A 57,671-nucleotide genomic window follows, 5' to 3' on the forward strand; every position below is an offset into this window, starting at 1 on the left:
GCCGAAGCCGAAGCCGAAGCCGAAGCCGAAGCCGAAGCCGAAGCCGAAGCCGAAGCCGAAGCCGAAGCCGAAGCCGAAGCCGAAGCCGAAGCCGAAGCCGAAGCCGAAGCCGAAGCCCTGAACAGGGCCGAGCCGACCGAAGAAAAGGTGATCGAACGCACAGTCGAAAAACGCGGTGGGTTTGTTCCGGCTTTGTTGGGGGGGGTTATTGCTGCGGGCCTCGGATTTGCTGCAGGCAACAGCGGGTTGTTGTTTCAAGGAGCAGATAGCTCGGACGCAATTTCCGCGCTCGAGTCGAAGCTGGCGGAACAATCCGATCAGATTGCCCAACTGACAAAAACTCTTGCTGAAGGCCCCGATGTCTCGGGCTTGTCAGATCAGATCAAGGCGTTGTCGGATAAGCTTGCTCCGGTCGAAAGCGATCTGACTGCCGTGAAGAGCAGTGTTGATGGCCTGACCGGTAAGGTCGACCCGCTTGAGGAACGCCTGACCGCGCTTGAGAAGCAGCCGCTTGAAGCAAATGTCTCGCCCGAGGCCACAGCCGCGTTCGAGGCAGAATTGAAGAAACTACAGGAATCTCTGGCCGCTCAGCGTAGCGAAGTGGAAAAGATGGTCTCAGACGCGCAGGCTTTAGAGGCTAAAGCTTCGGCCGAAGCGCGCGCGGCGACCAACGCCGCCATCCTGTCGCGTTTGCATGGTCAGTTGGATGCCGGTCAACCCTATGAAGATTTGGTCTCTGAACTGAAAGCCGGTGGTGTCGATGTACCCGATGCCTTGGCTGCATCTTCGAAGGACGGAGTTGAGACCCTTTCGGCGCTGCGCAGCTCATTTGCCCCCGCAGCCCGCGCCGCACTGGCGGATGCCCGTGATGCCGATAAAGGCACCGGCTTGGTTGCTTTCTTGCAGCGCCAGACAGGCGCGCGGTCGGTGACCCCGCAAGAGGGCGACGATCCGGACGCGGTCTTGTCACGCGCTCAAGCGGCGTTGGCGGATGGTGATGTCACTAAGGCGTTGACCGAACTGAAATCCTTGCCCGAAGCGGCGCAGACCGCATTGGCGGATTGGGAGCAGGCGGCGCAGACACGGGCCTCTGCCGTCGAGGCCGCAAATACGCTTGCTTCAAGCCTGAACTCGAACTGAAGGACCTGCCATGCTGTGGTCATTGTTAAAGATCCTTGTTTTTGTTGCGATTATCGGCCTGCTGGCCATGGGTGCTGGGTTCTTGATGGAATCATCCGGCGGCGTGCAGATCACCGTCGCAGGCACCGAATACACACTGGGCCCGCTGCAATCAGTGATCGCGCTGGGCGTGCTGGTGTTTGCGGTCTGGTTGTTCTTCAAGCTGCTTACGCTGCTGATCGCCACGCTGAAATTCCTAAACGGTGATGAAACCGCCCTTTCACGTTATTTCGATCGCAGTCGGGAAAAGCGAGGATATCAGGCGCTGGCGGACGGGTTGATGGCGCTGGCCTCGGGTGAGGGGCGCGTGGCGATGACCAAGGCCAATAAGGCCGAGAAGCTGCTGAACAATCCGGAACTGACCAATTTGCTGGTGGCGCAGGCAGCCGAGATGACCGGTGATACCAAGAAAGCGTCCGAGACTTACAAGAAGCTGGTCACCAACAACGCCACGCGATTTGTCGGTGTGCGCGGGATCATGAAGCAAAAGCTGGCCGAAGGCGATGATGAAACCGCGCGCAAGCTGGCCGAGAAGGCTCTGGCCCTCAAACCCCGGCATGAAGAAACGCAGGATGTGCTGTTGAACCTGCAGACCAAAGCGCAGGATTGGGCCGGTGCGCGGTCCACGTTGACCTCGAAGCTGAAGGCCGGGTATTTGCCGCGCGACGTGTTCAAACGGCGCGACGCAGTCCTGGCTTTGTCCGAGGCCAAAGTGCTGCTGGACGACACGGCGACGGTCGAACAGCAGGAACATGCGATTGAGGCAAACCGCCTTTCACCCGATCTTGTCCCAGCAGCCGCCATGGCCGCGCGCGCCTATATCGAAAAGGGCAAACCGCGTGCAGCCACCAAGATTCTGAAAAAGGCGTGGGAAGTACAGCCTCACCCCGATCTGGCCCATGCCTTTGCCGAGATTGTGCCAGACGAAACACCTGAACAGCGGATCAAGCGGTTCACCGCTTTGACCCGCATTCATTCAGAGAATATGGAAACACGCCTGATTTTGGCCGAGCTGAACATCGTAGCCGAAGACTTCCCCGAAGCGCGACGCGCGCTGGGTGATGTTGTCGAAAAGCAGGGGGATGCACGGGCCTACACGCTGATGGCTGCGATTGAACGGGGCGAGGGCGCCTCGGACGCGGTGGTTCAGGGTTGGCTGGCCAAGGCGCTGAACGCACCGCGCGGGCCGCAATGGGTCTGCACCAATTGCCACGACATTCAGCCTGAATGGGGACCGGTGTGCCAGAACTGCGGCAGCTTCGATACGCTCAGTTGGCAGACGCCTCAGACGCCCGAGATTGCTAGTGCGACGGGTGTGCACATGCTGCCTCTGATCGTTGGCGCGCTTGAGGATCAATCAGAGGCTGAAGAGGCAGAGGAACCTGAAGAAAGTGCTGAAGAGTCACTTGAAGAGCCGGTCGAAGAGGACATGATCGAGGGAAAGGCTGAGCCGGTCACGGAGGAAGTCGCGCGACAGACCTAACGCGCGGTCTCGGCGTTGAAAGCGTCGTTCCGCAGCTTAAACAACCCGGCCCACCGATTCTGATTAAGGGCGACCAAAGCCATTATGTGCTATCGGCTGTCGTCGGCGACACCGGCACACAAGACGACTAAACCGATCCCGGCGGGTTCTGCACGTCCAGATAACGTTCGGCCGGAATCCTCACGAGACCTTTGATCCCCAAGGCAGTACGATCCGCATCATCCAACTGCGCAATCGCCCGTTCAACCGCTGTAAAAATCGCTTGCTGATCGTTACCCTCCGCAGTGATCAATGGCAGGCTAGGCGTCGGGTCCGTCCACTCTAACACCCGCAGAGATGCGGCAAACTCTTCATACTCAGCCATCAATCGCCAAGAAACCGCATCAAGGGCGGCGATATCTGCGTGACCTTCCGCAACGGACTGCGCCGACTTCAGGTGACCTTCGGTTTGCACACGGTGTTTGAACCAAAAGCCATGCGGCTCAAGATGCCAATAAGGCGCGGCGTAGCCAGATTGCGAAAATGTCTGGTTGTAAGCGAACACCGCTTCCCGAAACGCCATCAGATTTGTGCGTGGATCATCGGCGCGCACGACCAGAGCACTGCGGTAATAGCCGGGCGGGCACCCGTCGAGACCATAGTCTGGCGTGCCAACCAACGCGACCTTATCGTGTAGCCATGTCCGGTACGGCATGCCGCAAGTCTGGCTCAGCACCAGTTCCGGGTGCTGCCAGACCGAGAATTCCTCGGCGTCCTGCGACAGATGCTCAGGGCTCTCGATCCCGGCGCGGTTCAGATTGTCACGGATGAGGTTCCAGTATCGCAGATGTGCCTCATCAAGCTGAGGGCGGGCATACATCATCAGGCTTGCGATCATTGCATCTGCCCGAACAGTTCATACAGCTCTATCGTGGTTTTCACGCCGACCTTTTGCTGTATGCGCCCGCGATGAATTTCTACTGTGCGGGGGCTGATACCCAAGGCAGTTGCGATCTCTTTGCTCGACGTGCGCGCGGGGTGGGTCAGAATATGTTGCAAGACCTGCTCCTCGCGGTCGGTCAAAAGTCTGCGCTTGTCCGCAAGCATCTGACGTCGCGATTTCTCGGCGCGCAGACGGTCGCCTATTTCAAACGCGGCCTGTATCCGTTCGATCAGCACCTGCAGGTCAAAGGGTTTTTCCAGAAAATCAATTGCACCCGCCTTGGTGGCCCGCACGGATTCCGGAATGCCGCCATGACCCGAGATGAAAATGACCGGTATGGTCGACTCGCGCCGGTTCAGATGTTCCTGCAATTCCAGCCCGTCCATCCCGGGCATGCCATAGTCCAGGATCAGGCAACCTTTTGCATCCTCATGCACCTGATTCAGAAATGTCTGCGCATCGGCAAAATGCTCGACCCTTAGTCCGCGTTTGCTGAGCGACCGAGATAAGGCGACGCGCACATCTTCATCGTCATCGACGATATAAACGACCAGCGGCTCAAAGGTCATGCGTGATCCTCCTTGGGCTGATCGCGGCGCTGCAGGGTGAAACAGAAGCGCGCCCCGGACGTCTCAGTAGGCTCGTACCAAATGGCTCCGTCATTGGCTTTGACGATGGTCCGACAAATGGACAGGCCCAGCCCCATCCCGTCGGTCTTCTGGGTGTCAAACGAGTTGAACAAGGTGACACCATCGCTAATCCCGGGCCCGTTATCCTCAACCCGCACCTCGACCAGTTCATCGCTAGTCTTTGTAGTGATGGTGATTTTACCCTTGCCATCCGGATCCAGGGCCAAGGCGTCGATCGCGTTGCGCAACAGGTTAACCAGAACCTGAGCGATCTGCGTCCGGTTTCCGATGACAAGAGGAAGGTCGGTTTCTTCATAAAGCAGCTTGATCTCGTGTAACTTCGCCTCGGCGTCCATCAGGCTGACGGTTTGCCGGATCAACCCGTTCAGTTCAAACGGAGTCTGACGTCCGCGATCCTTACGCACCACATCACGCAGGGCGCGGATGATGTCGCCCGCACGGCGCGACTGGCGGTCGATATCCGAAAGGATTTCTATAACCTCAGGATCGGGATCGCCGATTTCATCCAGCGTGATCTTCGCGGCGTCGACATTATAGGAAATCGCGCTTAGCGGTTGGTTCAGCTCATGCGCCAGCCCCGAGGCCATCTCGCCCATCAGGTTGACCCGTGCCACATGGGACAAATCGCGGCTGAGGCGGCTTACTTCATCCTCGGCCTGCTTTCGATCGCTGACGTTGTCGATAATGGCAACCGCATGATCAGGGGTCCCGCTTTCATCGCGGATGAGGATGGCATTGACCCGCAACCAGATGGGGGATCCGTCTTTTCGGATAAACTGGTTCTCGGCGATGAACTCGGAATCCTGCAGCAGGGTTTCGCGGAACTTGACCGCGATCTGCTGTTCGTCTTCCGGCAGGATGTCGGCCAGCGTCATCCTCTCCAATTCATCCGGCTGATATCCCATGATATCGCACAGCTGTTCGTTGGTCCGCAGAAACCGCCCCGTTTCGGGCGAGATCTGCGCCATCCCGCGCGAGGCCAGATCGAAGGTGCGGCCATAGGCGGTTTCGAACCGTTGCCGTTGTCGAACTTCCTGTGTCAGAGCCGCACCGGTATCTTCCAGCTCGCGATAGGGGCTGTGCAGGCCTTCTTCGGTGGTGATCTCTCCGCTGCGCAATTGCTGGCTCTGGCTGGCAAAGGTGCGCACAGGGGCATAGATCCGGTCGGCCATGGCCAAACCAATTGCGCCCGTCAGAATGGCAATGGCAAGCGCGATCCAGACGCCTTGCGTCCGGTTCTTCTTGATCTCGCCAATAAAGTTGTCCTCGGCCGCATAAAGCCCGATCAACCAACGCAGCCCCGGCTCGGACACCTCGATAAGCATCGCCACATAGTCCTGACCGTTCAGCTGGAAATCGGTATGAACCGGTCCTTCCGTGTCGCTCAGACCGGTTTGCACGACATCTCCGAACGCCTTTTGCGCGATGGGGTCTGCGATTTGGTCCACACGCGTCAGCTCGGGCGCTTCCATATGTGCTTCCTGCCGGATCAGCACCAGCGTTGGATGCGCCAGCACCGCGCCATTTTCGTTCAGAACCAGCGCGGCACCGCGTCGTTCCGACCAGATGTCCAGCAGGAACCCCGACAGGGCGTCGATCTGGATATCGACACCCAAAATGGCACGGATAGCTCCGGTATCGTCCAATATGGGGACACTATAAGTGATCCCCGGCTGGCGCGTGGTGAAGAAGATATAAGGCTCTGTCCAGATCGGTGCTTTGGCTTCGGTCACCATTCTGAACCAGGGCCGGGTGCGCGCTTCATAGGTGTCAGTCTGGGTAGTGGCCGTTTCCAGCAATGTGAACTGATCGTTGCGCCATTGGAAATCGGCGGGATGTTCCGCGGTGCCGGGCAGGAATGGCGGAACGAACTTGGTGCGATAACGTCCGGGCTCTTCCGCGCGCATGACATAGACAAACCTGCCCGTCGCATCGGCCAGATACATCCCTGCGAGTTGAGGCGCGACCTGTAGCTGCTGAAAAAAATGGCTTTCCAATACGCCAGGATCGCTGATATCCAGTACGTCATTTTCAGCAAGTCGCCGAGTTGCATCCAAGGCCTGCCGGGCGGGGTTCAGAAAACTTTTGACTTGGCCGATGACATTGACACTGACTTCGTTCAGCGATGTTCGGGATTGCCGCAACAGCGCGTTCTCCGAGCTGACAAAGGTCGACAGGATCACCGAAAGGATGGCGATGAACTGCAGCCCACCCAAACACAGCGCAAGCGTGGCGCGCAGCGATCTTCGCCTGCGGGCTGGCTCAGTGTGGTCCTGGCGTATTTCTTGTTGCCCTGCGTAGTTCAATTCTTGTCCAAACGACCTTCTGCACGGGTCGGTATCACAGTCACAGAATGTGATCAGTTACCCTCTTTCCCCTATATCTGAATCCAAGCCTATACGTAATCTACCGTATAGACACCTGCTGTTTGGTTTCGCTTTCCTCTTTATCATCGGGGGGCCTGATTCCAGTGCGATTTTTTCTGTTGTGTTCTGAAAGGTTTCAGGCACCCCACAGATCAAAAAAGACTGACAACAGGAGTGTCAAAGTGTTCAAGAAAACCTCAATCACCGCATTTGCCGCGGCGGCCCTGATGGCACCAGCGGCATATGCTGAAGAATTTATCACGATCGGAACTGGCGGCGTTACGGGTGTCTATTACCCGACGGGTGGCGCGATCTGCCGTCTGGTCAACAAGGGCCGGAAAGAGCACGGGGTCCGGTGTTCGGTGGAGTCGACTGGGGGGTCGGTTTACAACATCAACACCATTCGCGAAGGCGAGCTTGAGTTTGGGGTGGCACAGTCGGACTGGCAGTACCACGCGTTCAACGGCAGCTCGAAATTCGAAGAAGCCGGCCCGTTTGAGAACCTGCGTGCCGTGTTCTCGGTACACCCAGAGCCGTTCACGGTTGTGGCGCGTGCCGACGCGGGTATCTCGAATTTCGAAGACCTGAAGGGCAAACGCGTCAATATCGGCAATCCCGGTTCCGGTCAGCGTGGCACCATGGAAGTGCTGCTGGGCGAAATGGGTTGGACCACCGACGATTTCGAACTGGCGACCGAGCTGAAGGCGGCTGAACAGTCCGCTGCCCTGTGCGACAACCAGATCGATGCGATGGTTTACACCGTTGGTCACCCATCGGGTTCGATCCAGGAAGCAACCACCGCCTGTGACTCGGTTCTGGTGAACGTCAGCGGCGACGCGGTTGACAAGCTGGTTGGTGACAACTCCTTCTACCGTACCGCAACCATCCCAGGTGGCATGTATCGTGGTTCGGATGGTGACACCTCGACATTTGGTGTTGGTGCAACCTTCGTGACTTCGGCTGACGTGTCGGAAGACGCGGTTTATGCGGTTGTCAGCTCGGTCTTCGAGAACTTCGATGACTTCAAAAAGCTGCACCCGGCATTTGCCAACCTGAAACCGGAAGAAATGATTGCGGATGGCCTGTCGGCACCGCTGCATCCGGGCGCTGAGAAGTACTACAAAGAAAAAGGCTGGATTCAGTAACCAGACCTGACACGGGGCGCCTTTCGGGGCGCCCCGATTCATATCCGGGCTAAACCGGAGACAAGACGGCCGCAAAAACCAAGGCCGAAGGACAGGGAGATACCAACATGAGTTCCGACACACAGGGCAATCGCCCTCTTTCCGAAGAAGAGCTTCAGGAACTGGTTGCCTCATCAGATGCAGGCGCGCGTGATCCGGCGGGAAATGTCGGGCTGTTTCTGGCGATCGTTGCGGTTTTGTGGTCGGTGTTTCAGGTCGTTCTGGCCTCTCCCCTATCGAATTATCTGCTGCCGGGCAGTGTAGTGAACAACTCACGCCAGATTCATCTGGCCTTTGCGATGTTCCTGGCCTTTTCGGCCTATCCGGCACTGAAATCCAGCCCGCGGAACTACATCCCGATTCAGGATTGGATCATGGGGATCGTGGGCGCATTTCTGGCCCTCTATGGCTATTTCTTCTATCAAAAGATCGTCGATGCGGGCGGTCTCGCAGACGATACGGACAAGTGGTTTGCTCTTGTTGGCCTGCTGTTGTTGTTCGAGGCCGCGCGTCGCGCGCTTGGCCCGGCAATGGCGATCATCGCTACGATCTTTCTGGCCTACGTCTTCTTCGGTTCCTCCGAGTGGGTGCCCGAGGTGATCCGCTGGAAAGGTGCCAGCCTGCAAAAGGCGATGAGCCATATGTGGATCACGTCCGAAGGCGTCTTTGGCATCGCGCTGGGCGTTTCAACCAAGTTCGTCTTCCTCTTCGTGCTGTTCGGCGCGCTTTTGGATAAGGCGGGCGCGGGCAACTACTTTATCAAGATGGCCTTTGGCGCGCTGGGGCACCTGCGCGGTGGCCCGGCTAAAGCGGCTGTTGTTGGTTCTGCGGCGACGGGCCTGATCTCGGGCTCGTCCATTGCGAACGTTGTCACGACCGGCACCTTCACTATCCCACTGATGAAGCGTGTAGGCTTTTCCAGCGAACAGGCAGGCTCGGTCGAGGTCGCCTCATCCGTGAACGGCCAGATTATGCCGCCCGTGATGGGCGCTGCTGCATTCCTGATGGTGGAATATGTGGGCATCTCATATGTTGAGGTAATCACCCACGCCTTCTTGCCTGCCGCGATTTCCTACATCGCGTTGGTCTATATTGTGCACCTTGAAGCGGTGAAGCGGAACATGCCGACGCTGGGCGACCGCGTCGTTTCGATGGGGCGCACAATCGGTGGAATGGCGCTGTTCTTCGTGGGCTTTGCCGGGCTGTGCTATGGCATCCAGTACCCGATCAAAGCGATTGTCGCGCTCATGCCCGATGCGTCGGGTCTGGTCCTGTCGGCGCTAATCGTTTTGGCCTATCTGATCCTGCTTTGGCTGGCTTCCGGAGTAGAGGACTTGGTGCCTGACGATCCTAATGCCAAAGAGGTTGAACTGCCGGTAATTGCCGAAATCTACAAGGCCGGTCTGCATTACCTGCTACCGATCATCGTGCTGGTCTATTTCCTGATGATCGAACAGAAATCACCGGGCCTATCAGCCTTCTGGGCGACTTCGCTGTTGTTCGTGATCCTGCTGACGCAGAAACCGCTCAAGTCGATCTTCCGGGGTGAAAGTGACACAGCGAATGCCTTCAAGGCCGGTGTCGTCGACCTGTGGAACGGGCTGATCGACGGCGCGCGCAACATGATTGGTATCGCGCTGGCGACCGCCACCGCGGGTGTGATCGTGGGCACCGTAACGCTGACCGGTGTGGGTCAGGTGATGGCTGACCTGGTCGAGTTCCTGTCGGGTGGCAACCTGATCGCCATGCTGGCGCTGGTCGGTCTTCTCAGCCTGATCCTCGGAATGGGCCTGCCGACCACGGCGAACTACATCGTCGTCAGCTCGCTGATGGCGGGTGTGGTTGTCGAACTGGGTGCGCAGGACGGTCTGATCGTGCCGCTGATCGCGGTGCATCTGTTCGTGTTCTATTTCGGCATCATGGCCGATGTGACACCGCCGGTTGGTCTGGCGAGCTTTGCGGCCGCCGCCGTTTCTGGTGGGGATGCGATTAAGACCGGTTTCACCGCCTTCTTCTACAGCTTGCGCACCGTGGCACTGCCTTTCGTGTTCATCTTCAACACCGATCTGTTGCTGATCGATGTGGGCTGGGTACAGGGCATCTTGGTGGCCGTCTCTGCGACCATCGCGATCCTGATCTTCACCGCAGGTACCATGGGCTGGTTCCTGACCAAGAACCGCATCTATGAAAGCGTGGCGCTGATTCTGATCGCCTTTGCGCTGTTCCGTCCGGATTTCTTCATGAACCGCATCGCACCGCCCTTTGCGCAGATCGAACCGGCACAGCTTACACAGGCCGTGGGTGAGGCCGCACCCGGCAGCACTATGCGGATTGAGGTCGCGGGCCCGGACTTTGACACCGGCAATATGACCGAAACCACCGTAGTTCTGGACATTCCGGAAGGGGCCGATGGCACAGCACGCGTTGACGCTCTGGGCCTGATGACGCTGGAAGAGGATGGTCTGGTCAAGCTCGACGAGCCGATGTTCGGTACGCCGGTCGCGGATGAGCTGGACATGTTCGACTATTATGCTGATGATGCCGTTCGCATTACCAGCATTCAGGCTCCGCAAAGCCAGCCCGCGAAAGAGCTGATCTTTATCCCGGCGCTGATCCTGTTGGGTCTTGTCGCCTTCCTCCAGCGCGGCCGCGCCGCAAAACAGGGAGAACCCGCATGACCCAAGCTATTCTGTGCGCCGTGGATATCAGCAATGGCGATCTTGATGTTGCTGTCCTTGAACGCGCCGCAGCGCTGGCCGAAATGGATGGCGCGCGGCTGGATGTGGTGACGGTGACGCCCGATTATGGAGAGGGGTTCGTCAGCAGTTTTTTTGAGCCCCACCACCACGAAAAGGTGATTGAAGAGGCTCATGAAAAGCTGGTCGCCCTCTGCGCCGCCACGCTGGGGGAAGAGCGCAACGCCAAGGTCCGTCATGTGGTGGCAACTGGCAGCGCCTATCAGGAGATCCTCAAAACCGCGGAAGGCGCGGGCTCGGACTTGATCGTGATCGGCGCGCATAAGCCTGACTTGAAAGACTATTTGCTTGGTCCGAATGCGGCGCGCGTCGTGAGGCATTCGCACACGTCAGTATATGTTGTGCGGTAAATCGATCGGATTTAAGCTGAGAATCTGCCATTTGAAGCTTGTTACTCAGTAGCCAATCTCGCAGATCCTTACCGGGAGATTTCTATGATGAAGACATTCATGAAAACCGGCGCCGTTCTGGCGTTGGGTGTTGTCGCTTGCGCGGCCAATGCGCAGGACCCTGCGCCGGAATATGGCTATGGTTGGGAGGACAAAAACTCGGTGACTGGCACCGAGTTCATGGTCTCGGCCGCCAATCCCATTGCTGCCAAAGCCGGATATGATGTGCTGGCCGCAGGTGGCACAGCCGCAGATGCGATGATTGCCGTGCAGCTGATGCTCAATCTGGTTGAACCGCAATCATCGGGCATCGGCGGTGGTGCGTTCATGCTGTATTGGGATGCGTCGGCTAAAACTCTGACCACCTTTGATGCGCGTGAAAAAGCCCCTGCGAAAGCCACGCCTGAACGGTTTCTGTTACCGGACGGTGAAAAGATGCCGTGGCCCGAAGCTGTTGTAGGCGGACAATCTGTTGGCGTTCCGGGCATTCTGCGCCTGATGGAAGTGACCCATAACCTCTATGGCAAGAATGACTGGGCCTCGCTGTTCCAGTCTACCATCGATCAGGCCGAGCAGGGGTTTGAGGTTTCGCCCCGCATGGCAAACTCGATCCAAAGCACGATTGAACGTGAGCGCTCAGTCGGTGTGTTCCCGGCGGGCAAAGCGTATTTCTTCAACGAAGATGACACGCCGCTGCAGGCTGGAACCTTACGACGGAACCCCGAGTTTGCCGAAACCCTGCGCATTCTGGCCGATCAGGGCGCAGGCGCCTTCTATAGCGGCCCCATCGCCGAAGATATCGTGGCGGCAGTGGATGCCACATCCAAGGTGGAAAACAACATCACGCTTGAAGATCTGGCCGACTACCGCGTCAAAATCCGCCCCGCCGTCTGCGCCGATTATCGCGGCTACGATGTCTGCGGAATGGGTCCGCCAACCTCCGGCGGCCTGACCGTCGGGCAGATTCTGGGGATACTCAGCAACTTCGACCTCGAAGGCACTGGGTGGAACGCCGAGATGGCGCATCTCTATGCCGAGGCCGCCAAGCTGGCCTATGCCGACCGCGCGCTTTACATGGCCGACAGCGATTTTATCGATGTACCGGTCAAGGGTCTTCTGGACACGGACTATCTAAAGCTGCGCTCGGAGATGATCGACCCTGCTGCAGCCAGCGAGAAGCGTCAGGCAGGTGAGCCGCCACGTGATCACACCGCCCTGTTTGCGCCCTCGCAAAACCCGGATCGTCCCGGCACCAGCCATATCGTGATCCGAGATCAGTACGGCAACGCGCTGTCGATGACGACCACTATTGAGACCGCCTTTGGCAGCCGAGTTTTTGTGCGGGGTTTCTTGCTGAACAACGAACTCACCGATTTCGACCGCGCACCAAAGGATGGCGACCGTCTGGTGGCCAACCGCGTTGAGGGTGGCAAACGCCCGCGCAGTTCGATGTCACCAACTATCGTGATGAAGGATGGTGAGCCCTATCTGCTGATCGGTTCACCCGGCGGTAGCCGCATTATCAACTATGTGGCCAAAACGATCATTGCGATCCTGGATTGGGAAATGGACCCGCAGGATGCCATCGAAACCGGGCATTTTGTGCATCGCAACGGGTCTGCGATGGATCTGGAGCAGGGAACATCCGCTGCCGAATTCGCTGATGCTCTGACAGCCAAGGGGCATGAGGTCAAACAGGTCGATCTCAACAGTGGGCTTCACGCCATCCTGATCAAGGATGGCCAGCTGATCGGAGCGGCTGATCCGCGCCGCGAAGGCGTGGCACTAGGCCAATAAAGGCGAACTGCAAAAGGGCTGTTGGACAATTGTACCACGCAGCCCTTTTCTCTTGCTTTAACAGCGTACTCGTCCGATAGGGCGGTATGTTCAAAAGCCGCGCGATAACCTTTATCCTGATCACGCTGATGATTGATGCCATCGGTATTGGCATCGTGTTCCCGATCATGCCCGACCTGATGGATCGCGTCGGTGCGGGCAATACCGGACAGGGGGCTTTTTGGGGTGGGCTGCTGATGGCCGCCTATGCCGGGGCGCTGTTCCTGTGCGGACCCATTGTCGGCAGCATTTCAGATGCGGTCGGGCGCAGGCCGATCCTGATCGCGGCACTGACCATGTTGGCGCTGGATTATGTGATCATGGCGCTGGCCGAAACGTTTTGGCTGCTTCTTCTGGGACGGACGCTCGCGGGGCTTGCGGGGGCGACCTATATCACCGCAACGGCTTACATTGCTGACATATCATCACCGACCGAGAAGGCGGCGAATTTCGGTCTGATCGGGGCGGCCTTCGGGATTGGGTTTGTGCTTGGCCCGGCCATCGGCGGCATCGCTGCCGGGATCAGCATTACTGCGCCGTTCTGGATCGCTGCGGTCTTGTCCGCCGCCAACGCCCTGTTCGGAGTCTTCGTCCTGCCCGAGAGCCTGAAACCAGAAAAGCGCCGCCCCTTTGGCAAGCGCGACCTGAACCCGTTCAAATCGATCTTTGACGCCTTCCGCTTTCCGGGGCTGGCAGTGCCGCTGCTGTGCATTTTCATCTTTGAATTTGCCAACATGGTCTACCCCACCCTCTGGGCCTTCTGGATACGAGAGGTGTTTGGCTGGTCCACGCTGTATATCGGCCTGTCGCTGGCCGCATACGGCGTGCTGTTGGCCTTCGTCCAAGCCGGACTGATGCCGGTCTTCATTCGCTGGATCGGCGATTACCGAACCCTGCTGCTGGGGATGGTATCGGCATTGGTCGGAATGATCGGCTTTGGGTTTACCGTAACGGTTACGGCCCTTGTCATCTTTATTCTGCTTGCCGCGCTGTCCGACCTCGTGCCTGCCTTGATCACGGCTATGGCCTCGAACCAGGCGGACGAAGACCGGCAGGGCGTGGTGCAGGGAGTCATCGCGTCACTGTCTTCTGTCGCTGCGGTTCTGTCGCCTTTGGTGATGACCGGCATCTTTCAGGCGTCGGTCGATGGCGAAGGCACTTATCTGCCCGGCGCACCGTTCTTTTTCTCGGCGGCTCTGGTCTTGGTGATGATGCCGTTGGTGTTCCGTCTGCGCGGGCACGCATCGGTCTGAAACGAAAAACGCACCCGCAGCGGACTGCGAGTGCGTTGAATTTTCAAGGCACGAGGCGCTTACTGAATTTCACCCATGCAGAGATATTTCATCTCAAGGAAATCCTCGATCCCGTATTTCGAACCCTCACGGCCAAGACCGGATTGTTTGACACCGCCGAACGGGGCGACTTCGGTCGAGATCAGGCCAGTGTTGATGCCCACCATGCCCGATTCCAGCGCCTCGGCCACACGCCAGACGCGCGCCAGATCGCGGCTGTAGAAATACGAGGCCAGGCCGAACTCGCTGTCATTGGCCATGCTGACGACGTCGTCTTCTTCCTCGAATTTGAACAGCGGAGCGACGGGGCCGAAGGTTTCGTCCTTTGCCACAACCATGTCGCGGGTTACGCCAGTCAGAACGGTGGGTTCAAAGAATGTTCCACCCAGATCCGAGCGTTTGCCACCCAGCGTTACAGTCGCCCCTTTGGTTACCGCGTCCGAGATATGTTCTTCAACTTTGTCGACCGCCGCCTGATTGATCAGGGGACCTGTGGTGATGCCGTCGCCAAAGCCGTCGCCGACATTCAAAGATTTTGTCTTCTCGGCCAGCTTGGCAGCAAACTCGTCATAGACGCCCGCCTGCACATAGATGCGGTTGGCACAGACGCAGGTCTGGCCATTGTTGCGGAACTTCGCGATCATCGCGCCATCCACGGCGGCATCCACGTCGGCATCGTCAAAGACGATGAATGGTGCGTTACCGCCCAGTTCCAGCGACATCTTCTTGATGGTGCCCGCCGCCTGACGCATCAGGATCTGTCCTACACGGGTCGAGCCGGTGAAGGTGATCTTGGCGACCTTGTCATTGGTGCAAAGCTCATTACCAACGCCCGAGCTGTCTGTGCCCGGGATCACGTTGAACACGCCCGCTGGTATACCCGCACGTTCACCCAAAACCGCCATCGCCGTCGCCGACAGCGGCGTCAACGTCGCTGGGCGCGCCACAAAAGTACAGCCCACGGCCAGCGCCGGGCCAACTTTGCGCGCGATCATCGCGTTGGGGAAATTCCAAGGCGTGATTGATCCCACTACGCCCACGGGCTGCTTCAGCACCACGATGCGCTTGTCGCGCTGGTGGCCGGGGATGACGTCGCCGTAAACACGCTTGGCCTCTTCCGAGAACCACTCGATAAAGGACGCGCCATATAGGATTTCACCGCGCGCCTCGGGCCAGGGTTTACCCATCTCGGCGGTCAGGATGGTTGCCAGATCGTCTGCGTTTTCGACCATCAGGTCGAACCATTTGCGCAGAATGGCGGCGCGTTCCTTGCCAGTCTGAGCAGCCCATTCCTTCTTCGCAGCGTAAGCTGCATCGATGGTCTGTGTTGTGCCTTCAATGCTGACATCTGTCACATTGGCGATCAGATCACCAGTCGCGGGGTTGTAGACAGGGAACGTTGCCTCACCTTCGACCCATTCACCGTTGATATAGGCGCGGGGTTCCAGAAGGCTGGGATCTTTCAGCTCCAGCTTGGTCACTTTGGTATCCAGCATGTTCAGGCTCCTTTGGCAGCGTCGATCGAGGCTTCGAGGATATCCATGGCCTCGGCGAAGATTTCGTCCTGCACCGTCAACGGCGCGAGGAAACGAATTACGTTCCCATATACGCCACATGTCAGCAGGATCAATCCACGCTTCAATGCCTCGACCCGTATGGCGTTTGCCATATCGGGATTCGGGGCGCTGCCGTCGGTCGTGTTGAACTCGGCCGCAACCATAAGGCCCGGACCACGAATATCTACGATCTCGGGCGTGCGGGAACGGATCGATTCCAGACGCTGTTTCAAGCGCGAGCCCAGCTCATTGGCGCGCGTGCACAGGTCTTCTTCCTCGATCACATCCATCACAGCATGGGCGGCGGCGATCCCCAGCGGGTTGCCGCCATAGGTTCCGCCCAAACCACCCGGGTGCGCGGCGTCCATCAGCTCGGCACGACCGGTGACGGCGGCCAGCGGCAGACCACCGGCCAGACCTTTGGCCATGGTGGTGATATCAGCAGAGACGTCATAAGCGTCCATCGCGAACAGGTTGCCAGTGCGCGCAAAGCCGGTCTGTACCTCATCGGCAATCAGAACGATGCCATGTTCGTCGCAAAGCGCGCGCAGACCACGCATCAACTCAGCCGGAGCGGGGTAGAAGCCACCTTCGCCCTGAACCGGTTCGATGATGATCGCGGCCACCCGGCCCGGATCAAGATCGGCCTTGAACAGTTTAGTCAAAGCACCCAGCGAATCTTCGGTCGAGGTGCCATGCAGATCGATCGGGAACGGGACGTGATAGGTATCGGGCATCATCGCGCCGAAGCCTGCTTTATAGGGCTGAACCTTGCCGGTCAGCGACATGCCCATGAAGGTGCGGCCGTGAAAAGCGCCGCCAAAGGCCACTACAGCCGGGCGGCCAGTGGCAGCACGCGCGATCTTGACGGCATTCTCGACCGCCTCGGCACCTGTAGTGACAAAGACGGTTTTCTTGGTGAAGTCGCCGGGCACTTTCTCGTTCAGGCGCTCGGCCAGGCGGATGTAGCTCTCATAAGGCAGAACCTGATGGCAGGTATGGGTGAAGTTTGCGGCCTGTTTCTGAACAGCCTCCATCACCTTGGGGTGGCAATGCCCGGTGTTCACAACGGCGATGCCTGCGGCGAAATCGATATAGCGTTTGCCTTCGACATCCCAGACCTCGGAATTCACGGCACGGTCCACATAGACTTGCGTTTGCATTCCCACGCCCTGCGCGATCGAGGTATTCCGGCGTTCAGCAATCTGAGCGTTCAGCATCTTGCGTCCTTTCCCGTTTCCGGGCGCGGTGCCCGTATGTTTGACTGCGCGACTGTAGTATCTGCGCCTGCAAGCGAAAGCCTGTTTCTTGTGATTCATAAGCCATTGATTTACCGTCCCGGCAGGATCAAGTGTTGCGGATACTGAACATGAAGAACACCAGCCAAGAGGATTTGACCCTCGGATTGCGCCTGCGAACCTTGCGAGAGCGTGCAGGCTTATCTCAGCGGGCGCTGGCCAAGAAGTCGGATGTGCCGAACTCAACCATCTCGCTGATCGAGTCGGGCAAGATGAATCCATCGGTTGGTGCGTTACGGCGTATTCTGCAAGGCATACCGATTGGCATGTCCGATTTCTTTTCCTTCGAAATCGAACCTGAGCAGACCGTGTTTTATGCCTCAGAAGAACTTACTGAGATCGGAAAGGGTGGGCTGTCTCTGCGGCAGGTAGGATCAAACCTGCATGGTCGCGCGATGATGATCTTGCAGGAAACTTACGAGTTAGGGGCTGACACCGGTCGCGTGATGTACGGGCATGAGGCGGAAGAGGGCGGTATTGTCATCTCGGGTCGGGTGGAGGTGACCGTGGGCGATAAGCGCAAGGTACTGGGACCAGGCGATGCTTATTATTTCGACAGTCGCACCCCGCACCGGTTCAGGCAGGTCGGCCCCGAAGTTTGCCGGGTCATCAGCGCCTGTACTCCGCCTACATTCTAAGCATCACGGCAGAAATTTCAGCACTATGCATCATAGTGTTGCAGTATCTCCTGGTTTGATCCACAGTATGATGCATAGTGCGGGAAATTCCTGCAGATAATCCAGGGTGTCCGCCGCCCAATTCAGAGAGTACCGGAATGAAAAAGAAACCTGCCACTCTGCCACGTGGCTATCGCACCTGCACCGCATCGCTTGCCGTCGCCGACGTCGATGCCGCGCTAACTTTCTACGAAAGTGCCTTTGATGCGAAGATACAGGCCTATGACGCGGATGAGGCCCCCGGCTTTGCCTCGATCAAGATCGGCAACTCGATGCTGTTTGTCACCGCCGGATGGGGTGCGCACGGCCCCGCCATTCCGGGCACAGTCACTCCGATTGGGCATCATATGTATGTCGAAGATGTGGACACTGCCCTTGCAGCCGCGTTGGAAAGCGGTGCCAGCCTGATCGCTGAGGCGGCGGACACCTATTGGGGCGAACGCTGCGCCACGATTGCCGATCCGTTCGGTCATGTCTGGACGTTGGCGACCCGCGTCGAAAACCTGAAGCCAGCGGATATCAGTGAACGGCGCAAAGCGCTGCTGGACGCGGCGCAGATCGAGGCTGCATGAACGACGCCCCCCTTCCCACATTCACGATCCGTCAAAACGATCTGGCCATTCTCGCGGCTGAGGGTCGCATCGGCGACTATCCGGTCGCCGTTCGCACGGCGCGTGAGGTGATCAGCGGCGGCTTTGCCAACCACTCGGCGCATCCCAATACCTGGACTGTATACTTTCTGGTCGATGGCCAATGGGCGCTGGTCGAATCCACGCGCGGGCTGCGGCGGGAGTGGTCCAGCCTTGATCGGCTTGAGAAATGGCTGCGCAGTTGCGGATTCCGGTTCTTCTGGGTTCGCAACGACATCGATTTTGTGGAACCGCAGGCAGAAGATACCGCCGAGGAAGCCGCAGTATGAAGGCAGTCGCCTCGGAAAACCATAGCCTGAGGACAGCAGGCTTGCGTGACCACACGGTTTTATGTTCCGATGAAGAACGCCGGATCAAATCGGCGGTCGCAATCGGCAAGAAAATGAGAAGAAACGAAAAATGACCCCTTTTGCGATAACCGGAATCCAGATGCATGTCGGTGCGTTGCAGTCGAATGTCGACGCGATGCTGCACCGGATCGACATTATGATGGCACGGTTCCCCTGGACCCAGATGGCCCTGTTCAGCGAACTGGCGCCTCATGGTCCGCTCGACCGGTTTGCCCAGCCCTTTCCCAATGACGACCTGTCGCGCTTTCAGGATGCCGCTCGGCGTTATGGGATCTGGCTGATCCCCGGATCGATGTTCGAAAAGCACGAAGATGGACGGATTTTCAACACCTCGGTGGTGATCAACCCCGAAGGTGAGATCGTCTCAAAATACTCCAAGATGTTCCCGTTCAAGCCTTATGAACAGAACATAGCATCGGGTACCGAATTCTGCATCTTTGATGTGCCGGATGTGGGCCGGTTTGGCCTGTCGATCTGCTACGATATCTGGTTCCCCGAAACCACCCGCCACCTGACCAGCCAAGGGGTCGAGGTTCTTCTGCACCCGGTTCTGACCGGCACAACCGACCGCGAGGCCGAGCTGTCGATCGCCAAGGCGACCGCTGCGCAGTTCCAATGCTACGTGTTTGACGTGAACGGGCTGGCCGCCGGGGGCGTGGGCCGCTCACTGGTCGTTGATCCCTCGGCCACCGTGCTGCACCAGTCTGCGGGACAGGAGGATATCTTCCCTATCGAGATCGATCTTGATCAGGTCCGCCGCCAACGCGAGGTCGGACTGAAAGGTCTGGGGCAGGTTCTCAAAAGCTTCCGCGACCGCGAGGCGGAGTTCCCGGTCTATGACCGTTCCAGCGGGGCGGATGCCTATCTGCACACGCTCGGCCCGCTGCGCATTCCGCAGAAAGGCGACGTTGCGGGCGTCGCTGCATCCGACCCCAGAACGGCGCTGGGATATACTGAAGACGCCGCGACCAAGCCCGACAATCTGTATCTCTACAAAGGACGTTCTGGCACAGACTGATACCGGCCCAGCTTTTCGGTATCGGCAGAAAGGAAAAATTTCATGCACGGCATTTCCGATAGCGAAAAGCTCCACACCATCTCGGACTACTACAGCGCCTCGCAACTGAGGGCAGACCGATGGAGCGCGCTGCGGGAAACGGCCGAGTCTCTGGATCAGGGCGGTAACGAAAAAGATCGGGACCGGGCACGGCAGTTGCTGCAGGCGCTGGCCCCGATCGAGGTGTATTTCGCTTTTCCGGGCGGATCGGCGTTCGACTATCTGCGTCGTTTGCTGGACCATGGAAACTTTGGCGATTTCTCAACCGCCGTGCGCCGGGTGTCGCGGGCGCTGACCTCAGGGGCCTATCGTCGCCGCTCGATCCCGTTGATCGCGGATGAGACCGAGGTTGATGAGTTTGAGGACGAGTCCACCCAAAGCCATGAAGCCCGCGCGCTGGGCCGCCCATATTTCGAGGTGATGATCGTTGACAAGGTCAACGAACATCAGGAACGGTTCCTGCAAACCAGCCTGCAACGGATGCGCCGCAGCGAAGATCCGTTTATCTATGAAACCGTTGTCGTTCCCAGTGTCGAGGATGCGCTGATCGGGGTTCTGTTCAACCAGAATGTACAGGCGGTCATTGTTCGCCCGGGCCTTAGCCTGAAGTCCAAGAACGAAACCAATGTTTTGGGCCGCTATATCAGCCTCTATGGCGAGGGCGCCGATCTTGATGCGCTGTCCCCTTCGGAATACGGCCCTGAAACCTGCCGCCGGATCGGCATGCTGCGCCCCGAGCTGGACGCTTATCTAATCACCGACCGTTCGGCGGAAGATATTGCCGGTCTCGATCTGGGCCTGTGCCGGCGGGTCTTCTACAATCAGGAAGACTTTCTGGAATTACACCTGAACATCCTGCGCGGGGTGCAGCGGCGCTATAAGACACCGTTCTTCACGGCGCTCAAGGAATACTCAAAACAGCCCACGGGCGTGTTCCACGCAATGCCGATCAGCCGGGGTAAATCGATCAGTCGAAGCCACTGGATTCAGGACATGGGGGCGTTCTACGGATCAAATATCTTCATGGCGGAAACTTCGGCCACGTCTGGCGGGCTGGATTCGCTGCTGGAGCCGAAGGGCCCGATAAAAGAGGCGCAAGAGGCTGCCGCACGCGCATTCGGCTCTAAACAGACGTTTTTTGCGACTAACGGCACCTCGACCTGCAACAAAATCGTTGTGCAAGCACTGGTACGGCCCGGAGATATCGTGCTGATCGACCGCGACTGCCACAAATCGCACCACTACGGCATGGTGCTGGCGGGAGCGAGCGTGGTCTATATGGACAGCTATCCGCTGCATGATTACTCGATGTATGGCGCGGTACCGATCCGAGAGATCAAGCACAAGCTTTTGACCCTGAAGGCCGAAGGCAAGCTGGATCAGGTTCGTATGGTGCTGCTGACCAACTGCACATTCGATGGCATCGTCTACAACGTGCAGCGGGTGATGCAGGAATGCCTGGCGATCAAAAAGGACCTTGTGTTCCTGTGGGATGAGGCGTGGTTCGGTTACGCGCGCTTTGCCCCAAATTCGCGCGTACGTACTGCGATGCGATCAGCCAATATCCTGCGCGAACAATTCCGCACCCCAGAACATGCCGAGGCTTATGCCAACCAGCAGGAGGAACTGAAGGGCGCGGATGATGAAACCCTTCTGAACACCCGCCTGATCGCTCCGCCCGATGCACGCGTTAGGGTCTATGCCACACAATCAACGCATAAAACGCTCACTGCGCTGCGGCAGGGTTCGATGATCCACGTCAATGACCAGCAGTTCAAAGGTGCGGTCGAAGAGGCGTTTCACGAGGCCTATATGACCCACACCTCGACCTCTCCCAATTACCAGATCATCGCCTCATTGGATGTAGGCCGCAGACAGGTCGAGATCGAAGGGTACGAGTTCGTCCAGCGGCAGGTCGAAAGCGCGATGGCAATCCGCCGGGCCGTGACGACCCATCCGCTGCTTAGAAAGTATTTCAAGCTGGTCACGGCGGGCGACATGATCCCCGAGCAATATCGCGAAAGCGGCATGACCAGCTATTTCGATCCCGATCAGGGCTGGGCCGATGTTTGGGATTGCTGGGCCAAAGACGAGTTTGTTCTGGATGCCACGCGTATCACCCTGCATGTGGGCGCGACCGGCTGGGATGGGGATACGTTCAAGACCAAGATCCTGATGGATAAATACGGCATCCAGATCAACAAGACTTCGCGCAATACCGTGTTGTTCATGACCAATATCGGCACCACGCGCAGCTCGGTCGCCTATCTTATCGAGGTGCTGGTCGAGATCGCCAAGGAGTTGGACGATCTGATGGACGATGCCTCGAAGATGGAGAAGCTGGCCTTCGAAAAGCGCGTCAGCAACCTGAGCGAACACGTCCCACCTCTGCCCGATTTTAGTCGGTTCCACGATGCGTTCCGCTGTGAGGCAGGTACCGAAGCCGGTGACATCCGTACGGCGTTTTTCCTGTCCTATGACGAAGACAATTGCGACTATGTCGAACCCGACAAGGAGATGTTGGAACGGCTCGAAGCCGGGGAAGAGATGGTCTCGGCCACCTTCGTGATTCCCTATCCGCCGGGCTTTCCCATTTTGGTACCGGGGCAGGTGATCAGCCCCGAAATCCTCAAATTCATGCAGGAACTGGACGTCTCGGAAATCCATGGATTCCGTGCCGATCTGGGCCTGCGCATTTTTACCGAAGACGCTTTGAAGTCAGTAAAGAACCCCTAAGGGGTCAGGGAGGACAACAATCATGCCAAAGAAGGTGCTGAAAAACATCTCGGAAATCCGCCGGTATTTCCATACCAACAAGGACCCGATCTATTTCGTATCGGCAACCAATTTCAACCTGTTGGGGCTGGATGAATGGGTGATGAACTTCACCTATATCTGCTACATGGATTGCTTTGACGGGCGACATCCGAACGTGTTTGTGCCTTCGGAAATGCCGCATGATGAGTTTCAGTCCATCGAAGACATCAACAATTATCTGCTGCAGCACAAAGAGGTCATCGACCTGGTCAAGCGGCGCGGTGGCAAGCCCAAGTTTGTCTTCCTGATGTTCGACGAGACGACTGAGAAGCTGGTCAAGGAGCTGGGCGGTCAGCTGTGGTTCCCCAAAGCCAAGCTGCGCACCAAATGTGACAACAAGATCGAAACTGTCCGTATCGGCAATAAGGCGGGTGTGCCTTCGGTGCCCAACACGCTGAGCGTTGTCAAAAGCTATGATCACCTGAAAAAGATCTGCGAAAAGGCCGGATTGGGGAATGATCTGGTGCTACAATCCGCCTTCGGCGACAGTGGCCATACGACGTTTTTCATCAAGTCCGAGGCCGATTTCAACAAGCACAAAGACGAGATCATCGGCGAAGGCGAGATCAAGATCATGAAGCGGATCGACTGTCGCGGGGCGGCGATCGAGGCCTGTGCGACCTCGGAGGGTACCATCGTTGGCCCGCTGATGACTGAGCTTGTGGGCTTTAAGGAACTTACCCCCTATCGCGGCGGCTGGTGCGGGAATGAGATTTTCTCAACCGCCTTTCCACCGAAAGCACGTGAACAGGCGCGGCAATTGACCTTCCAATTCGGGGAAGAGCTGCGCAAATCAGGCTATCGCGGCTATTTCGAACTCGACTTCCTGATCGATAAGAAAACCGACGAACTGTGGTTGGGCGAATTGAACCCCCGTATCACTGGCGCCAGCTCGATGACCAACCACGCGGCCTTTGCGCACGCTGATGCGCCACTGTTTCTGTTCCATCTACTTGAGTTTTCAAAGAAGCCCTTCGAGCTGGATGTCGAGGAACTGAATGCCCGCTGGGCGGATCCGGACATGATCGACAGCTGGTCGCAAATGGTAATCAAACACACCGATGACAGTGTCGACCGGATCACGCAGGCCCCACAGTCGGGCATCTACAAGATGCTGGAAGATGGCCGCGTCGTGTTCGACCGGTTCGACTATCACCGCCGCGCGGTGGGCGAGAACGAAGCGTTCTTCCTGCGTATCTCGAATGTCGGTGATTACCGCTATGAGGGCGCTGATTTGGGTATCCTCGTGACTCGCGGGCGGTCGATGACCAAGGGCTTCAAACTGACGGACAAATCGAAGAAGTGGATTCATGGGATCACTTCGGCTTATACGGCTGAACCGCTGCCTGCGGCACAGCCGATGGAAGACCCCGCCTTCAAAATTATGTAGAAAGCCCCATGGCGCTTGTTTTTCGCTCAATCGACGAGGAACAGCCCGGTCCTAAGCTGGCCGGGCTGTTTGCCGAATACTGGCCCGCCTACCGCAAATGGTGGGCGCAAGAGGGATATTCGGCCCGCCCCACCTATCGCGAATGCCTCCGCGCCTTGCAAAAGCACATGCCCGAGATTCTGCCGCTTTATGAAGAGATCGTCGAATTGGTCGGCGGCAGCGACAGCCAGGCGCGGTTTCTCAGCTTTTACTGCCCGCCGAAATATCTTTCGGGCTGCAGCCAGGCGATTTGGCGTGGCAAAACACCGTTTCTGGTGCGCAATTACGACTACCATCCAAAAACCTTTGACGCTGCTCTGCTGAAAACCCAATGGGGCGGGCGCGGGATCATCGGGATGAGCGACGGCGTTCTGGGTCTGCTTGATGGCATCAACGATGCCGGTCTGACGGTCTCGCTCACCTTTGGCGGGCGGCGCGAGGTCGGCGACGGCTTTGGCGTGCCGCTGATCCTGCGCTATGTCCTTCAAACCTGCGAGACAACGGCCGAGGCGGTCGACTGCCTGTGCCGCATCCCCTGCCACATGAGCTATAACGTCACCGTTCTGGATGCCAAGTATAACCACAGCACGGTTTATCTAGCCCCAGACCGGCACCCGCAAATCTCGGACCAGCCGGTCGCGACCAACCATCAGGGCCATGTCGAATGGTCCACGCATGCGCGCTTTACGGCCACCGTGGAACGCGAAAGGTTCTTGCTCAACCGTCTCAATCAGCACCCGGAAAGCGAGAAGCGGTTTATCGATGCGTTCCTGCGTCCGCCGCTTTATTCAACGGCTTTCAGATCAGGTTTCGGCACGCTCTATACTGCGGTCTATCGGCCTGCGAAGAAGCAGTTGCAACTGCTTTGGCCCGGTGCCAGCTGGGACTTGTCCTTCGATGGCTTCAAAGAGGGTGAGCTGAGCCTGATGTTGCCCGACGAGGCCGAGCCTGCAGTCTGACAAGCGCGGTCGCCCTTCTAAACTTCTTGCTCTTGGACGGGCGACGCAATAATGGGAGCGCGACGCGCGGCAGTTTCAAACAAGGCCCGGCGGGATCAACACCACATATTTCTATGACGCGATAGGACCACGGAAAGCATGATCGGTACCTCCCCAAATTGGCTAAGATTGCTTCCTTACTTCGTCACCGCATTGGTGATGGTCATGGTCTGGTCCTGGTATCTGACTGATCTGGGTGTTGGGAACATCTATCACTACGATGAATTCTACACTTATGACCGCAGTACAGGCTTTGCGCGCAATGGGGACTGGCTGGCGGTTTATTCCAACAACGAACCTAGCCTGAAAAAACCGCCCATGCAGTATTGGATGTCTGCACTGCTGATGGAGTTTGGCGTATCTGATATTCTGGCCTTGCGCCTGCCGTCGATGATCTTTGCGCTGGGCGCGCTGATGGCAACGGCCGTACTGGCGCGGGTGATGATCCCGGACTGCCCCTGGGCCATGCTGCCTTCGGTCCTGCTGGTGGCCACGTCGCTTCAGTTCTGGCAACACGCCACATCCGCGATGCTTGATACCGGTGCGGTTTTCTTTTCGACCCTTGGAATTGCAGCCCTGTTGGCAGCGTTGGAAAAGCCGAAATACTGGCCTTATTTCGGCGCAACTCTGGTGTTGGCCGCCTTGCAGAAAAGCCCAACCCCGCTGGCCTTTCTAGCGCTGGCACTACTGACGCTGAAGTTGACCAACAGATGGCAGACGGAACCGTTCAGCGAGATCTGGCAGAACAGAACGTTTCGCCGGACACTCAAGATTGCGATCCCGCTGGCCTTCGCCTGGCCGATCCTGCAAGAGCTTCGGTTCCTCTTTGGCGACTCGCTTGATGGCAACATCAAAGGCGAGATGCTGGATCGTTTTCGCCCATCGCTCAGCGATCGCGGCTTCGGGAAGCTCTATGATCTGATCATCTCGGGCGAGCCGTGGTTGCGGCTGCTGGGTTTTGTCGGCATCTGCGCTCTGCCATTTCTGCAAAAGCGGCCCAGACTTCTTGCTGCAACAGGGATAGCCGCGTTCTTCGTCATCATGATGTGGGCCGCAGCCGGCAAGGTTTATGCACGCTACACCCTGCTGATCCTGCCGATGCTGATGGTCGCGGCAACCGGTTTGTTGTTTTCGGTCGAGCGCCTGCGCTGGGCCGGGATGGTGGCCGCGCTGGGTCTGGTCTTTGTTGCAGGCGGCCTGTTCTATGACCGCGATGCCACCGATCTGGGCAAGGGTCGCGTGCGTTTGGGCGTGCCCGAGGCCGAGATTCTGACCCCTTTGGGTGCAATGCTGCAACCGGATGAAACCCTGCTGCTCTGCGCCTATGACCGCAAGTTGCGCGTACCGCCCGGGGCCGCATCGGTCTTTGCTTCCAACGGTAGGCGCTTTGTCTATCTCAGACGGCTGGAGCTGCACAAATACCTCGACAGGTTCGGCTATACCACCGGCCCGCTGCGAGGGCTCTGTTCGGAGGGTGAGTTGTCTGAGCTGGCACCTGACCTAATCGGGCTCGAGACGCAGCCAACTGCGGTTGAGGGTTTGGTCTATTGGTCGGCAACCGGTGTCACGCCCGCCCCTGAATAGGAGACACGGTGCAATCCGTCCCATCGCTGAACAATGCCCCAACAAGTTGCGCAGATGTTGGCCTGCGATGCGGTGGCCACTTGAATTTTCGCCGTTGATCCCGCAAAAGCCCTGAGACTGAAACAAGTAAAGCTATCCACCATGCATGCTGATCATGATGCCAACGCTGACAATCGACCCACCGTGTCGATCGTGATTCCCATGCATAACGAACAGGGGGCTGTTCCTGGTCTTATCCAGGGCATCTGCACTGCTGCGACCGAATTGCCCGCGTTCGAGATTGTCGCGGTTGATGATGGATCGACCGATGGCACTTTTGCGGCGCTGCAACAGATGCAGAAAGACTGTCCGCAACTGCGCATCCTGCAGCACAAAACGGCCGGTGGCCAAAGTGCTGCCGTGCATTCCGGCGTCAAGGAGGCACGCGCGGATATCTGCTGCACGCTGGATGGCGACGGACAGAACCCGCCGGAAGAGCTGCCAAAGATTTGGGCGCCGCTGGTGTCGGGTGGTGATGCCTCGATTGGCCTGGTGGCGGGGCAACGGGTTGGCCGGCAAGACACTGCGTCAAAGAAGCTTGCCTCGCGCTTTGCCAATGCACTGCGGGGCTGGATGCTGAAAGACGGCACACGTGACACCGGCTGCGGTTTCAAGGCGTTCCGACGGCAGGCTTTCCTCGATCTGCCCTTTTTCAATCATATGCACCGTTATCTGCCCGCCCTGTTTAAGGCCTATGGCTGGAATATCGCGCTGGTGGATGTGGCGCATCAGCAGCGTTTGTCGGGCGAATCCAAATACACCAATTTCGGGCGGGCCATGGTCGGCATCTGGGATCTGTTCGGCGTCGTCTGGCTGACCCGCCGCGCCAAATCCGTTTCCGCAACCGAGGCGTCCCGGTCATGAAAGAAACCATTCTGGAAATCCTGCACGTCGATAGCCCGACCGAGGCGCTCTGGGTCTTTATCGGTCTGGCCGGTCAGCTGATGTTCAGCGCCCGGTTTATCGTGCAATGGATCACGTCCGAGCGCGCCAAGAAATCCGTTATCCCGATGGCGTTCTGGTACCTTTCGATCGGCGGCGGGCTTATCCTGCTGAGCTATGCGATCTATCGCCGTGACCCGGTCTTTATTCTGGGTCAGTCGATGGGCCTGTCCATCTACCTGCGCAACATCTTCCTTATTCGCGCTGAAAACCGCTGATTGATCGTAACGCTTCTTTACGACCTGCCACCCATTACAAGTTTGTCGGCTGCACCCGTTCAGCGGGTAGCGGCCTACAGCTGCGTTGTGTGAACAACCTCTTATTGTTTCTGAAATTTTCGTGCTAGTATCCCGCGAATAGATTTTCAGAATTGTACTCGGAGGATATTTTCTCTTGCCCGATAGCTCACCCCGGTTGTTCAGATTGCGCCCTTTGGAAAAGGCGGATCTGGGAACAGTTGCGCGCTGGTTTCAGGATATCCATGACCTGGCACTGTTCGACCGAACGTCGCGCATTCCTCAGAACCTGGTACAGACCGAACAATATTGGGAAGACGCGATAAACGCCTCAAAGGACTGCTGCAAATGCTGGTTCGCTATCGAATCTGACAGTGGTGATCTGGTGGGGATGACCGGGCTTGAAGCAATTTCTAGCGTCAACAGGGATGCGGTGGTTCCGGTATTTGTCGACAAATCCATCCGTCGACATGGCGTGGCGGTGCGTTCGGTTGCGCTGATGCTGGATTTCGCATTCCGGCAACTGGGCCTGAACCGTATCACCTCGTATTACCGGGCCGACAATCACAGCAGCCGAGATCTGATCCAGCGAATCGGCTGCGAGATCGAGGGCACGATGCGTCAAGCCTGGTTCGCGGATGGGCAGTTCCATGACATGGTTGTCGTCGGCATGTTGCAGCAGGACTGGATCGCGCGTCGAGAGGTGCTCGCGCAGGAGTTAGGCACCCAAACAGTGGTCAGTTTTGATGCCTCTGGGTGGTCTTGGCCCCCCGATTCCGGTGCAGATACCTAAAATGTTACGTATTCTGAGTCATTTTTTGCTAAAACAGTCCTGTCGGATTCGACATGACAACACAATTGAGTATTGCCAGTGAACACGACCGGTTCGGACGCATCAATAAAACAGAAACTAGGCGCGGTGCTTTTTGCCGACGTTGTCGGCTATTCCCGCCTGATGAGCGAGAACGAGATGGATACGTATAACGCGTTGAAGTCTTTGCTTTCGCAGCTTGAATCGGCTTGCTCAAAGTATCAGGGCAAAATCATCGAAGTGCGCGGTGACGGCATCCTTGCTTTATTCGACACGGCGACCAGTGCAGTAGAGTTCAGCATCGAACTGCATCGGATCGCTGCGGAACATAATCAGGCGCGGGATGACGAGCACAACATCAAATTTCGCGCTGGCGTTCACATGGGCGAAGTTCTGATGGACGAACGCGGCATCCACGGTGACAACGTCAATATCGCTGCCCGCCTGCAGGAGATTGCCGAGCCAGAACGGGTTTATGTCAGCGCAGCCGTCTATGAACAGATCCGTAACCGCCTGCGCTATGGCTATGAATTCCTCGGTCCCAAGCAGCTCAAGAACATCATGTCTCCGGTCGCGACCTACTGTGTCCGAACCGAGGTCGAGGGTGCAACAATGGCCGCAACCCTACGTCCTGAGATGCAGCTGGAAGTGCTTGAAAGGCCCGATAACCCGTCGGTTGCGGTGCTGCCCTTTACTAGCCAAGGCGGGGATGAAGATGACAGCTGGGTCGCCGAAGGGCTGACCGACGACATCATCATGAACCTGTCCAAATTCCGGAACCTGTTCATCATTGCCCGGAATTCCTCGTTCTTCTTCAAGACCCAGTCGATGTCGCCGCAAGAGGCCGCTCGGCGTCTGAACGTGCGCTATATCGCGCGCGGCAGTGTGCGCCGCTCGTCCAGTCGTATCCGGATCACGGCCGAGCTAATCGACGCCAACACCGAACGCACCATCTGGGGTGAACGGTTCGACCGTAAGCTCGACGATATCTTCGACATCCTGGATGAGGTGACCGAGTGCATCGTTGCCGCCACTGCAGTCATGATCGAGTCGCATGAAAAGCTGCGCATGGTGCAGGCAATCCCGTCAGATCTGCGAGCTTATGGTTCGGTTCTGCAGGGGCAGCACCATATTTTCAAATACACCCGCAATGACAACCGCAAGGCGCAGCATTGCTACGAATCCGCGCTTGAGCGCGACGGCGGCTATGCTCGGGCTGCAGCAGCCCTGTCACGCACGCTCAACATCGATTGGCGCTATTCCTGGACCGAAGACCCAAACAGCGCGCTGGACAAGGCGCTGTCGCTGGCTCAGCGCGCGGTGGAGCTTGATCCCACAGACGCGCGCGGGTTTGGAGAGCTAGGCTATGTGCAGCTTTATCGCAAAGAGCATGACTCGGCGATCGAATCCTACAAACGCGCCCTGCAGCTGAACCCCAACGATGCGGACATGCATTCGGACTACGCCGATGCGCTGGCCCATTGGGGCGACAACGAAACCGCCATCAAACATCTGCAGCAGGCGATGCGCCTGAACCCCTATTTCCCCGATCAGTACCTGTGGCATCTGGGCGGGGCCTATTACAATCTCAAACGCTATGACGATGTGATCTCATGCGTGAACAAGATGAACAACCCGACCGAAGGGCAGCGCGTGCTGGCCGCCAGCTATGCCCATAAGGGCGAGTTGGAAATGGCCCGCCAGATCGCCGACAAACACCGCGCAGCGCATCCCAATTTCTCACTATCGCGCTGGGCCAAGGTTCAGCCGGACCGCCTGTCTGACGACACGCAGCATTTTGTCGAGGGGCTCAAAAAGGCCGGGTTCTGAGCTGCTGCCCGATCTTGCCTATAAAAATCAACTCGCCTGTTCGCGGTCGAACTGCATGCGTAACCGCCTGACTTCATCCATTTGTTCATGCGACCAGAAGACAAGCGGTTTCAGCATTTCAAGCAAGCTTCTGCCCAAAGGCGTCAATTCATAGGACACTGCCACTGGCGGTCCGGGATCGACGGTGCGGGTCAAATAACCATCACGTTGCAACCCGCGCAGGTTTTCGGTCAACACACTTTGTGTGATGTCTCCGATACAGCGCTTGAGATCGCCAAAGCGTTTCGGCTCATCCTCCAGCGCAAGGATGATGATCATCCGCCATTTGCCCGTCACATTGGACAGTACGGAACGGATTGAGCAGTTGGAAGCTTCTGCCTTGTTGGCAACACCAATTGGTAGCATATCAATCTCTGGTATTGTTTCGAAACTTAATCGCACAATAGCGTCACGTTGGCCTCGGTACAACTCCCTGAAAATTCGGGCAGTAGCCTCAAGCGTACCAGGTCATTTTAAAGTACGTAATTGAAATGAAGTATGGATTTGCTACCACGTATCCAGTAGATACGAATCATAGGAAATCAACATGTCCCCCAAAGAACTTGTAATCGCACTTTTTACGGCTGCCTTTGCTGAACATGACCCGCAAGCTGCGCTACAGCTCGTTACCCCGGACTATATTCAGCACAACCCGCAAGTCCCGACCGGAGCCGAAGGCCTGGCCGGCCTGATCCCTTTGGTCGAACAATCCGGGATGACTGCAACTACCCACCGGGTCATCACCGAGGGCGATATGGTTGTATTGCACAGCACGTTCGACAACGCGGACGCTTTTGGTGCACCGACCCTCGCCGCCTTTGACATATTCCGCGTCGAGAATGGCAAAGTTGCTGAACATTGGGACAATTTGCAGCCCGTTCCTGAAACAACAGTGTCGGGCCGTGGCATGACAGATGGGCCGACCGAGATCACCGATCTTGAGAAAACAGAAGAAAACAAGGCGCTGGTTCTGGGGTTTGTGCGTGACGTTCTGGGCGGTGCCGCGCCCGAGAAAGCTCCGATGTATTCCGAGGTCTATATGCAGCACAATCCAATGCTTGCTGATGGGATCGATGGCCTGATCGAGGGCACCAAAGCCTGGGCAGAGCAGGGGAATGTGATCACCAAATTCGAGCCGCAGATTGTGGTGGCCGAAGGCAACTTTGTCTTTGTCGCCTCAGATGCCACCGTCAGCGGGAACCCTTGGGCCTTCTTCGACCTATGGCGCGTCGAAGATGGAAAGATCGTTGAACATTGGGACGTCGTTTCGCCTACGCCAGCCGAAATGGCGCACGAAAACGGCAAGTTCTGATCTTCGAAAGGGATGGCGGGTCAGGCATAAATGGCCCGCCAACCCAAAGCAGACGTTGGAATAAAACCAAACGTCAATCGGTCAGGATCATTTCAACCTTCCTATTCACCACGTGCCTTTGCGCCGCTGACTTTGGCACCTGACACCTTAGCACCGGACACCTTGGCCCCGCTGACCTTCGCGCCCGAGACCTTGGCCCCGCTCACCTTGGCGCCCGAGACCTTGGCTCCGGACATCATCGGTGCGTCATATTCAAAATAGACGTCCAGCAGCACGTCTTCGATCTGACCGGCTGCGATATCCATGCGGATGGTGTAATCGGCCTGATCGTAGTTCCAGACGCGGATGTCATTGGCCATCTGGTAATCCGCTGCCGCGACGCCCGAAACCGAGGGGTTCATCGGCGCGCGTGCGGCCTGTTGCGTGGTGTCCGGCGCGTTAGCGTCATTGCTGGTCTGCAGCTTGAAGCCATGGGGCAGGTTGCCACCCGTCGCGCTCTCGCCTTCGCCATGCACCAGAAAGATCGTGGGTTCTGGCATCTCGTAATAGGTGCCGTCATAGGCGAAGCCGTAAATCCGGGCCAGTCGTGCATCGCCTCCGAACTGGTCCCCGATGAAATTATTGACGCCACGACCCCTCCGGCGGCCATCCTGTTCGATGAACAGCTGTTCCGAGTGCCGGTTCGCGATCTGCTGCCAGTGGGTATGTTTGAACTGACGTCCGCGACGGATGTAGACAAACGAGTCGTGCGGAACCTTCTTCCGCTTGTCGAACTTGAACTTGTCGCCGTCCTTGATGACCTTGTAGATGCCGGACTTTTCGTTTGCCGCATCCCCGACCTGGACCAGAACACGATCGTCTTCCCGGACATGTACGCCGTCGATTTTGGTGAATTTCTTACTGAAGTCGTAGTCTTCCTCAACCTCTTCGGCCAACCGGACCGAGCGTTGTTTCAGTTTTAAATCACTTAACTCTCGCCCAAACAGTAATACCTCGGAAAAACTGAGTAAGGACTCAGACATATCACTTTCTCCCTATCGGGGGTCGACGCTGCCGATTGCCTCGCCTGTCCCGGTTTGCGCATTCAGTGCGCGTTGAATGTCACTATTATCACCCCGTGCGCGTAACCTGCCACAATAGCGGGGGAAAAACAAAGACTTTAAGGTTCATTCACCTCGGGTGACAGCGTACGAACCGATGCGGCATGGCTCGTGCCGTCGGGCTTGGTCAAACGGGGGCCGGGCGCTGTCAATCCGATGTGGCGCATGCGGAAATTGCCTTCGATAATCTGCCGGAATGCGCCGCCGGTGACCTCGTGATCGACCATGACCAAGGCGCGTTCAACGCCGAAGTAGCTCAGCATATCGGGGTCCAATTTCTCCCACGCATCTGCAAGATAGGAACCCAGCAGGTCCCGCGCTTCGATCAGGGCGACCCGAAAGCCTTCGGGGTCGGCTGCGTAATGTTCGTCGAACAGGTCTTGCATGATCGCATTGTATTCGTCGGTCCCTTCCAACTCGTCCGAGAGCTCCTCCATCTCCGGGTCGATCACGTCATGTGCTACCAGTCGTTCGTGGTAGATATCGACCAGAATATCGAACATCGCCCCGGTCAGTGGTTCCGACAGGGCGTGTTCGCTGGACCATCCATGCGAGAATTCAGAAAGCGTCCGGTCATTGGCGGCGATCCGAATTTGCGAGTTCTGCGACAGCTCGGCAAAGCGGCTCAGCCGGTTATAAGTATAAAGGTTGCCGCGTGTGTTTTTCAGCAATTCATCCACGACCGAGCCGAAATGCAGCGACGCCAACAGCGCCACCATATCGGCCGCCGATTCATGGAACCCATAATATTCGCCGGTCGCATCCTCTTCGGATGGCATGCCGACCACGCTGTAGATGATGGCATGGCCGATCTCATGCGCGACCACATCGAAGTTCAGGCTGTAGGGGCGGTATTCGTCACCGATATCGCGAGTGCCACCGGTTTCCAGAAATCCCCAACCGATATGCGCGTTATCTAGACTTGGCAGCAACGATAGCTCAAGCCGCTCGAAATCACGCGCGAAATGCCAGGGGATCGGGCGATTAAAATAGCCCTCCCACACATCCATGGTGAAATGGGCCGCTCCGAACAGATGGGCGGCTTCAAAGGCCGGGTCCTCGGGATCGATATGGATGAAATTGCCAAACTCATCGGGCTCGGGCGGCGGCAGGATATAGCCGTCCCATGCGGGCAGATACATCTCGGGGCCGTCTTCACCCTCGATTATCGCGCCATAGGGGGTCGTTTTGTCGACCGGGTACATCGCATACATGCGGGGGCCCGATGGGCCTGGGCCTATGGTCCCTTGCGGGGCCGATATTTCGACCAGTTCGGGCTTGGAATTCGGCTCTAAAAAGGGCGATTGCGGATATAGTAAGAACCGCGTGCCGGGGGGGTCATTCTCTGAATAGTCGGGCCAGATTGCCAATTTTCCCTCCCGTTATCCGCCGGCGTGCAGACCGGCTGCCAATCCGGCCTCTTGGTCAACCGGATCGCCACCAGCTTGGCAAAACATGAACTCGGCGGCAATCAAATCAACCAAGGTATCGCGCCCCTCAAGGCCAAGCCCGATCGCGTAGGAGTCAAGATCATCCGGCACCCTCTGGTCAAGACGTGTTTCAAAATACCAGATCAAGGCGCGCGTCCGGGTTGCAGCGTTGCTTTGATCCGGCAACAGCGCCGCTTTGCGCTGCGCCCGGTCGCGCAACGCGCTGTAGTCGCCCGAGCGTCGAAGCTCGGTCAGCAAAGCGGCATCCATTGTCTCGGCCAGCGTCTGGATTGCGATTTCGATACGGGATTTGTCAGCCAGCATCGCCTCGTACTGCACAAGGGTCAGGTCATTTTCTTCCAGCCATTCGAGTAAATCCGCGTGGCGGGGCAGTCTGGCCTCCAGCCGATGCTCTGTCATTTGCTTGACCACGGCGTTTTTATCCGGCTCCAAACCCTGTCGGCGGGTCTCGTCCTTAGACAGCAAGCCTAACGCTGCGCGATCACGCAGATGCGCGTAGAGAACCGGATCAAGCCGCAGCTCATCCACTAGCGCCCGCGCCTCGCTATCCTGTTGTGCGGCTTCCCCATCCACACGGGCGCAGAGGTCACGCCAGACCAGCGTCCGTTCGGTGCGATGTGCGTCTGACACATTCGTTCCAGCATTCAGAAAGTGGGCCATCTCAGCCAGCATCGCGCGGGCGTCGTCCCCTTTCGCATCCACCTGCCCGTCGGGTAACCATCGTAGAAAGGGTTGCGGGTCAGAAGTGCCCTCAAGGATGCGATCCCAAACCCGGTCACGGTAGTGCAGGTTTTTCGCCTTTTGCTGCAACGCGTCGCCCGTCTCTGACGACAACACACCCGCTGTCTTGGCTTGCGCAATGGTGGCGCGGATCGAGACCATAGGCTCGCTCAGCGGTGGAAAGCCAAGCTCGGCAGGGCCGTGCAGCACCGCCACCTCGTCATCATCTTCGATGGCACCATTCAGGTAACCCTCAAAAATCTGGCCGATCCCGATCATCCCGAAATCCGCCAGCTCTGCCGCGCGCAGCGCACCCATGCTGGCACTGCCAAAGACCGGTATACCTTGCTCCAAGGCCCACAGGATTTCCTTGTGCCAGACCGAGGGCACCCCGTCGAAATACCCGTCTATAATCCCGATCGCACGCGGCTTTTCCCGCACTGCCCGATACACATCGCCCTGCTGAACCGGGGGCAGGATAGTGGCGTTCAGATGTTCGCGCACGGCTTCGGCCCGTAGCGTTGGCCCGACAAAGACAACCACACTCATGACATCACCGCTCGCGCACGGGGGCCTGCGACAAAGTCGGGATCGTCATGGGGCGCTTCCAAGCCCGGTATCACCGCGCGCGCCACTGCGATGTCAATTTCGGGTCGCGACAGATCAACAGTGACCACCTGATCTATGCCTGCCTCGGACAGGCGCGCCAGCAACAAAGACAGGTCATCCGTGAAAGATCCGGTCACGTAGGTTGGGCATTCGGTGAAATCACCGATAGGCGCCGAGCCATCGATCAGTTCGCGGATGTATCCGCTGCGCCAGTTCCGGGCAGTGTCCGAGAACTCTTCCGGGTCCAGATCATCGCGCGCCCCTGAGATATAGGTCAGCCGTGTTTGCGCCGCTTCGGTCAGCGCCCGCAGTAGGGCAATGGCGCGATCCGGGTGGCAGCCGTCGCCGATGCCGATATGGCCCGTCGTGCCTCCGCCCTCACATATCGCGCAGCGAAAGCTGGCGATGCCTATGTCCGAGGTCGTGTCCCAGATTCCCAAATCCAGCCCCGCCGCAGAAATCTGTTCCATCGCCTGAAGGCAACGCGGGTCGTCCACTGTAAGGGGATCAACACGCGGGGTTGCGCCCTGATGGTGCCACAGCGTTGTGGCGTCACGCTCGATCAACTCGCAGATCGCGTGGCAACTGGCTTCGGTCAGGTTGTTGCCGGACGCCAGCCCGTTTGTCGTTCGCGGAAACGCCCGCTGCCCAGCCACGGGCGAGGTGGTATAATCGGTGTCCACCATCTCATACGGCACCCAGCAGGGCTGGCCCGAGGGCAGATCGCGCCCCAGCACCCACAGTATCGCCTGATGAGGGTCGAACTGCCCGCCGGTGACGCTGGGCAGACGGTCGGCATCGACCACATACTCCACCGCCAGATCAGCAAAGCTGGACAGCCGTAGCGGCAGTTCGATCCGCTCTGCGTGCCAGGATTCAATCGCTTCCATCACGCCCGAAGCCCGGGCTGCGCTCAGCGACAGCCCCTTGCCCAGCGACACCGCGACCGAGCGCGAGTTTGGCCGCGTCACCATCACTGTCGGCAATCCAACCCGGTCCAGTCCCGTCAGGTTGGCGATCCGGGTTATGCCCATCTGCTTGAGGAATGGTTTGACGATGGCCAGGGTCTCTTCCGGGTCGCGCAGCCGGTGGGTGTCTAGCACATAAGACTTCTGCGAATTCCCGGACATCCAAATGACCTTGCCAAATATCTGATAAACCACTGTAACCCGCCGGGCGGATCATGTCGGCGTCAGGATGCGGGATGAATGCGTAGTGGTCAACCGCGCGCCGGCCCGGCAGTCCACGCTTGCATGACCCGCGCGCTGCCGTTAAACGAGCTTCCGCATCGCCTCAATAGCTCAGCTGGTAGAGCAGGTCCTTCGTAAGGACAAGGTCGGGGGTTCGAATCCCTCTTGAGGCACCATCCCAATCTAATAAATGTATTATTATCAACTATTAGCATACTTAAGTTGTTATTTTGTCCACCTTTTAATCCACCTTGCTCACCTTGTAATGGTCAATGTTGCTGGGGGACACATAGGGGACAAGACAGCGGGTTAGACGCCACTAATCAGCTTCATTAGCCCGACTATTGCTAAGCCCATCAACTATGGCCTGAACACTAAGCGTGCCATCCAAATCGGTGATGTCGCACACGCCCCTTGTCCCTGCGTCGATGAAGCTGCCTTTCATACAGTCGATTGAGTGCTGCCTGCCTTGTGTCAGAAACGCTGCTGGATCTGCCATCGTGCTAACTAGGCCTTGCACGCACGTGGCGATTGTTCGGTTATCCCGCCTATCGATTGCGTCCGCTAATGCTTGAGAATCAACGTAGTTGTTGCCTTTGTGAAAATGAGTGAACGTGAAGGCACCGTGACCTTGGAACGATAACTCCCAAGACTTTTCATCGTGCAAAGATGAGCATAGGGCGTCGAGCATACTCAGTTTTTCGTGGTTTTGCAGAGCTACCATGGCCTCGAACAAGAATGCTCCAGAGAAGCAACTATCAAGCATAATACTCAGACCTCTGAAGCCCAAGGCATTCAGTTCCTGGATGCAGGTGATACGGCCAACGGGGTTGGAGTGGTTTTGGTGAATAAAGGCGAATGATTAAAAGAACACTTGGAGTTCTTAGACGACTTCCCGGCTTGGTTGGATAAACCAATTTCATCGGAGGAATTAAACAATCAGGGCTCAAACTAGCATACGCTAGTTAGTAAACTTGATTGCCGTTAATCATAGATTAAACTGGTGACCCCTGTTCTCAGGTCTTACAGTGCAAGGCACTTCAGCGGGTGAAATGAGACCATTGCGTAGCAAAACTGCCTCATAGGGTTTCAGTGTGGGCAGGACGGTTTCGGCAAATCGTTCTCTTCTCTGACGCAGCTCGGGAAATAGTTCGAAAACCTCGCGCAGCGTTGCGCGATCCATCGCGTCTAGAGAAGTATCGCCGGGGAAAAAAGACTCGGACCACACGCCTTCAACACAAATCAACTCATGTTGGTCAAAGAGAACGTGGATGTAGTGAACTTCTTGGTTGGGGGGGAGTTGGAAAACCATTTCACCATCCAGTAAGCCCTTGGCAGGCGCTAGCATCAAGCTTTCGCCGAAACACAGCTGCATGTCTGGCGAGGTAACAGCAATCCGGTGTTGTGGCGAAACCGTCAGATCCCGTGTCGGGCATTTGTGTGAGAAACTACCTGCACGAAAGCGAATCGGACAGAGATGCGGACTTTGCTGTAAGTCGCCAACGGTGAGGCGTCGCTTGCCGATCCAGCGAACAGGCTTTGCCGTTCCATCGAAAACTGTCACTAGGTCGCCGGGTTGCAAGGTCTCAATTGGTTGTGAGCCCAGAGGTGTCAAAACCATCGACCCCAGTGTGAAGCATACAAAGGATGGCAAAGTGTCGTAATCTGAAGGAGGTGCAGTAACGATGCTGTTGTTTGTGTTTTCTATCGTGTCTCCGACATCCACATCGCCAGATGTAACAATGATGTACTGGGGGTTGGAAAACTGAACTAGTGTGAATGTTACAGGCTGCCCACCTATGTCACCGCTATAGGTTTCAAACGTTTGAAAGTTGGTAGAGTCACCTAGGAAATTAGGTACCCCCGAGACGTCGAGCTGCTGGCTTCCATCTGCATCAGGATCTTCAAGCGCATCATCATCATCAATAATCTCCACCTGATAAGAGTTAAGCACGGTGACGTCTGTGAAGCTTAACGGATCATTGTCAATTTCAAGAATCGTAATGAAAGCCAAAGCGCTATCCCTCGATATACAACCCAATCAATAGCTCAATTAGAAGAATGCAACCTTATGGAGAAAAGATAAAGCTCTGCTACCGTAGCGAGGTTGCTTTGGAACGTGCCGTGGGGAAAGGCCAACTAAAAACTCAGATTTGGACCTGACTTCTACTATAACCGATTAACCTGCTAAACGGCGTAAGCGGAATTTAGGTTTCTGCCCCAACAACGTCTCCTGAGTGACAAAATTCACTGTGATTGAACGACTAAGTTGGTTGAGTGCAGTGAATGAGTAGCAAGGCAAGTTCCAGATGAAGTTTATCCCCGCAACCGCCCAATCAGTCGTTGTCCACGCGTACGAGCTGGCTACCAACGAAAGGGAAAAGAGCATGGCAATGTGGGCGGGTAGTCAACTCATGGCGCTTTACGATACGCGCTCGGTGCTTTTGCAGGAACATGCCGACATCTGGGCCGACAAGCTCAAGACACGAGATCCTCTTTCCACGGCAAAGAGATGAAAACACGCACCACAGAAAACACGAGGGCGGCTTAGCCACCAACCTCACGTTCTTCATTACGTTCAAAATACCGCAAAGCAGCGTTTCCAACAGGCAATCCGATTAAGAACCCTACGACAAAGGAAACGATGTGGTATGCGATGACCTCAAGCATAGCGGGCTCCAAATTTCGAATCTGAGAGCAGGATTACCGAGGTTTCATGACAATTTGGCTACAGGCGCTGATACGTTTCTACCCGCGTCAACACCTTAGGGTATTCTTAGGGTGAACTCCCCAACAGCGACAAAATTAACGCATGGTTTTGGTGACTAACTGCTTGGCATTGCATTTTTCTTTGGGAATTGCGTAGCATTCACACGCGATGCTGCGCAAAAACCAATGCAGGATCGAAGTACTGGAGGCAGTTTTGACGGAGCGCGTTCAGACACGGTCAACGCTCAAAACAATCGAGGTTCCTAGGGACCTCGCTGGCAAGCCTGCCGGTATCTTCTATTTGCTGAATGAGATTGAGCGCAAAAAAGCGCGGGCAAATCAAGTAAAGGATACTGGGACGTTCGAACTGAAGCCGTTCATGCTGGTAGATGAGTTTATATTCAATCAGCGCGCTTGAGACCTTGGTTTCATGTCAGACCACATCTGACTTTTTTACCACTCGTTAACCAACCTTTGAGCATGGTCCAGGGGTTGGTGCATGGAGTGGTAGCCATGAAGAAAACGGCGATACTGGACAATCTGAAAGAGGTCATAGGCCGAGATAGGAAGAGGTTCGGAAAGCTAGTTAAGCATGATGGGCAAGGTGGCTTTTCTGAGGAAGAATTGAAGGGATTGGAGGAGCTGTACGCACGTTCTCCTCCACCTGACGCCATAACTGAACCTGCACACCCGCCGTCATACGTTTACCGAGACCGACTTTCACGAAAGAACGCTGCTGGTGGTGGCCTGATTAAGGACGACGACGGCGCTAACCGGCCTCACTATTGGGGGCACCGAGAGCGACTGCGGCAACGCTTTCTCAAAGGCGGTCACGATCCAATGCCGGAATATGAGCTACTGGAACTGCTGTTGTTCAATGCAATTCCGAGGATCGACGTTAAGCCATTGGCGAAGCGTCTGTTGGCTGAGTTTGGCGACTTGAATGGGGTCATTGCTGCCTCAAAGCATCGAATTCTTAAGGTGGATGGGGCTAACGACTGGGTTTTCTATCATCTGCGCGTTGTCGAAGCCTTCGGGCACAGAATGGCGCAGGCGCAGATAATGAAACGGGATGTTGTGTCGTCGTGGAAAGACTTGGTGACCTACTGCCGAACCGCAATGGCGCATCGCGAGGTTGAGCAATTCCGGGTTCTCTACATGGATCGGAAGAATGTTCTGATTGCTGATGAGGAACAGGCCAAGGGTACTGTTGACCACGTGCCGGTCTACCCACGTGAGGTCGTGAAGCGGGCATTGGAACTGAACGCCAGTTCGCTCGTTCTCGTTCACAATCATCCATCAGGAGACCCGACGCCCAGTAACTCTGATATTGTCATGACTGAGCGGATAAAGGACGCCTGCGATACCTTAGGCATTGTTATTCATGACCATGTTATTATCGGAAAAAAAGAAGAGTATTCTTTTAGTGCTAATGGTTACTTGCTTAGGTCTTGAGCAGGATTGGGGATGATAGACAACGCCGCTATTGGGAAAGCGATTTGCTCTGACTAGTAGTCAACGAAAACTGCAGCAAGGTAGGTAGCGCCGTAAAGCTCTTGAGCAGTAAGCAGCCGTTTGTTTTGTCGGTAGGGCCAAGGATCTCGAACGACAATCTCCGTGAGTCTTTGTTGCCCGAAGTTGTCCTCAAGCCAGGTCATACTTGTTAAAAGCGTAGCGTGCCCGAGAGAACCGATTATTACTGGAATATCGTCTGCTAGATAGCGTGAGGCGTGCTGAAGGGCAAAGGGGTCATGGATCCCAAACTGAACATCGGTGTGTGTTTCAAGTTCAGCGTAAAACTCATCACCGCGCTCGTCAGTCCAGTATCCCTCTACAGCTCTAGCTATGGTTGGGCCAACACTCGGAAGACAGGGAACATTTGGTCCGTAGACCTTCTGCACAATATCTTCTTGGGAAACTCTAAATCCATAAAGTTCGAACGCGGATTCGATGCAGGCAGCCCAGCACCACTGGTCACATTCTTGTAGAGCAGTAACGCGATTGATACGGAACCCGACACTACATTGTCGCACCATCCCTCTATTATACGGGAAGGCGTCACCACAAATGTACTCTGCGAGGGCCTCGTTTGCTCCAATTGAATTTGAAAGTCCGAATGCAGAAAAAGCTGCTAATCGTTTTATTGTGCATCGCCGGTCCATTGTATGTCTCCAGCTTGACTAAAATGTTTGACTACAAAGATATTAGGAAGTTCATAGGTTCTAAATTCGCTCGTCTATTGGATCATCTTATCAGAAAAGTCAGTGATTTGCAGCAGCAAGGGTATACGGATATTTTGATAAGAACATTTTTCGCATTCATGGCCATCTCGCTCGCTACCTCAGCAATCGCAGGTGGGCTGCATGTCCGTGATGCTGATACCATTGTTGTAGATGGCACACCTGTTCGATTGAACGGCGTTGATGCACCCGAACTCGGCACACAGTCGGGTCAGAAAGCCAAGCGCTGGATGGTCAACTACCTTCGCGGCAAATCCATCGAATGCAAACTGAACGGTGAGCGCACCCATGATAGGTATGTTGGTGTCTGTTACGCTGACGGTGAAGACATAGGGGCCGCTGTAATCGCCGCAGGACATGCCCTAGATTGCCGTAGGTACAGTGGGGGTCGCTACAGGCATTTAGAGACACCAGCGGCTAAATCACGGCTCAGACGGGCCAAGTATTGTAGGTGAATTTCTGGAGAGAGCCATTGTTAAAGAAGCTTGAAGCTATTGAACGCATTGTGGTCATCATTGCTGCACTTCTTGCTGTGGTTCCTGTCGTAATATACATCTCAGAAACCAAAGCACGCGACCTAGATAGAACAGCCAATTTCATAACGGCTTTTCAAGCATGCGAGAAGTTTGCACCTCCTGAAGGCGCTATTTCTGATGGACCGATAGAGGGCTTCAAACCGATTGATTTAGATGCTTCGGGTCATGATCCAGAAAAACCTTGGCTCGATGCGCAGACCCGAGCGTGCTTGAAGATAGTCAAATGGAATTTGGAAAACGACTACGAGTGACTATCGCTTTCGACTCATAGCTGCCATGAGATTGAAAGACCCACTACCGCAAAGGTCCGCCTCACCTTGCGCAAGCTCCAGGTCGAATGCCTCAATGAACGGTGCAATCAATTGCTCGTCCAGCAGATAAAACGCCGTCGCATCCCGGGATCCGCGTGATAGCACACTATCCGCATTCCAGCCCCAACGACCGCGCCCGGCATGGGCATCTAGCCAATTGTGGATCTCATGAAGCCGATATCCGAACCCTTCTTCAGGAACCTGCACACGCACCCTGATAGGGAAGTACTTTTCATCCGCTGCTTTCTTTGTGGATCTGCTGCGCGTGGCCATTACGCCTCGATAACGTCGATTAACTCGGGCCCGTCATCATCGCGGCCAATCGGCGCGACCTTGTGATAACGCATACGTCCATCCCATTCCGTGCCCAAGTTCTGGGCTTCGTCGTGGTCAATCTCGCCCGTCATCCATGGCACCAGATTATCGTTCGTTAGAATTACCGGTGACCGTGCATGTATGTGTTCGATTTGATGCAACGCAGGGCGAGTGAGAATTGTGCAGGTGTTCAGACCAGACGAGAGGCGCGAGTAGAGGCCTGCGAAATACATGCAGGGGTCATTGGCATCTGTCTTGATAACCCAAGGCTGTTTGGCCCCCTTAGGGCCTGTCCATTCATAGTAGAAACTGGCCGGGATAATGCACCTGCTGCTCTTCCAGGCGACCCGGAATGAACCCAGTTTATGCGCCGTTTCTATCTTTGCATTGAAAGTGGTGGGTTTCCATTGCTTCGCGTCTTCCTTGAACCAGTGCGGTACAAGCCACCAGCGCGCCGTAGAGCTAATCAGTCGATCTTCATGGATGAACGCCAAATCCAACATCTGAGTTGGCTTGACGTTCCAGCTCATTGACAGGTCTTTGGCGTTTGGATCGCGCTCAGTTGGGACAGGAACGCCGTTCACGATCCAGTTCTGCAGAGCATAAAGCTCCGCCCATGTCATTTCGGGTCTGCCGAGTCGTCCGCACATTCGGCGAGCATAGCGAAATCAGGGGAACGTTTGGTGAACTTTTTGTTGGTTGGCGACGAGGCTAACGGCAGCTCCGCGGACAAAGCTGCCGATTAGTCAGTTTGCCGGGATGTGTGACAACGGCCCTAAGCGGACTCTAAAAATGCAATCCGTATGCAGCAAATGCACTCTAGAAAGCAGACATTAGTACCGTGCAACAGTCTGTAATCAGCCTCATGACAAAGGCCTGTCAAAACCGCCTAGGAATTGCCAAGGTTAATGTCAAATAACTTCTTGGTTTTAGGTCGCGTAGCGAGCTCAGTCACAAACCACCAGTTTTGACCAAACAGTTACGCTAACTTGCGCTATCCTTGATGTGCTCTTCCAACACGCCTGCATTTATCTCGCGCGGGTCGCCAACATTGTAATGCGTCGCGTCTCGCAGGATTTCGTGGCGCATACTGCCGTCCACTATTTTTGAATTTCATCGACAACGAAAATTAGATTCCAACCGTCTTCATCGGTGATCATCTTGGCTTCAAACGAATGGCTATCAAACTTAAGTATTTTGCTTGTGTGCAAATGCGAATCTCCATCAAGTTCCACTAATTTTATTTGTCTTGTACTATCCCGACCACAACCTTCCGATATCACCGCCCTCATCGCAGGGTACGGAATTCTACAACAACATTTAACTACTTCAGGCGATTCAGTGGAAATTCTATTTTAAACGGCTCTCAAGCCGACGGCCGACTTCGAAGTAGGAGAAATCGGTCTCTACAACTTTGGCACAATCGGCACGCTGCTTGGTATTCATGCCGCTCTTGTCAACCCTAGTCATCTTGCGAATTCCGTTGGAAGCTAGTTTGCACGCCTGACTAGGAAATTCAGGAAAAACTGGCCGTCAATACGTCGTGGCTCATACACGAGGCGTCGGTCGGGTTTCAGTCCTTGAGGCAACTTTACATCAATTCGAACCTTGTAGGGCGTCACCGGTGGACCAAAATGCGAACTTAGGGTGAAGCGGAGTTTCAGTTGACCGTTGTCGTCCAATGACCCCCGGAAATCCTTGAACCACGGACCACCTCCGGTAAACGCTTGGGCGGACACCAGAGTCACTTTGCTGCCTTTCCGGTTGATCCGCAATGACGCGAGTGGTTCGATTTTTCCGGGGTAATAGGATTCGTCGCCGCGCGTTGCAGTTTGCCAATAGTCATCATCCCATCTACGCCGAATGGAGATGACGTAATCGCCGTCAAAACCTACAGCAACCGCAACTTGCTTGCAGACGCGACCCTGTTCTTTCTTAAGCGCAATGAGGGTCTGTTGTTGGTTCAGACCTTCCGCCGGAAGCCCTAGGTTTTTTCGGGCGTTCCGGTATCTAGTATATGCCGCTCTTGTGCGAGGACCTACGACGCCGTCCGCCGCGCCCGCACTGCATCCGACGCGGTTCAATTCGCTCTGAATGTCACGGACAAGGCTGCGTGTTAGTGCTTTCTCAGTCGGCTTGTCCTGCGGAGCAACAAATGCGACTTCCGTGTCGTTCGTTTTAAGCTTGTTGTCATGAGCAGCTTGTAGCCTTGCCTTCTCACGCAGATCATCCCGAAGTGAAAGGGCAAGCGTTACCGCAAAGTGATCATTCTGTTCCTGATAGCGGTTTAGAAAGGACTCGATTGCATCCAGCGTTCCGAGTGAACGAGCCAACTCAAAGTCAGCGTAGATTTCACGGTTTTCAGGCCCGACTCGCTTGGCTTCCGTCGGAACGGGCGCTGTGACCGGAACTAGGTAGATATCTTGGCTTGGTAAAGAACCGTAGGTAAAAGGTTCCTGAAACCCATCTGTCAATTTAAACACGGTGTCGCGGACCTTTCGGAACATCTTACCTAGTTCCAGCCCAGGCTCTTCGATGTGCTTTAGCAGCGCTGTGGCATACGGGCTGTTACGCCCCTCTCCATCAAGAGCCAATGTTCCGCCCTTGGCTGCGTAGCTTACTAGAACTCCGCTAGGGTCAATACGACCCAAGCCGCGACCGATGGAGCGTGTGCCGCCATTTCTTTCCATCGTGCTCAGGAATGGGTTGTTCCGGCACGCATCGATCAAAACGACCTTTAATCCATCGGCACCCGACAAGGAACTGATAACAGAGTCCAGACGTATCGCTTCAAATTCGACATCCTGATCGCTGCGCAGCTCAGAGTTTACAGGAATGAGGTAGTTTGTGTTTTCGATCTCAATCCCGTGACCCGCAAAATAGATGATGGCCATATCCGCATCTTTCGCCGCTCGACCGAAGTCGCGCAACGCAATGCGAAGACCACGGTAGTCTAGATTCTGATTATGCCAAACCGTGAAACCGATGCGTTGCAAGGCTTCGGCAAGATCCGAGGCATCATTGTCTGCATTTGGAAGATTGGCGACATGTTGATACTCAGCATTTCCAATCACCAATGCGACCCGTTTGGTGTCCGCGTGCGCAATATGCGAAACAGAGAACCAAATCGCAAAGCCTATCAGCCATAAGAATGTCCTGAAAAGATATTGAAATGAACTGTAAAACAAAGTGCCCCCGATCGGAACAAGTTGAGACGCCTTAACACTACCACAAAACCTTATTGAATCGAATATTCCGATCCGATTGCCAGCGTATCCTCATAAAAAACATACGGTTTCGCTGAAACCCCTTGGGCAGAGCGCGTTATTTCAGAGAGCCTTCCAAGACCACGGAACGCACATTCCATCCAGAGCCATCGAACCATTTTGTCGGGGTCACATCGTCAAGATCGCGTCTCCCTCGCGCTTCGTACTGAAACTGCGCGAATGATTTACTGCCCTTGCCGTGGGTTTTGTTTGGCTTGGATGGCAACCAGTTGGTATAGGTCACGGGTTCTCCGCTGAACCATCGCCATCCGATGACGGCACCGTCTTCTTTGGGGTCCTTTCTGAACCCGAAATAAGGTCCGGCCTTATAGCTGATTTTCGTTTTGCTGTCGTATCCCATTTCAAAGAAAGCCGGGTCGCTTGAAATCATCCTGACGATGAACGCATTCTCTGCAGCCGATGTGATTGCGGCCAAATCCAATCCACATTTTTGCGCCTCGCTGCGCGCACTCTGCACGCTGCCTGAATAGACCAGCGCAACGTAAAGGTTGCCACGAAACGTGCCATAGACACTTTTACGTAGACCCAAACAACCAAGAATTTGCGTGACTTCTTCAGATTCACCTAACACCTTCAACTCGGAAATATTCTGTCGGACAGCGAAGGGATTGCTAATAAAACTCGCGCCATCCTGCGCCTGCGGCCTGATCCCAAGGCCGGAAAGGACGGCAAGATCGGCGTATCCGGATTGTTCCAACCCCAATTTGGCCTGAAGCGCCTTGATGCCTGATCGTGTCCGCGGCCCGAAAACTCCGTCGGGCACACCAACGTCGAAGCCTGCGCTGTTAAGATTTTGTTGTATTTCCTTTTTCTGAGTAGGGCTCGGCAAGAGCGCGGCTTCTATTTCATCGAACTGCCCACTCTTTCTGGTCCAGGCAGGTGTGATCTGGGCCATCCGCTTCAGTACTTCGGGCTCGGATAACGTTGCTGTGCGATAGGATCTGGCAACCAAATCCCACCCCCTGACAGTGTTCACCTTCATAGCTGCGGCCAGCGCGTTCTTCTCAGTTGCCTGCGGTTGCACGCCTGATGCGTCAGGTTCTTTAGGGCCCAACAATGGCAATGCAGCTTGTTCTACCTTGGGTACCAAAAAAATGTCCTCGCCCGGAAGTGAGCCGTAAACAAAAGGCTCCTGATACCCGTCGGTCAGCGCGAACACGCGATCGCGCACCTTGCGGAACAATTTGCCAAGTTCCAGACCCGGTTGTTCAACATGTTCCAGAAACGCCTGCGCGTAAGGGCTGTTCCGACCGTCGCCATCTTGCGCCAGAGTCCCACCGCGGGCCGCGTATCCGACCACGACGCCTCCTGGTTCAACCGCGGCCAAACCGCGCCCGATCGAACGAGTGTTCGATGCCTTTTTCATCTGGGTTAAAAACGGGTTGTTTCGGCATGCGTCGACAATCACGATATTTAGCGCGGATGAGCCAGCAATGGCATTCACGATAGCGTCCAGACGAATGGCTTCGAATTCGACGTCCCGGTCACTTTTCAGCGCTGCATTTACCGGTATCAGATAGTTTGTGTTCTCGATTTCGATTCCATGACCCGCGAAATACATAAGCGCCACTTTCGCATTGGCTGCGGCTTCGGCAAAGTCGCGCAATGCAATGCGCATATCGGTGTAACTCAGGTTTTGATGTTGAGTAACCTCAAACCCAACGCGCTGTAACGCCTTGGATATGTCCTCGGCATCATTGGCCGGATTGCGCAGGTCCGGGACGTATTGATAGGCAGAGTTACCTATAACAAGAGCTACGCGCTCGCCCTTAGCCTCTGTCGCAAGCGGCAAGGTCAAGAGCAAACAAACCACCAACAAACACCAGGCACCGCTTCGCCATTTGATTTCAGGAATCATAAGTACAGACTCAACTCTGAACCGAACAGTTCCTAATATTAGCATAAAATTGCTTGATAACCGAGCTTAGGATCAGCTGAAGCGAGATAGAGCAGGAACTGGACTCAACGTAATTTCAAGCCTACGCTAAACCTTCAAAAAGCGGATTTATTTGCAATTTTCTTCGCGAGGCGTCTTGTGTCGTGGAATTGGGTATCAATAGCTGTTTTTGTCTTCGTACTGGCTGCAGGCCTGTTTCCCAGCGGTTTTGCACTGGCTTCAGGCGATGAGAAAAACGCGGAAAAGTCCTCAGAAATTGTATTCATTCCTCCCGAAATCGGCACGCCAAAAGATCGAATGGGCGCTGGCACCCGGACTATACCTTCGGATGCCGCTTCTGACCTACTGCTACTGGTTCCAGCAGACGGTGGGTTAACAACTCTGGCCTTTCCGCCGTTGATCTGGCGGCTGACCCGCGGCCATCGAGGAAATGTAATCGTCAAGCTGAACCCAATCGGGACGACTGCAACAGAACTACACATTATGGGTCCTTTCCCGCCCGGCGATTATGGTCTGGACCTCAGTAGGTCAAGTTTTATGCTGGATACCGACCAGGTTTACCTTTGGCAACTTGAGCTGCTCGATCCAAACACCGACGCGGTGGTCGAACGGTCGTCAGGGTTGATTGAGCGTTTGCCGGAAGAATTTAGATCAGACACTCCGGCCGCAGCTGGTCTGTGGTTCGATGCGCTCTCCGAACTTGTGGATATAGGCCTCAGCGGCCGAGTGCAGGCGACGAACCCAGCCGTACTCGAAAAATTTCTGAATTCAGCTGGCGTAGGTCCGTGAAATTGAAGCGTCCAAGGCATGCATGGCAGAGAACGTCATCGCTCATGCCGATTTGGCAACGCTGGGTTTTGGTCTGTGTCATTTCACTGATTGTGGGCATACCTCTGATCGAACTCCGAAAAAAAGGCATACTCGAACCACTTGAGCTTCTCCAATACGATTGGACGACATCAGCCTTTGCCGAAGATAAACCTATAGCAGACGTTTATTTGGCTACCATCAATGACAAAGATTTGGGCGAATGGGGCTGGCCTGTCCCCGATCTGCAATTGGCGCAGATTGTAAGCAATTTGCTCGCCTCTGGTGCAACTACGGTGGGTGTAGACATTTACAGGGACGTTCCGGTAGGTGAAGGTCGGGACGCCTTGCTTGAGGTGCTGAGCGATCCCAGAGTTTTCGTGATCTCGAAACTACAGGACGGCGAGACTGCTGGCATTTCCGCGCCGCAGGACTCGCACACGGGGTTCGCTGATATTCCAATTGACCCTGATGGCGTTGCCCGACGCGCCTTGTTGTTAGTAAATACGCACGATGGTATTTCCCTGTCACTGCCTATGCATTTGGCCGCGACCCATACCGGGCAACCTGCATTGAAAAGCGCTCCCGACAATCCGCGCTATTTGATGTTTGGCGATACAGTTGTAAAACCTTTGGCCACGGGTGCAAACCTGTTCCGCAACGTGGATACGTCAGGCTATCAAATCGTCATTGATTACAAAAATGCATTGCCGATCACTCGCAGTGTTCCCGCCGCAGAGATTCTGACTCAAACTGGGCTGGATCGCTTTAAAGGAAACGCTGTGATAATCGGCGTTACCAGTCATTCCGTAAAAGATTACTTTTTAACACCACTCAACCGGTCAACCGGGTCAAATTTTACCTTTGGGGCCGAAATCCACGCCACGATCGTTCAACAGTTGATAGACTACTTCAACGGCCAAGCCACTCCGCTGCGCGCCTTGGACGGCCAGATTCCTGCGTTCATCATCCTCGCTTCGGTCTTCTTAGGTGCCTGCGTGTCTGTTTTCGTCAGGGTTACCGGCAATGCGGTGTTGTTGGCTGGGATGGGTGGCCTCTTGCTAACGGTTGCGTTGTCCGTGTTTCAACAGTTCGCTTTGTTAATGCCCGTCGCGCCATCTCTGTTGGGTTGGACTTTTGGATTTCTTTGCGGCTTTGGTATCATCTCAGGCTTTTCGCGCAACCAAAGACGTGCCATCGCGCAGGTGTTTTCTTCTCATCTGTCCGAAGAGCTGGCAGCTGAGATTTGGAAACAACGCAAATATCTAATGTCGGGTGGAAAGCCCCGATCTCGGCAACTGTTTGTCACGGCGCTGCTCGCGGATATTGAAGGATCGACCCTTGCTGGTAATTCGATGGATGCCGAAGCGTTCATGGCGTGGATCTCACGCATACTGGATCGGCTAAGTGAAATTTCCCGCGCGCATAATGGGTTTGTCGAGAAATACACTGGCGACGGCATATTGGTTGTGTTTGGCGCGCCAATTCCCAGCGAAACGCACAAACAAAGACAATTTGACGCGCAGGCCGCATTGCGCTGCGCCCATGCCATGCGCAAAGCCGTTGCGACACTAAATGGAACACTTGAAAACCAACCTGCGTACAAGCTGCGCATTGCACTGAACAGCGGAGACGCAATTGGGGGCACCCTAGGCGTCAGAGGGTCCATGCATTACAACGTCATTGGCGACACGATTAACATCGCCGCACGTCTGGAAAGCTGGATAAAGACTCTACCACCTGATAAGGACGGATGCCGTCCGATCTGCATGACGCTGGAAACTGCGCGGCTGACCGATCCGGACCGCAACTGGCCAGTCATACCGGGGCTTTTTCATGACGATGGCAGAACAGAGATTCAGGTGGTGAAAGCACCGCCAACAACGTGAGATCTGCGAAATTAGTTCTATCGTGGAATTGGTGGTGAATCCTATTTTCGCGTCACAACAACATCGACGTACCAATTCTTGTCAAATCGCCCCTGATTGCTGCGTATTGACGCGTTGGGTGCCAAAGTTGACGGCAAGTCCAGCGTGACCGAGAAGGGTACTACATAAACGCTGTTGAACAGAAAATTCGTGCGTCCGGAAACTTTCAAACGCCCTTTGTCGGACAAAGATGCCCGATATTTCTTGGACCGGCTATCACCCCCTTTGGAGCGATCGACCGCATTTACTAACGCGAATCCAGCATCGGTCTTGCGATATTTCAGCCAAAGCACCGTGTCGATCCCGGAACCGGCATCCGTGCCCAGCGGGTCCGGTCGCCGACGAATATTAACGACATACTCGCCGTTGAATCCAATCGCAGCAGAGGTCGCCGACGCCGCTTCCGGAGCAACCAGCGTCTGACCCCGACTTGTCTTTTGAACCGGTTCCTGGCGTTCCGGCTGAGGAATGCTGCTGAGAACTGCAACGCTTTCTGCAGTCAAATAGCCAGTCCTGGCCACGCCGTTCTTACTTTGAAATCTCTCAAGCGCGGCGCGCGATCTGGGGCCGAAAATACCGTCTTCAGGTCCGGCAGCGAAGCCAAGAACATTCAGGCCGCGCTGAATGTTTCGGTAGTCGCCGCGGCTTAGATTCAAATTGGCTTCGGTATTCGATGTTGCACTTGACCGTGCAGCAGTCTTGTCCTCGGGCACGTCCTGCCGCAGCGGTTCTTCCGTTGTTTTTGGGGCAACATGCGTTGCCGGATTTCGGTTCGTGCTGCTGGCGGCATCCAAAACACCTTGCGCATATTGACCGGCGCGCGTGTCCGGGTAGAGCTGCGCAATCAATTTCAGCGCATTCTGTTTCGTGGTTTCGTCTGCCAGTGTCAGGGCTTCGCGCAAAACCCGCTCGGCCGAACTTTGACGCTCGTCCACGGGATCGGTCGCGACCTTCGAGGCTTCCTGCACGACCGACGGGGCACTCACCGCCGCCGGTACCAGATAGATATCACGCCCGGGCAATGAACCGTAGGTAAAAGGCTCCTGATAACCATCGGTAAGTTCAAAGACGGTGTCGCGTACTTTTCGAAACAGTTTGCCAAGTTCCAGCCCCGGCACCTCGATATGTTCAAGCAGGGCTTCGGCATAGGGGCTGTTTCGGCCATCACCGTCCAACGCCAGAGTTCCGCCGCGCGCGGAATAACCGACCAGAACACCTCCGGGATCAATACTGCCCAATCCCTGCCCGATGGACCGCGTTGCGGTTGTGCGCTCCATATCTGAAAGGAACGGATTGTTTCGGCAGGCGTCAATAAGAACAAGCTTGAGACCTTTCGCCGTAGATACCGCATTTAGCACCGAGTCCAGCCGTATAGCCTCGAATTCCACATCCTTATCGCTTTTGAGTTCCGCGTTGGTGGGAATCAGGTAATTGGTGTTGTCTATTTCGATGCCATGACCCGCGAAATAGACCAACACCACGTCAGCTTTCGCAGCCTTATCGGAAAAATCCCGAAGGGCCAGCCGCATTTGACGGTAGTCGAGATCGTATAGTTCGGTCACATTAAAACTTATCCGACCAAGCGCGGCCGCTATATCCCGCGCATCATTTGCCGAGTTTGGAATATTTGTAACGTACTCATACTTCGAATTTCCTATGACAAGCGCCATACGCCTGGCATCAGATATGTCCGCCAGTACAATTGCAGGTCCGAACATGACAATAGCAATGAAGCCAGACCTAAGTCGCGAAAAAACCAGATAAACAAGGTGTACCAGCATTACAACTTCGTCCACAAAAGCCGTAGTTACTTTAACATAATCCACATCAAACCGCGATAAGGCTAAAATAATTTGCTGAGTGCGTCGCCGATTTCACCCCATTAACTGCGCTAAAACTTCCCGTTTCATAATTTAGTGTGAGTTCCAACTTGCTTTGACTACCCGATCCGCGTCAAACCATCGTCAATCGGCACAAACTCTCCAAAACCGTCGGCCAGCTGGCTTAAGGGCATCCATTCAACATGTGATAGGGACACTAAGTAGTGTTCCGCTTTGTATGTCAGCATTTTTGTAACCGAATACCAAACCCTGCACCTGCAGCGAATGACTGCTTCCCGCCCAAACGACAAATGCTGCGCCCATAGCCTAAGTCTCCTTTGGGCTCGAAGCCGACATCCGACTAAACCGGTGTGATGGCGCAGAACTCGTAGCTTGCTGACAGTTGGCCTGCCGAACACCCCCCATTTATAGCGGGCTGAAAATGACGGGCTTTTTGTGGTATACTATGCTGGCCTCCCAATCTGGGAGTAGGGGAAGAACCCACCGTCTCACAAATGATTGAGAGTGAAGGTGGTGAGGGGCTGGATGAGGGGGTCTTAGCCAGCCCCTCTCTCTTGAGGGGGTATCCGGAGTGGTAGTGTTATTCCGTTGAACCCAATCTACCCCGTTAACGCCTTGTCCGAAATTGGGGGATTCCCGTAGACCCCTTATTTTCTTATCTCAGACACAATTCAAACACGCTGCACCGATACCAAGCAGGTGCGGCGCGTCGTGATGGGATTAGCGATTTCTATGAGGGGGTACGAGTTTGGCGCGTCGTACCTCCAACCAGCAAAGCTACTATCTATGCTAATAGAATCCTTGGTGCGATATTGTTGTTTCATCAAGACCGGTGGGAATTCAACATGCTATCTATGGATCCGTGTGAACCATTCTAGGCAAAACCTGGTGGAAAAATGCTGACGCGTTTGTTGTTAATTCTGGCGTTTCTTTTGCCCGCGCCACTCGCTGCAAACCCCACAGCGACTGACAAACTGAACACGTATCGAAAAAGCCAAGGTCTTCAAGGGTTAGTCTACAGTCGGAAGTTGGAGAAAGCCGCCAAGTCTCATGCTGAAGACATGGTGAAGAAGGGCTTCTTTTCGCATACCGGCTCTAACGGCTCTGACGTGGGTAAGCGGGTGCGCAAGGAAGGCTACGAATGGTGTTTTGTGGCGGAAAACATTGCCAAAGGTCAAATTGGTCTGGACGCTGTGATGTCGGCTTGGGCGCAGTCACGGGGGCATCGTGCCAATATGCTGTCACGCAGGGCCCAGGAGTTTGCGCTGTACGAAGCTGCGGATCGTACCTGGGTGATGGTTCTAGCCGCACCCTGCCGGTAGCGTTGAGATGAGGATTGGCGAACAACGTAATAAGCGATTCACTAACTTTCGTTTTCGACAAACCGTTCCATTGAACGCATCATTCGAACGTGCTCATTGGTGGCTTTCCACATTTCCTAGACCCCACAGTGTTCAGTGCCAAGCAAAGTGCCAACCAACAGCGGGCAAAAACCGACTTTTGTTTTCAGTGCTGAGCACCGTCTGGCACGCATCATCAATCCGATGGGTGAAGTCTCTAAACTCTTCGTCATCAAGTCGCTCGACCTTGTTGTCTTCCAACCCATCGATTTTGGCTGTGGCAAAGAAAATGTCAGGTTCCAGCCTTTCCGAGAAATCATCAGGTGCACGACAAAAACCCGAGACGCTATGCACCAGTCGCCCATCTCGGGAGTAAAACTCTATATCAGGCAAAACCAAGATTGGGCCTTTTGCAGATACTTGCTCAAGCTTTTCTAGTCTTTTGCGAACGCTCATTTTGTGCTTCCCATCAAATCCATTTGACATCCCAGCGCAGAGTTACGGTGGCCCCAGCGCCTTTGCCTAAAAGGTTGCCAGCCTGATCGAAACGGCGCATGAACTCGGCACCAGTCTCACTTTCCTCACGCTCTAATGTGACGGTTTCTTCTGAATCCGAAACGCCAACGATTGCACTGTGGACCCGCTCCGCAAGATTTCGAGGATACTCGCCATCTGTTGAAATTGGTTCGCCACACTTGTCAAAGAATTCGCCTTTCACGATGGCGACCTTGAACTTGTTGTCTGATTTTTTTTCCAGTTTGTTCACGCGGTTTTTGATACTCATTTCTTTGCCTCCAGTGCCGCAATCCTTTGCTCAAGGTCTGTCATTTCCAGAACCCGGCTGTACTGCTCAACGAGCCCCATGACCGTTGCTCCCTCCAGCGGAGTAATCTCACCATCGGAAACCGCCTTCAGCACCGCCTGCGAGGCTTTCGAGGCCTCGCTAGCAGTGCTGATAGGTGGAAGCTCAAAATTGACTGGTGCGTCCTTTCTGGTGGGCGCTATCCGTTCCAGGCATAGACGCAAGGCCGTGCTGTCACCTTCCAGCGCCATCTCAACCGCCTTCTGGGTGATTTGCTCAGATTGGCCCTCAAGTAGTTCCTCAACTGCCCGTGTGACCCGGTGCCGGGTTCCTCGTGGTTTGCCGGGATTGCCCTGCGCGAATTTGCCGTTCTCGTCCGTGTACGTATTGGCCACGTTTTTTCGTTCGGATTCATCCGTCATTGCTCGTGCCTCATTGTGTTGGATTGTTGATGGTTTTCGGGCGCAAAGCCCCTTTTGACCGGAAGCGGTCAACATATGTAATTATCAAACCCCTCCCCCCCTGCATTAGGACACCTCCTTTGCCGAGTGCAGTGAATGCACGTTGGGCAATTCAGGCGTGATCCGCAGAAGCCGGTAAGTCCGGCAGCTCCGTCCAACCGAGTAATCTTTCGCGACACCAAGGAGTCCCGCATCACATAGCGATTTGATGGCGTCCGAAAATCGGCGGCGACCCAAACTGGTGTGACCCGCCTTAGCCATTCCCGCGTGGTCCAGTGCGAACGTTTTTCCGATGATATGACCGTGGTTAGCCTGCAGGGTTACCAGCAGTGCGATTGCATCGGATGCGTTGCTGTAGTCTGACAGCTTATCCAAAGCGGCTCGGTTGATGCGAAACTCGCTATCGCGGTCGCGGTACACCTTACCCTCCAGTCTCTTAGTCCAGGCCCAATCGGCGATTTTGCGCAGCTCTAAATCCGGCAGAGTCGCTGGATCTTCACATTCGTCATCACGGATGAAAGCAAGATTGCCGAACAACTCATCGGCGTTTTCTACGGTTTCCACCATTCCGATGGCAGCGAGGCTCAGTTCCCGATTGCGGTTGCCTTTGGGAATCGCATCTTTGCTGGATGTCACCGTGTTTGCTTGCAGCGAAATGGCGGGCAGTTCATCTGCACCAAGTACACCCCGAACTGGATGATAAACGCCGCCGTCAGGTCGGGTTGAGTACGGCCCGACAACATAGCTGCTGGAGCCACGTTTCAGGTCCACAGGAAAGCCCTGAGCACGCAGATTAGGTGCCTGACCGCCGTTGTCGCTGTAGTAAAGGTGAATGCCTCGCGGAGTGGATACCTGAACCGGGGACGCACCGAAGCGCGCCTCCATGTCCTTGACCAAAGAGGGGTTGTTCGCGTCGCAATCGATGACGGCCAATCTGGGCAACCGAATCCCATAGCAAGCGCTGCCTTTGCCGTACATCGGCCCCAGTACCCGCTTTAGAGGGTATCTGGAGGCACCTTGCAGGCTGCACAGTGGAGCCTTTGCATCAGACCCGCCACCAAGCGGCAGAAGACTGAAACCAGCCCCATGCAGGCGCGCAATCTCTTCCGCAGGGATTTGGGGCGAGGGGCTATGAACCAAAGCGGTCATTACTCACCCCCGTCCCGCGCATATCGGTCAGTGCGCGCTGAATATCGGGAAGAAGCGCGGCGCCGAACGCCACCCCCTTTTTCGTCGGGTGTTTTTCTCCGTCTTTCGCTAGATACCAGACACGGAGGTTAACAACGTCACGGCCCATGTATTCGCCACGGGATATGTGGATTTCCTCCTGAGCGTTTTTCTGCACTACAACACTCATTAACGACGCCCCCCATAGTACAGGGCGGCAACGACACGTGCCGCGGCTTCGGAAAGACCATGCTTGCGACGGATTGTGCGGACTTGGAGATCAACGGTTCTCATGCCGCCACCCCGCGCTCTTCGATCCGCTCCACTTTCGACACCAGAACGTAGATGCCATATTTCTGACGCCCGGTGTCTGCATCGCCTCGATACATCTTGCATTCGATGTTCACACCGTCGTCGCGGCGCAGAGGTAGCACTTGATCCGAGTGGCGGCAGTAGGAAGCCGCGTAGAGTGGCGACCGCATTAGCCCTTCTAGGACTTGGCGCTTGTGCTTGGATGCATAGATTTCGCGCGGTTCCTGACCCGGATCAGTGACCCGGTAAAGAGCCGGGGCCGTCAGATTTGGTAGGTCTGCCCAGCGATACACACGAAGCGCGTTTGCCGGAGGCCGTTCGATACTCGTTGTTTGGTTATTACCGATAATCATTCGATATTACCTTTCTTTTATTGAAAGGCATCGGACCTTCGGCTATTCTCTCAGTACCACCTAAAAGAATTGGCCTCCGCCCGTGCCTCGGGTGGGGGTTTCTTTTAGGCAGCAACCTGTTTCTCGATTGCAGCGTCGATATCGGACTCATTCCAATAGAGGCGAGAACCGAATTTGATTGGCTTCGGTAGGCGACCGATTTCAATGTCGCGATAGACAGAGCTGCGGCTGCGACCACCCAGCTTGGACTGCAGGTCAGTGAAGGAAAGGAGGTTCATTTGCGTGCTCCATGGTTCAGGTTGATGTTCGCTGAACATGGATGCGTGGAAGAGCTTTGTCGTACGGGATGTCTTTCGAATTACCCCTTACGAGGTCGTGGTCCTCAAGAGTCCAATACGCTTCAAAAAAAGGTCTTTTACGTAGTTGTCCAATGTTTTCGCCTGGGCCCGCATTTTTTTATAGTCTTTGTGCAAGCACCAATCTCGAACGGTCGTAAATTCTAGCTCAAGACTGTGCCGGGGTGCGACATCAACGATTGCGTCACAAGCACTATGTTCTTGGTTGGAAGCCACGTTCCGGGTCAGAGGTAGCCCCGTCGCGTCAGCGACATAAA

At 55.6% G+C, this 57,671-nt stretch carries 54 protein-coding genes and 1 tRNA gene (1 of these 55 running past the window's edge); 30 read left to right on the plus strand and 25 right to left on the minus strand.

All coding sequences use genetic code 11. From position 1 onward, the window contains the following. Positions 1–1,140: COG4223 family protein (locus ACR0DK_RS18175; RefSeq protein ID WP_480737452.1), on the plus strand; the 1,140-nt coding region annotated here is incomplete at its 5' end. 10 nt (positions 1,141–1,150) lie between these two features. Further along, on the plus strand, positions 1,151–2,662 hold the full coding sequence (locus ACR0DK_RS18180) for a heme biosynthesis protein HemY (protein WP_170513508.1): 1,512 nt from the start codon (positions 1,151–1,153) through the stop codon (positions 2,660–2,662). A 127-nt stretch (positions 2,663–2,789) separates the two neighbouring features. On the opposite strand, the gene ACR0DK_RS18185 is transcribed toward ACR0DK_RS18180, so the two are convergent. Genes ACR0DK_RS18185 through ACR0DK_RS18195 form a run of 3 tightly spaced genes read right to left on the minus strand, consistent with a single transcriptional unit; the run spans position 2,790 to position 6,540 of the window. Beyond that, on the minus strand, positions 2,790–3,539 hold the full coding sequence (locus ACR0DK_RS18185) for a phosphate/phosphite/phosphonate ABC transporter substrate-binding protein (RefSeq protein WP_170636615.1): 750 nt from the start codon (positions 3,537–3,539) through the stop codon (positions 2,790–2,792). Then, complete coding sequence (locus tag ACR0DK_RS18190; protein ID WP_170397932.1) at positions 3,536–4,153, minus strand: response regulator transcription factor; 618 nt, start codon at positions 4,151–4,153, stop codon at positions 3,536–3,538. Before ACR0DK_RS18190 ends, ACR0DK_RS18185 begins: the two co-directional genes overlap by 4 nt. After that, positions 4,150–6,540 (minus strand): ATP-binding protein, encoded by a 2,391-nt coding sequence (locus tag ACR0DK_RS18195; RefSeq protein ID WP_170397935.1) that lies wholly within the window; start codon positions 6,538–6,540, stop codon positions 4,150–4,152. Before ACR0DK_RS18195 ends, ACR0DK_RS18190 begins: the two co-directional genes overlap by 4 nt. A gap of 242 nt (positions 6,541–6,782) precedes the next feature. On the opposite strand from ACR0DK_RS18195, the gene ACR0DK_RS18200 reads away from it, so the two are divergent. The 5 genes from ACR0DK_RS18200 to ACR0DK_RS18220 all read left to right on the plus strand — a co-directional run bounded on the left by ACR0DK_RS18200 (position 6,783) and on the right by ACR0DK_RS18220 (position 14,018). Then, positions 6,783–7,745, plus strand: a complete 963-nt coding sequence (locus tag ACR0DK_RS18200; RefSeq protein WP_170397937.1) for a TAXI family TRAP transporter solute-binding subunit — start codon at positions 6,783–6,785, stop codon at positions 7,743–7,745. 107 nt (positions 7,746–7,852) lie between these two features. Further along, positions 7,853–10,462, plus strand: coding sequence for a TRAP transporter permease (locus ACR0DK_RS18205; RefSeq protein ID WP_170397940.1), 2,610 nt, complete (start codon positions 7,853–7,855; stop codon positions 10,460–10,462). Then, the gene (locus ACR0DK_RS18210; RefSeq protein ID WP_170397943.1) at positions 10,459–10,890 is read left to right on the plus strand and encodes a universal stress protein; all 432 of its coding nucleotides are present in this window, start codon (positions 10,459–10,461) and stop codon (positions 10,888–10,890) included. Before ACR0DK_RS18205 ends, ACR0DK_RS18210 begins: the two co-directional genes overlap by 4 nt. 84 nt (positions 10,891–10,974) lie before the next feature. Continuing rightward, positions 10,975–12,726, plus strand: a complete 1,752-nt coding sequence (gene ggt / locus ACR0DK_RS18215; RefSeq protein WP_480737458.1) for a gamma-glutamyltransferase — start codon at positions 10,975–10,977, stop codon at positions 12,724–12,726. A gap of 86 nt (positions 12,727–12,812) precedes the next feature. Then, positions 12,813–14,018, plus strand: coding sequence for an MFS transporter (locus ACR0DK_RS18220; protein ID WP_170407966.1), 1,206 nt, complete (start codon positions 12,813–12,815; stop codon positions 14,016–14,018). A 59-nt stretch (positions 14,019–14,077) separates the two neighbouring features. On the opposite strand, the gene ACR0DK_RS18225 is transcribed toward ACR0DK_RS18220, so the two are convergent. Both ACR0DK_RS18225 and ACR0DK_RS18230 read right to left on the minus strand, forming a co-directional pair. Next, the gene (locus ACR0DK_RS18225; protein ID WP_480737462.1) at positions 14,078–15,553 is read right to left on the minus strand and encodes an NAD-dependent succinate-semialdehyde dehydrogenase; all 1,476 of its coding nucleotides are present in this window, start codon (positions 15,551–15,553) and stop codon (positions 14,078–14,080) included. Between the two features lie 2 nt (positions 15,554–15,555). Beyond that, positions 15,556–16,833 (minus strand): 4-aminobutyrate--2-oxoglutarate transaminase, encoded by a 1,278-nt coding sequence (locus tag ACR0DK_RS18230; RefSeq protein ID WP_223117341.1) that lies wholly within the window; start codon positions 16,831–16,833, stop codon positions 15,556–15,558. A gap of 149 nt (positions 16,834–16,982) precedes the next feature. Between ACR0DK_RS18230 and ACR0DK_RS18235 the strand changes: the two genes are divergently transcribed. From ACR0DK_RS18235 to ACR0DK_RS18295, 13 genes are all read left to right on the plus strand, one after another. Continuing rightward, positions 16,983–17,549 (plus strand): cupin domain-containing protein, encoded by a 567-nt coding sequence (locus tag ACR0DK_RS18235; protein WP_170425413.1) that lies wholly within the window; start codon positions 16,983–16,985, stop codon positions 17,547–17,549. Between the two features lie 137 nt (positions 17,550–17,686). Continuing rightward, positions 17,687–18,160 carry a VOC family protein gene (locus tag ACR0DK_RS18240; protein ID WP_170407970.1) on the plus strand — a complete coding sequence of 158 codons (474 nt, stop codon included), beginning with the start codon at positions 17,687–17,689 and terminating at the stop codon, positions 18,158–18,160. Continuing rightward, positions 18,157–18,507 (plus strand): hypothetical protein, encoded by a 351-nt coding sequence (locus tag ACR0DK_RS18245; protein WP_170397963.1) that lies wholly within the window; start codon positions 18,157–18,159, stop codon positions 18,505–18,507. The genes ACR0DK_RS18240 and ACR0DK_RS18245 overlap by 4 nt, the downstream gene beginning before the upstream one ends. After that, on the plus strand, positions 18,504–18,641 hold the full coding sequence (locus ACR0DK_RS18250; protein ID WP_170684571.1) for a hypothetical protein: 138 nt from the start codon (positions 18,504–18,506) through the stop codon (positions 18,639–18,641). Before ACR0DK_RS18245 ends, ACR0DK_RS18250 begins: the two co-directional genes overlap by 4 nt. Beyond that, positions 18,638–19,606: a carbon-nitrogen hydrolase family protein gene (locus ACR0DK_RS18255; protein WP_170425418.1), complete on the plus strand. Its 969-nt coding sequence runs from the start codon at positions 18,638–18,640 to the stop codon at positions 19,604–19,606. The genes ACR0DK_RS18250 and ACR0DK_RS18255 overlap by 4 nt, the downstream gene beginning before the upstream one ends. Positions 19,607–19,648: 42 nt before the next feature. After that, complete coding sequence (locus ACR0DK_RS18260; RefSeq protein WP_480737467.1) at positions 19,649–22,381, plus strand: aminotransferase class I/II-fold pyridoxal phosphate-dependent enzyme; 2,733 nt, start codon at positions 19,649–19,651, stop codon at positions 22,379–22,381. A gap of 22 nt (positions 22,382–22,403) precedes the next feature. After that, on the plus strand, positions 22,404–23,852 hold the full coding sequence (locus tag ACR0DK_RS18265; RefSeq protein WP_170407976.1) for a biotin carboxylase: 1,449 nt from the start codon (positions 22,404–22,406) through the stop codon (positions 23,850–23,852). Positions 23,853–23,860: 8 nt separating this feature from the next. Continuing rightward, on the plus strand, positions 23,861–24,850 hold the full coding sequence (locus ACR0DK_RS18270) for a C45 family autoproteolytic acyltransferase/hydrolase (RefSeq protein ID WP_170594995.1): 990 nt from the start codon (positions 23,861–23,863) through the stop codon (positions 24,848–24,850). A gap of 138 nt (positions 24,851–24,988) precedes the next feature. Beyond that, positions 24,989–26,473: an ArnT family glycosyltransferase gene (locus tag ACR0DK_RS18275; RefSeq protein ID WP_480737469.1), complete on the plus strand. Its 1,485-nt coding sequence runs from the start codon at positions 24,989–24,991 to the stop codon at positions 26,471–26,473. 141 nt (positions 26,474–26,614) lie between these two features. After that, entirely contained in the window at positions 26,615–27,376 is a 762-nt protein-coding gene (locus tag ACR0DK_RS18280; RefSeq protein ID WP_170407982.1) for a glycosyltransferase family 2 protein, read from the plus strand. Next, complete coding sequence (locus ACR0DK_RS18285; RefSeq protein ID WP_039542759.1) at positions 27,373–27,672, plus strand: lipid-A-disaccharide synthase N-terminal domain-containing protein; 300 nt, start codon at positions 27,373–27,375, stop codon at positions 27,670–27,672. The genes ACR0DK_RS18280 and ACR0DK_RS18285 overlap by 4 nt, the downstream gene beginning before the upstream one ends. 175 nt (positions 27,673–27,847) lie before the next feature. Continuing rightward, positions 27,848–28,483 carry a GNAT family N-acetyltransferase gene (locus ACR0DK_RS18290; RefSeq protein WP_170397983.1) on the plus strand — a complete coding sequence of 212 codons (636 nt, stop codon included), beginning with the start codon at positions 27,848–27,850 and terminating at the stop codon, positions 28,481–28,483. A gap of 126 nt (positions 28,484–28,609) precedes the next feature. After that, positions 28,610–30,331 (plus strand): adenylate/guanylate cyclase domain-containing protein, encoded by a 1,722-nt coding sequence (locus ACR0DK_RS18295; RefSeq protein WP_480454420.1) that lies wholly within the window; start codon positions 28,610–28,612, stop codon positions 30,329–30,331. A 27-nt stretch (positions 30,332–30,358) separates the two neighbouring features. Here ACR0DK_RS18295 and ACR0DK_RS18300 read toward each other — a convergent pair whose 3' ends face one another. Beyond that, entirely contained in the window at positions 30,359–30,736 is a 378-nt protein-coding gene (locus ACR0DK_RS18300) for a winged helix-turn-helix transcriptional regulator (protein ID WP_170397987.1), read from the minus strand. Between the two features lie 181 nt (positions 30,737–30,917). Between ACR0DK_RS18300 and ACR0DK_RS18305 the strand changes: the two genes are divergently transcribed. Beyond that, positions 30,918–31,682 (plus strand): nuclear transport factor 2 family protein, encoded by a 765-nt coding sequence (locus ACR0DK_RS18305; protein ID WP_170733793.1) that lies wholly within the window; start codon positions 30,918–30,920, stop codon positions 31,680–31,682. 101 nt (positions 31,683–31,783) lie between these two features. On the opposite strand, the gene ACR0DK_RS18310 is transcribed toward ACR0DK_RS18305, so the two are convergent. The 4 genes from ACR0DK_RS18310 to ACR0DK_RS18325 form a co-directional block, all read right to left on the minus strand. Beyond that, complete coding sequence (locus tag ACR0DK_RS18310; RefSeq protein WP_170397991.1) at positions 31,784–32,704, minus strand: pentapeptide repeat-containing protein; 921 nt, start codon at positions 32,702–32,704, stop codon at positions 31,784–31,786. Between the two features lie 137 nt (positions 32,705–32,841). Continuing rightward, positions 32,842–34,152, minus strand: coding sequence for a gluzincin family metallopeptidase (locus ACR0DK_RS18315; RefSeq protein ID WP_480737474.1), 1,311 nt, complete (start codon positions 34,150–34,152; stop codon positions 32,842–32,844). 12 nt (positions 34,153–34,164) lie between these two features. Next, positions 34,165–35,502, minus strand: coding sequence for a TfuA-like protein (locus tag ACR0DK_RS18320; protein ID WP_480737476.1), 1,338 nt, complete (start codon positions 35,500–35,502; stop codon positions 34,165–34,167). Beyond that, a complete protein-coding gene (locus tag ACR0DK_RS18325; protein ID WP_480737478.1) occupies positions 35,499–36,692 on the minus strand; it encodes a YcaO-like family protein in 1,194 nt (397 codons plus the stop codon). Before ACR0DK_RS18325 ends, ACR0DK_RS18320 begins: the two co-directional genes overlap by 4 nt. A gap of 160 nt (positions 36,693–36,852) precedes the next feature. Between ACR0DK_RS18325 and ACR0DK_RS18330 the strand changes: the two genes are divergently transcribed. Next, a tRNA-Thr gene (locus tag ACR0DK_RS18330) sits at positions 36,853–36,928 on the plus strand. Positions 36,929–37,740: 812 nt separating this feature from the next. Here the strand turns inward: ACR0DK_RS18330 and ACR0DK_RS18335 are convergent. Next, entirely contained in the window at positions 37,741–38,766 is a 1,026-nt protein-coding gene (locus tag ACR0DK_RS18335; protein WP_480737480.1) for a Hint domain-containing protein, read from the minus strand. A 295-nt stretch (positions 38,767–39,061) separates the two neighbouring features. On the opposite strand from ACR0DK_RS18335, the gene ACR0DK_RS18340 reads away from it, so the two are divergent. The 3 genes from ACR0DK_RS18340 to radC all read left to right on the plus strand — a co-directional run bounded on the left by ACR0DK_RS18340 (position 39,062) and on the right by radC (position 40,916). Next, the gene (locus ACR0DK_RS18340) at positions 39,062–39,268 is read left to right on the plus strand and encodes a hypothetical protein (RefSeq protein WP_480737482.1); all 207 of its coding nucleotides are present in this window, start codon (positions 39,062–39,064) and stop codon (positions 39,266–39,268) included. Positions 39,269–39,630: 362 nt separating this feature from the next. Further along, positions 39,631–39,879: a hypothetical protein gene (locus ACR0DK_RS18345; protein ID WP_480737483.1), complete on the plus strand. Its 249-nt coding sequence runs from the start codon at positions 39,631–39,633 to the stop codon at positions 39,877–39,879. Between the two features lie 95 nt (positions 39,880–39,974). Further along, positions 39,975–40,916, plus strand: a complete 942-nt coding sequence (gene radC, locus ACR0DK_RS18350; RefSeq protein WP_480737486.1) for a RadC family protein — start codon at positions 39,975–39,977, stop codon at positions 40,914–40,916. A 53-nt stretch (positions 40,917–40,969) separates the two neighbouring features. On the opposite strand, the gene ACR0DK_RS18355 is transcribed toward radC, so the two are convergent. After that, complete coding sequence (locus ACR0DK_RS18355) at positions 40,970–41,623, minus strand: hypothetical protein (protein WP_480737488.1); 654 nt, start codon at positions 41,621–41,623, stop codon at positions 40,970–40,972. Positions 41,624–41,646: 23 nt separating this feature from the next. Between ACR0DK_RS18355 and ACR0DK_RS18360 the strand changes: the two genes are divergently transcribed. Both ACR0DK_RS18360 and ACR0DK_RS18365 read left to right on the plus strand, forming a co-directional pair. Beyond that, a complete protein-coding gene (locus ACR0DK_RS18360; protein WP_480737489.1) occupies positions 41,647–42,156 on the plus strand; it encodes a thermonuclease family protein in 510 nt (169 codons plus the stop codon). Positions 42,157–42,173: 17 nt separating this feature from the next. Next, the gene (locus tag ACR0DK_RS18365) at positions 42,174–42,488 is read left to right on the plus strand and encodes a hypothetical protein (protein WP_480737491.1); all 315 of its coding nucleotides are present in this window, start codon (positions 42,174–42,176) and stop codon (positions 42,486–42,488) included. Here ACR0DK_RS18365 and ACR0DK_RS18370 read toward each other — a convergent pair whose 3' ends face one another. The 4 genes from ACR0DK_RS18370 to ACR0DK_RS18385 form a co-directional block, all read right to left on the minus strand. Further along, complete coding sequence (locus ACR0DK_RS18370; protein ID WP_480737492.1) at positions 42,489–42,821, minus strand: hypothetical protein; 333 nt, start codon at positions 42,819–42,821, stop codon at positions 42,489–42,491. After that, positions 42,821–43,513: an SOS response-associated peptidase gene (locus ACR0DK_RS18375; protein WP_480737495.1), complete on the minus strand. Its 693-nt coding sequence runs from the start codon at positions 43,511–43,513 to the stop codon at positions 42,821–42,823. Before ACR0DK_RS18375 ends, ACR0DK_RS18370 begins: the two co-directional genes overlap by 1 nt. An 840-nt stretch (positions 43,514–44,353) precedes the next feature. After that, complete coding sequence (locus ACR0DK_RS18380; RefSeq protein ID WP_480737497.1) at positions 44,354–46,051, minus strand: caspase family protein; 1,698 nt, start codon at positions 46,049–46,051, stop codon at positions 44,354–44,356. Positions 46,052–46,187: 136 nt separating this feature from the next. Then, the gene (locus ACR0DK_RS18385) at positions 46,188–47,948 is read right to left on the minus strand and encodes a caspase family protein (RefSeq protein ID WP_170465207.1); all 1,761 of its coding nucleotides are present in this window, start codon (positions 47,946–47,948) and stop codon (positions 46,188–46,190) included. Positions 47,949–48,185: 237 nt separating this feature from the next. Between ACR0DK_RS18385 and ACR0DK_RS18390 the strand changes: the two genes are divergently transcribed. Together ACR0DK_RS18390 and ACR0DK_RS18395 are read left to right on the plus strand one after the other, a co-directional pair. Further along, positions 48,186–48,836, plus strand: coding sequence for a DUF928 domain-containing protein (locus tag ACR0DK_RS18390; RefSeq protein WP_170465210.1), 651 nt, complete (start codon positions 48,186–48,188; stop codon positions 48,834–48,836). Between the two features lie 44 nt (positions 48,837–48,880). Further along, a complete protein-coding gene (locus ACR0DK_RS18395; protein WP_170465212.1) occupies positions 48,881–50,743 on the plus strand; it encodes a CHASE2 domain-containing protein in 1,863 nt (620 codons plus the stop codon). Positions 50,744–50,784: 41 nt separating this feature from the next. Here the strand turns inward: ACR0DK_RS18395 and ACR0DK_RS18400 are convergent, their stop codons facing one another. Continuing rightward, complete coding sequence (locus ACR0DK_RS18400; protein WP_480737500.1) at positions 50,785–52,500, minus strand: caspase family protein; 1,716 nt, start codon at positions 52,498–52,500, stop codon at positions 50,785–50,787. A gap of 1,019 nt (positions 52,501–53,519) precedes the next feature. On the opposite strand from ACR0DK_RS18400, the gene ACR0DK_RS18405 reads away from it, so the two are divergent. Further along, positions 53,520–53,945 carry a CAP domain-containing protein gene (locus ACR0DK_RS18405; RefSeq protein WP_480737502.1) on the plus strand — a complete coding sequence of 142 codons (426 nt, stop codon included), beginning with the start codon at positions 53,520–53,522 and terminating at the stop codon, positions 53,943–53,945. Positions 53,946–54,077: 132 nt separating this feature from the next. On the opposite strand, the gene ACR0DK_RS18410 is transcribed toward ACR0DK_RS18405, so the two are convergent. The 8 genes from ACR0DK_RS18410 to ACR0DK_RS18445 all read right to left on the minus strand — a co-directional run. Continuing rightward, positions 54,078–54,449, minus strand: a complete 372-nt coding sequence (locus ACR0DK_RS18410; protein WP_480737504.1) for a hypothetical protein — start codon at positions 54,447–54,449, stop codon at positions 54,078–54,080. Continuing rightward, entirely contained in the window at positions 54,433–54,747 is a 315-nt protein-coding gene (locus ACR0DK_RS18415; RefSeq protein WP_480737506.1) for a hypothetical protein, read from the minus strand. The genes ACR0DK_RS18410 and ACR0DK_RS18415 overlap by 17 nt, the downstream gene beginning before the upstream one ends. Beyond that, entirely contained in the window at positions 54,744–55,187 is a 444-nt protein-coding gene (locus ACR0DK_RS18420) for a DUF5681 domain-containing protein (RefSeq protein WP_480737508.1), read from the minus strand. Before ACR0DK_RS18420 ends, ACR0DK_RS18415 begins: the two co-directional genes overlap by 4 nt. A 105-nt stretch (positions 55,188–55,292) precedes the next feature. Further along, on the minus strand, positions 55,293–56,375 hold the full coding sequence (locus tag ACR0DK_RS18425; protein ID WP_480737510.1) for a bifunctional DNA primase/polymerase: 1,083 nt from the start codon (positions 56,373–56,375) through the stop codon (positions 55,293–55,295). Next, complete coding sequence (locus ACR0DK_RS18430) at positions 56,356–56,583, minus strand: transcriptional coactivator p15/PC4 family protein (protein ID WP_480737512.1); 228 nt, start codon at positions 56,581–56,583, stop codon at positions 56,356–56,358. Before ACR0DK_RS18430 ends, ACR0DK_RS18425 begins: the two co-directional genes overlap by 20 nt. 100 nt (positions 56,584–56,683) lie before the next feature. Beyond that, positions 56,684–57,058 (minus strand): hypothetical protein, encoded by a 375-nt coding sequence (locus tag ACR0DK_RS18435; protein ID WP_480737514.1) that lies wholly within the window; start codon positions 57,056–57,058, stop codon positions 56,684–56,686. Positions 57,059–57,162: 104 nt separating this feature from the next. Beyond that, positions 57,163–57,336: a helix-turn-helix transcriptional regulator gene (locus tag ACR0DK_RS18440; protein ID WP_480737517.1), complete on the minus strand. Its 174-nt coding sequence runs from the start codon at positions 57,334–57,336 to the stop codon at positions 57,163–57,165. A gap of 87 nt (positions 57,337–57,423) precedes the next feature. Then, positions 57,424–57,671, minus strand: partial view of a hypothetical protein gene (locus ACR0DK_RS18445; RefSeq protein ID WP_480737519.1) — the 3' end only. 418 nt of this gene lie beyond the right edge of the window; only the last 248 of its 666 coding nucleotides appear in the window; its start codon lies off the right edge, out of view; it ends in the stop codon at positions 57,424–57,426.

The sequence above is a fragment of the Ruegeria sp. CE6 genome, from assembly GCF_056537485.1.

Excerpts from the sequence above, each read along its gene's own strand:
- ACR0DK_RS18180 (WP_170513508.1), top strand. The coding sequence starts at position 1,151 with ATGCTGTGGTCATTGTTAAAGATCCTTGTTTTTGTTGCGATTATCGGC.
- ACR0DK_RS18185 (WP_170636615.1), bottom strand. The coding sequence starts at position 3,539 with ATGATCGCAAGCCTGATGATGTATGCCCGCCCTCAGCTTGATGAGGCA.
- ACR0DK_RS18190 (WP_170397932.1), bottom strand. The coding sequence starts at position 4,153 with ATGACCTTTGAGCCGCTGGTCGTTTATATCGTCGATGACGATGAAGAT.
- ACR0DK_RS18205 (WP_170397940.1), top strand. The coding sequence starts at position 7,853 with ATGAGTTCCGACACACAGGGCAATCGCCCTCTTTCCGAAGAAGAGCTT.
- ACR0DK_RS18210 (WP_170397943.1), top strand. The coding sequence starts at position 10,459 with ATGACCCAAGCTATTCTGTGCGCCGTGGATATCAGCAATGGCGATCTT.
- ggt (WP_480737458.1), top strand. The coding sequence starts at position 10,975 with ATGATGAAGACATTCATGAAAACCGGCGCCGTTCTGGCGTTGGGTGTT.
- ACR0DK_RS18220 (WP_170407966.1), top strand. The coding sequence starts at position 12,813 with ATGTTCAAAAGCCGCGCGATAACCTTTATCCTGATCACGCTGATGATT.
- ACR0DK_RS18225 (WP_480737462.1), bottom strand. The coding sequence starts at position 15,553 with ATGCTGGATACCAAAGTGACCAAGCTGGAGCTGAAAGATCCCAGCCTT.
- ACR0DK_RS18230 (WP_223117341.1), bottom strand. The coding sequence starts at position 16,833 with ATGCTGAACGCTCAGATTGCTGAACGCCGGAATACCTCGATCGCGCAG.
- ACR0DK_RS18235 (WP_170425413.1), top strand. The coding sequence starts at position 16,983 with ATGAAGAACACCAGCCAAGAGGATTTGACCCTCGGATTGCGCCTGCGA.
- ACR0DK_RS18240 (WP_170407970.1), top strand. The coding sequence starts at position 17,687 with ATGAAAAAGAAACCTGCCACTCTGCCACGTGGCTATCGCACCTGCACC.
- ACR0DK_RS18245 (WP_170397963.1), top strand. The coding sequence starts at position 18,157 with ATGAACGACGCCCCCCTTCCCACATTCACGATCCGTCAAAACGATCTG.
- ACR0DK_RS18250 (WP_170684571.1), top strand. The coding sequence starts at position 18,504 with ATGAAGGCAGTCGCCTCGGAAAACCATAGCCTGAGGACAGCAGGCTTG.
- ACR0DK_RS18255 (WP_170425418.1), top strand. The coding sequence starts at position 18,638 with ATGACCCCTTTTGCGATAACCGGAATCCAGATGCATGTCGGTGCGTTG.
- ACR0DK_RS18260 (WP_480737467.1), top strand. The coding sequence starts at position 19,649 with ATGCACGGCATTTCCGATAGCGAAAAGCTCCACACCATCTCGGACTAC.
- ACR0DK_RS18265 (WP_170407976.1), top strand. The coding sequence starts at position 22,404 with ATGCCAAAGAAGGTGCTGAAAAACATCTCGGAAATCCGCCGGTATTTC.
- ACR0DK_RS18270 (WP_170594995.1), top strand. The coding sequence starts at position 23,861 with ATGGCGCTTGTTTTTCGCTCAATCGACGAGGAACAGCCCGGTCCTAAG.
- ACR0DK_RS18275 (WP_480737469.1), top strand. The coding sequence starts at position 24,989 with ATGATCGGTACCTCCCCAAATTGGCTAAGATTGCTTCCTTACTTCGTC.
- ACR0DK_RS18280 (WP_170407982.1), top strand. The coding sequence starts at position 26,615 with ATGCATGCTGATCATGATGCCAACGCTGACAATCGACCCACCGTGTCG.
- ACR0DK_RS18285 (WP_039542759.1), top strand. The coding sequence starts at position 27,373 with ATGAAAGAAACCATTCTGGAAATCCTGCACGTCGATAGCCCGACCGAG.
- ACR0DK_RS18300 (WP_170397987.1), bottom strand. The coding sequence starts at position 30,736 with ATGCTACCAATTGGTGTTGCCAACAAGGCAGAAGCTTCCAACTGCTCA.
- ACR0DK_RS18305 (WP_170733793.1), top strand. The coding sequence starts at position 30,918 with ATGTCCCCCAAAGAACTTGTAATCGCACTTTTTACGGCTGCCTTTGCT.
- ACR0DK_RS18310 (WP_170397991.1), bottom strand. The coding sequence starts at position 32,704 with ATGTCTGAGTCCTTACTCAGTTTTTCCGAGGTATTACTGTTTGGGCGA.
- ACR0DK_RS18320 (WP_480737476.1), bottom strand. The coding sequence starts at position 35,502 with ATGAGTGTGGTTGTCTTTGTCGGGCCAACGCTACGGGCCGAAGCCGTG.
- ACR0DK_RS18325 (WP_480737478.1), bottom strand. The coding sequence starts at position 36,692 with ATGTCCGGGAATTCGCAGAAGTCTTATGTGCTAGACACCCACCGGCTG.
- ACR0DK_RS18340 (WP_480737482.1), top strand. The coding sequence starts at position 39,062 with ATGAAGTTTATCCCCGCAACCGCCCAATCAGTCGTTGTCCACGCGTAC.
- ACR0DK_RS18345 (WP_480737483.1), top strand. The coding sequence starts at position 39,631 with ATGCTGCGCAAAAACCAATGCAGGATCGAAGTACTGGAGGCAGTTTTG.
- radC (WP_480737486.1), top strand. The coding sequence starts at position 39,975 with ATGAAGAAAACGGCGATACTGGACAATCTGAAAGAGGTCATAGGCCGA.
- ACR0DK_RS18355 (WP_480737488.1), bottom strand. The coding sequence starts at position 41,623 with ATGGACCGGCGATGCACAATAAAACGATTAGCAGCTTTTTCTGCATTC.
- ACR0DK_RS18360 (WP_480737489.1), top strand. The coding sequence starts at position 41,647 with ATGTTTGACTACAAAGATATTAGGAAGTTCATAGGTTCTAAATTCGCT.
- ACR0DK_RS18370 (WP_480737492.1), bottom strand. The coding sequence starts at position 42,821 with ATGGCCACGCGCAGCAGATCCACAAAGAAAGCAGCGGATGAAAAGTAC.
- ACR0DK_RS18375 (WP_480737495.1), bottom strand. The coding sequence starts at position 43,513 with ATGTGCGGACGACTCGGCAGACCCGAAATGACATGGGCGGAGCTTTAT.
- ACR0DK_RS18395 (WP_170465212.1), top strand. The coding sequence starts at position 48,881 with ATGCCGATTTGGCAACGCTGGGTTTTGGTCTGTGTCATTTCACTGATT.
- ACR0DK_RS18400 (WP_480737500.1), bottom strand. The coding sequence starts at position 52,500 with ATGTTCGGACCTGCAATTGTACTGGCGGACATATCTGATGCCAGGCGT.
- ACR0DK_RS18405 (WP_480737502.1), top strand. The coding sequence starts at position 53,520 with ATGCTGACGCGTTTGTTGTTAATTCTGGCGTTTCTTTTGCCCGCGCCA.
- ACR0DK_RS18410 (WP_480737504.1), bottom strand. The coding sequence starts at position 54,449 with ATGTCAAATGGATTTGATGGGAAGCACAAAATGAGCGTTCGCAAAAGA.
- ACR0DK_RS18415 (WP_480737506.1), bottom strand. The coding sequence starts at position 54,747 with ATGAGTATCAAAAACCGCGTGAACAAACTGGAAAAAAAATCAGACAAC.
- ACR0DK_RS18420 (WP_480737508.1), bottom strand. The coding sequence starts at position 55,187 with ATGACGGATGAATCCGAACGAAAAAACGTGGCCAATACGTACACGGAC.
- ACR0DK_RS18425 (WP_480737510.1), bottom strand. The coding sequence starts at position 56,375 with ATGACCGCTTTGGTTCATAGCCCCTCGCCCCAAATCCCTGCGGAAGAG.
- ACR0DK_RS18430 (WP_480737512.1), bottom strand. The coding sequence starts at position 56,583 with ATGAGTGTTGTAGTGCAGAAAAACGCTCAGGAGGAAATCCACATATCC.
- ACR0DK_RS18435 (WP_480737514.1), bottom strand. The coding sequence starts at position 57,058 with ATGATTATCGGTAATAACCAAACAACGAGTATCGAACGGCCTCCGGCA.
- ACR0DK_RS18440 (WP_480737517.1), bottom strand. The coding sequence starts at position 57,336 with ATGAACCTCCTTTCCTTCACTGACCTGCAGTCCAAGCTGGGTGGTCGC.